This window comes from Streptomyces gamaensis, from assembly GCF_042656465.1.
GTDB lineage: Bacteria > Actinomycetota > Actinomycetes > Streptomycetales > Streptomycetaceae > Streptomyces > Streptomyces gamaensis.
Genome location: NZ_JBHSPB010000032.1, coordinates 1 through 55,621, shown reverse-complemented (window position 1 = coordinate 55,621; position 55,621 = coordinate 1). Strand labels below are relative to the sequence as shown.

General features: G+C 69.6%; 49 protein-coding genes and 4 pseudogenes. 26 read left to right on the top strand and 27 right to left on the bottom strand.

What is annotated here, in order from left to right; genetic code table 11:
* The 3 genes and pseudogenes from ACFP1Z_RS31575 to ACFP1Z_RS31565 all read right to left on the bottom strand — a co-directional run.
* Positions 1-166: helix-turn-helix domain-containing protein (locus ACFP1Z_RS31575; protein WP_390321176.1), on the bottom strand; the 166-nt coding region annotated here is incomplete at its 3' end.
* Between the two features lie 228 nt (positions 167-394).
* A complete protein-coding gene (locus tag ACFP1Z_RS31570) occupies positions 395-1,975 on the bottom strand; it encodes an ISL3 family transposase (RefSeq protein WP_390321171.1) in 1,581 nt (526 codons plus the stop codon).
* A gap of 172 nt (positions 1,976-2,147) precedes the next feature.
* Positions 2,148-2,490, bottom strand: a pseudogene (locus ACFP1Z_RS31565) (transposase); the annotation flags it as partial.
* A gap of 15 nt (positions 2,491-2,505) precedes the next feature.
* On the opposite strand from ACFP1Z_RS31565, the gene ACFP1Z_RS31560 reads away from it, so the two are divergent.
* On the top strand, positions 2,506-2,958 hold the full coding sequence (locus tag ACFP1Z_RS31560; RefSeq protein ID WP_390321175.1) for a transposase: 453 nt from the start codon (positions 2,506-2,508) through the stop codon (positions 2,956-2,958).
* Here ACFP1Z_RS31560 and ACFP1Z_RS31555 read toward each other — a convergent pair.
* Together ACFP1Z_RS31555 and ACFP1Z_RS31550 are read right to left on the bottom strand one after the other, a co-directional pair.
* Positions 2,865-3,428, bottom strand: coding sequence for a hypothetical protein (locus ACFP1Z_RS31555; RefSeq protein WP_390321170.1), 564 nt, complete (start codon positions 3,426-3,428; stop codon positions 2,865-2,867). The genes ACFP1Z_RS31560 and ACFP1Z_RS31555 overlap by 94 nt on opposite strands.
* Before the next feature lie 131 nt (positions 3,429-3,559).
* Positions 3,560-6,766, bottom strand: a complete 3,207-nt coding sequence (locus ACFP1Z_RS31550; RefSeq protein ID WP_390321169.1) for an ALF repeat-containing protein — start codon at positions 6,764-6,766, stop codon at positions 3,560-3,562.
* A gap of 1,171 nt (positions 6,767-7,937) precedes the next feature.
* Between ACFP1Z_RS31550 and ACFP1Z_RS31545 the strand changes: the two genes are divergently transcribed.
* Together ACFP1Z_RS31545 and ACFP1Z_RS31540 are read left to right on the top strand one after the other, a co-directional pair.
* Entirely contained in the window at positions 7,938-8,483 is a 546-nt protein-coding gene (locus tag ACFP1Z_RS31545; protein ID WP_390321167.1) for a hypothetical protein, read from the top strand.
* 114 nt (positions 8,484-8,597) lie between these two features.
* A complete protein-coding gene (locus ACFP1Z_RS31540; RefSeq protein WP_390321166.1) occupies positions 8,598-10,121 on the top strand; it encodes a S1 family peptidase in 1,524 nt (507 codons plus the stop codon).
* A 398-nt stretch (positions 10,122-10,519) separates the two neighbouring features.
* Here the strand turns inward: ACFP1Z_RS31540 and ACFP1Z_RS31535 are convergent, their stop codons facing one another.
* Both ACFP1Z_RS31535 and ACFP1Z_RS31530 read right to left on the bottom strand, forming a co-directional pair.
* Positions 10,520-11,083 (bottom strand): N-acetyltransferase, encoded by a 564-nt coding sequence (locus ACFP1Z_RS31535; protein ID WP_390321164.1) that lies wholly within the window; start codon positions 11,081-11,083, stop codon positions 10,520-10,522.
* Positions 11,076-11,963, bottom strand: coding sequence for a hypothetical protein (locus tag ACFP1Z_RS31530; protein ID WP_390321163.1), 888 nt, complete (start codon positions 11,961-11,963; stop codon positions 11,076-11,078). The genes ACFP1Z_RS31535 and ACFP1Z_RS31530 overlap by 8 nt, the downstream gene beginning before the upstream one ends.
* Before the next feature lie 559 nt (positions 11,964-12,522).
* Here ACFP1Z_RS31530 and ACFP1Z_RS31525 point away from each other — a divergent pair.
* Together ACFP1Z_RS31525 and ACFP1Z_RS31520 are read left to right on the top strand one after the other, a co-directional pair.
* Positions 12,523-12,978, top strand: coding sequence for a DUF6415 family natural product biosynthesis protein (locus ACFP1Z_RS31525; RefSeq protein ID WP_390321162.1), 456 nt, complete (start codon positions 12,523-12,525; stop codon positions 12,976-12,978).
* Between the two features lie 24 nt (positions 12,979-13,002).
* Positions 13,003-13,287 carry a hypothetical protein gene (locus ACFP1Z_RS31520; protein ID WP_390321161.1) on the top strand — a complete coding sequence of 95 codons (285 nt, stop codon included), beginning with the start codon at positions 13,003-13,005 and terminating at the stop codon, positions 13,285-13,287.
* Positions 13,288-13,502: 215 nt separating this feature from the next.
* On the opposite strand, the gene ACFP1Z_RS31515 is transcribed toward ACFP1Z_RS31520, so the two are convergent.
* Entirely contained in the window at positions 13,503-13,694 is a 192-nt protein-coding gene (locus tag ACFP1Z_RS31515; protein ID WP_390321160.1) for a hypothetical protein, read from the bottom strand.
* A gap of 274 nt (positions 13,695-13,968) precedes the next feature.
* Here ACFP1Z_RS31515 and ACFP1Z_RS31510 point away from each other — a divergent pair, with 274 nt between their 5' ends.
* Positions 13,969-14,223, top strand: a complete 255-nt coding sequence (locus tag ACFP1Z_RS31510; protein WP_390321159.1) for a hypothetical protein — start codon at positions 13,969-13,971, stop codon at positions 14,221-14,223.
* Entirely contained in the window at positions 14,220-14,474 is a 255-nt protein-coding gene (locus ACFP1Z_RS31505; RefSeq protein ID WP_390321158.1) for a hypothetical protein, read from the top strand. The genes ACFP1Z_RS31510 and ACFP1Z_RS31505 overlap by 4 nt, the downstream gene beginning before the upstream one ends.
* A gap of 455 nt (positions 14,475-14,929) precedes the next feature.
* On the opposite strand, the gene ACFP1Z_RS31500 is transcribed toward ACFP1Z_RS31505, so the two are convergent.
* A complete protein-coding gene (locus tag ACFP1Z_RS31500) occupies positions 14,930-15,490 on the bottom strand; it encodes a TetR/AcrR family transcriptional regulator (protein ID WP_390321156.1) in 561 nt (186 codons plus the stop codon).
* A gap of 96 nt (positions 15,491-15,586) precedes the next feature.
* Here ACFP1Z_RS31500 and ACFP1Z_RS31495 point away from each other — a divergent pair, with 96 nt between their 5' ends.
* Positions 15,587-16,282 carry a DUF2867 domain-containing protein gene (locus ACFP1Z_RS31495; protein ID WP_390321155.1) on the top strand — a complete coding sequence of 232 codons (696 nt, stop codon included), beginning with the start codon at positions 15,587-15,589 and terminating at the stop codon, positions 16,280-16,282.
* Here ACFP1Z_RS31495 and ACFP1Z_RS31490 read toward each other — a convergent pair.
* Entirely contained in the window at positions 16,227-16,766 is a 540-nt protein-coding gene (locus ACFP1Z_RS31490) for a phenolic acid decarboxylase (RefSeq protein ID WP_390321154.1), read from the bottom strand. The two genes, ACFP1Z_RS31495 and ACFP1Z_RS31490, sit on opposite strands and share 56 nt — an antisense overlap.
* Before the next feature lie 173 nt (positions 16,767-16,939).
* Here ACFP1Z_RS31490 and ACFP1Z_RS31485 point away from each other — a divergent pair, with 173 nt between their 5' ends.
* The 8 genes and pseudogenes from ACFP1Z_RS31485 (at position 16,940) to ACFP1Z_RS31450 (ending at position 25,929) form a co-directional block, all read left to right on the top strand.
* Positions 16,940-17,386, top strand: a complete 447-nt coding sequence (locus ACFP1Z_RS31485) for a MarR family winged helix-turn-helix transcriptional regulator (protein ID WP_390321152.1) — start codon at positions 16,940-16,942, stop codon at positions 17,384-17,386.
* 62 nt (positions 17,387-17,448) lie between these two features.
* Positions 17,449-18,111 (top strand): annotated as a pseudogene (locus tag ACFP1Z_RS31480) (IS5 family transposase).
* Positions 18,112-18,658: 547 nt separating this feature from the next.
* Positions 18,659-18,913, top strand: a complete 255-nt coding sequence (locus tag ACFP1Z_RS31475) for a hypothetical protein (protein WP_390321151.1) — start codon at positions 18,659-18,661, stop codon at positions 18,911-18,913.
* A gap of 3 nt (positions 18,914-18,916) precedes the next feature.
* Positions 18,917-19,294: a toxin Doc gene (locus ACFP1Z_RS31470; RefSeq protein WP_390321149.1), complete on the top strand. Its 378-nt coding sequence runs from the start codon at positions 18,917-18,919 to the stop codon at positions 19,292-19,294.
* A gap of 1,250 nt (positions 19,295-20,544) precedes the next feature.
* Positions 20,545-20,739 (top strand): hypothetical protein, encoded by a 195-nt coding sequence (locus tag ACFP1Z_RS31465; RefSeq protein WP_390321148.1) that lies wholly within the window; start codon positions 20,545-20,547, stop codon positions 20,737-20,739.
* A gap of 287 nt (positions 20,740-21,026) precedes the next feature.
* Positions 21,027-22,082, top strand: coding sequence for an alpha/beta hydrolase (locus ACFP1Z_RS31460; RefSeq protein WP_390321147.1), 1,056 nt, complete (start codon positions 21,027-21,029; stop codon positions 22,080-22,082).
* Between the two features lie 767 nt (positions 22,083-22,849).
* Positions 22,850-24,586 (top strand): ABC transporter permease, encoded by a 1,737-nt coding sequence (locus ACFP1Z_RS31455; protein ID WP_390321146.1) that lies wholly within the window; start codon positions 22,850-22,852, stop codon positions 24,584-24,586.
* Between the two features lie 38 nt (positions 24,587-24,624).
* On the top strand, positions 24,625-25,929 hold the full coding sequence (locus tag ACFP1Z_RS31450) for an ABC transporter ATP-binding protein (protein WP_390321145.1): 1,305 nt from the start codon (positions 24,625-24,627) through the stop codon (positions 25,927-25,929).
* Between the two features lie 2 nt (positions 25,930-25,931).
* Here ACFP1Z_RS31450 and ACFP1Z_RS31445 read toward each other — a convergent pair whose 3' ends face one another.
* Positions 25,932-27,764, bottom strand: coding sequence for a helix-turn-helix domain-containing protein (locus tag ACFP1Z_RS31445; protein WP_390321143.1), 1,833 nt, complete (start codon positions 27,762-27,764; stop codon positions 25,932-25,934).
* 97 nt (positions 27,765-27,861) lie between these two features.
* Here ACFP1Z_RS31445 and ACFP1Z_RS31440 point away from each other — a divergent pair, with 97 nt between their 5' ends.
* A complete protein-coding gene (locus ACFP1Z_RS31440) occupies positions 27,862-28,698 on the top strand; it encodes a class II aldolase/adducin family protein (protein WP_390321142.1) in 837 nt (278 codons plus the stop codon).
* 58 nt (positions 28,699-28,756) lie between these two features.
* Here ACFP1Z_RS31440 and ispG read toward each other — a convergent pair whose 3' ends face one another.
* The gene (ispG, locus tag ACFP1Z_RS31435; RefSeq protein WP_390321141.1) at positions 28,757-29,899 is read right to left on the bottom strand and encodes a flavodoxin-dependent (E)-4-hydroxy-3-methylbut-2-enyl-diphosphate synthase; all 1,143 of its coding nucleotides are present in this window, start codon (positions 29,897-29,899) and stop codon (positions 28,757-28,759) included.
* A gap of 348 nt (positions 29,900-30,247) precedes the next feature.
* On the opposite strand from ispG, the gene ACFP1Z_RS31430 reads away from it, so the two are divergent.
* Together ACFP1Z_RS31430 and ACFP1Z_RS31425 are read left to right on the top strand one after the other, a co-directional pair.
* Positions 30,248-30,505, top strand: a complete 258-nt coding sequence (locus tag ACFP1Z_RS31430; protein WP_390321139.1) for an FUSC family protein — start codon at positions 30,248-30,250, stop codon at positions 30,503-30,505.
* Between the two features lie 17 nt (positions 30,506-30,522).
* Positions 30,523-33,444, top strand: coding sequence for an FAD-binding and (Fe-S)-binding domain-containing protein (locus tag ACFP1Z_RS31425; RefSeq protein WP_390321138.1), 2,922 nt, complete (start codon positions 30,523-30,525; stop codon positions 33,442-33,444).
* 68 nt (positions 33,445-33,512) lie between these two features.
* Here the strand turns inward: ACFP1Z_RS31425 and ACFP1Z_RS31420 are convergent, their stop codons facing one another.
* Positions 33,513-34,175, bottom strand: coding sequence for a GntR family transcriptional regulator (locus ACFP1Z_RS31420; protein ID WP_390321137.1), 663 nt, complete (start codon positions 34,173-34,175; stop codon positions 33,513-33,515).
* Positions 34,176-34,328: 153 nt separating this feature from the next.
* Here ACFP1Z_RS31420 and ACFP1Z_RS31415 point away from each other — a divergent pair, with 153 nt between their 5' ends.
* From ACFP1Z_RS31415 to ACFP1Z_RS31395, 5 genes and pseudogenes are all read left to right on the top strand, one after another.
* The gene (locus tag ACFP1Z_RS31415) at positions 34,329-35,108 is read left to right on the top strand and encodes a (Fe-S)-binding protein (RefSeq protein WP_390321136.1); all 780 of its coding nucleotides are present in this window, start codon (positions 34,329-34,331) and stop codon (positions 35,106-35,108) included.
* A pseudogene (locus tag ACFP1Z_RS31410) lies at positions 35,105-36,144 on the top strand (4Fe-4S dicluster domain-containing protein). Before ACFP1Z_RS31415 ends, ACFP1Z_RS31410 begins: the two are co-directional and overlap by 4 nt.
* Positions 36,141-36,776, top strand: coding sequence for a LutC/YkgG family protein (locus ACFP1Z_RS31405; protein ID WP_390321135.1), 636 nt, complete (start codon positions 36,141-36,143; stop codon positions 36,774-36,776). The pseudogene ACFP1Z_RS31410 and the gene ACFP1Z_RS31405 overlap by 4 nt, the downstream one beginning before the upstream one ends.
* A gap of 94 nt (positions 36,777-36,870) precedes the next feature.
* Complete coding sequence (locus ACFP1Z_RS31400) at positions 36,871-37,491, top strand: hypothetical protein (protein ID WP_390321134.1); 621 nt, start codon at positions 36,871-36,873, stop codon at positions 37,489-37,491.
* Positions 37,492-37,497: 6 nt separating this feature from the next.
* Entirely contained in the window at positions 37,498-37,947 is a 450-nt protein-coding gene (locus ACFP1Z_RS31395) for a WhiB family transcriptional regulator (RefSeq protein WP_390321133.1), read from the top strand.
* Here the strand turns inward: ACFP1Z_RS31395 and ACFP1Z_RS31390 are convergent.
* The 11 genes from ACFP1Z_RS31390 to aroA form a co-directional block, all read right to left on the bottom strand.
* A complete protein-coding gene (locus ACFP1Z_RS31390) occupies positions 37,856-38,326 on the bottom strand; it encodes a universal stress protein (RefSeq protein ID WP_390321132.1) in 471 nt (156 codons plus the stop codon). The genes ACFP1Z_RS31395 and ACFP1Z_RS31390 overlap by 92 nt on opposite strands.
* A gap of 40 nt (positions 38,327-38,366) precedes the next feature.
* On the bottom strand, positions 38,367-38,861 hold the full coding sequence (locus ACFP1Z_RS31385; protein ID WP_390321131.1) for an LUD domain-containing protein: 495 nt from the start codon (positions 38,859-38,861) through the stop codon (positions 38,367-38,369).
* A gap of 103 nt (positions 38,862-38,964) precedes the next feature.
* A complete protein-coding gene (locus ACFP1Z_RS31380; protein WP_390321129.1) occupies positions 38,965-39,714 on the bottom strand; it encodes a COG1470 family protein in 750 nt (249 codons plus the stop codon).
* Complete coding sequence (locus ACFP1Z_RS31375) at positions 39,711-40,130, bottom strand: hypothetical protein (protein ID WP_390321128.1); 420 nt, start codon at positions 40,128-40,130, stop codon at positions 39,711-39,713. The genes ACFP1Z_RS31380 and ACFP1Z_RS31375 overlap by 4 nt, the downstream gene beginning before the upstream one ends.
* Positions 40,131-40,168: 38 nt before the next feature.
* Positions 40,169-41,329 carry an FUSC family protein gene (locus ACFP1Z_RS31370; RefSeq protein WP_390321127.1) on the bottom strand — a complete coding sequence of 387 codons (1,161 nt, stop codon included), beginning with the start codon at positions 41,327-41,329 and terminating at the stop codon, positions 40,169-40,171.
* Positions 41,330-41,383: 54 nt separating this feature from the next.
* On the bottom strand, positions 41,384-43,096 hold the full coding sequence (locus ACFP1Z_RS31365) for a pyruvate dehydrogenase (RefSeq protein WP_390321173.1): 1,713 nt from the start codon (positions 43,094-43,096) through the stop codon (positions 41,384-41,386).
* Positions 43,097-43,148: 52 nt separating this feature from the next.
* Positions 43,149-44,372 (bottom strand): beta-ketoacyl-ACP synthase II, encoded by a 1,224-nt coding sequence (gene fabF / locus ACFP1Z_RS31360; RefSeq protein ID WP_390321172.1) that lies wholly within the window; start codon positions 44,370-44,372, stop codon positions 43,149-43,151.
* A gap of 14 nt (positions 44,373-44,386) precedes the next feature.
* A complete protein-coding gene (locus ACFP1Z_RS31355; RefSeq protein ID WP_390321126.1) occupies positions 44,387-46,351 on the bottom strand; it encodes an oxidoreductase in 1,965 nt (654 codons plus the stop codon).
* A complete protein-coding gene (chcA, locus tag ACFP1Z_RS31350) occupies positions 46,348-47,187 on the bottom strand; it encodes a 1-cyclohexenylcarbonyl-CoA reductase (RefSeq protein ID WP_390321124.1) in 840 nt (279 codons plus the stop codon). The genes ACFP1Z_RS31355 and chcA overlap by 4 nt, the downstream gene beginning before the upstream one ends.
* Positions 47,187-48,338 carry an acyl-CoA dehydrogenase family protein gene (locus tag ACFP1Z_RS31345; RefSeq protein ID WP_390321123.1) on the bottom strand — a complete coding sequence of 384 codons (1,152 nt, stop codon included), beginning with the start codon at positions 48,336-48,338 and terminating at the stop codon, positions 47,187-47,189. The genes chcA and ACFP1Z_RS31345 overlap by 1 nt, the downstream gene beginning before the upstream one ends.
* An 8-nt stretch (positions 48,339-48,346) precedes the next feature.
* Positions 48,347-51,352, bottom strand: coding sequence for a 3-phosphoshikimate 1-carboxyvinyltransferase (gene aroA / locus ACFP1Z_RS31340; protein ID WP_390321122.1), 3,006 nt, complete (start codon positions 51,350-51,352; stop codon positions 48,347-48,349).
* 205 nt (positions 51,353-51,557) lie between these two features.
* Here aroA and ACFP1Z_RS31335 point away from each other — a divergent pair, with 205 nt between their 5' ends.
* Positions 51,558-53,318 (top strand): helix-turn-helix domain-containing protein, encoded by a 1,761-nt coding sequence (locus ACFP1Z_RS31335; RefSeq protein ID WP_390321121.1) that lies wholly within the window; start codon positions 51,558-51,560, stop codon positions 53,316-53,318.
* Between the two features lie 29 nt (positions 53,319-53,347).
* Here ACFP1Z_RS31335 and ACFP1Z_RS31330 read toward each other — a convergent pair whose 3' ends face one another.
* The 3 genes from ACFP1Z_RS31330 to ACFP1Z_RS31320 are packed head-to-tail and all read right to left on the bottom strand — an operon-like array spanning position 53,348 to position 54,408.
* Positions 53,348-53,950, bottom strand: coding sequence for a disulfide bond formation protein B (locus tag ACFP1Z_RS31330; RefSeq protein WP_390321120.1), 603 nt, complete (start codon positions 53,948-53,950; stop codon positions 53,348-53,350).
* Between the two features lie 11 nt (positions 53,951-53,961).
* Entirely contained in the window at positions 53,962-54,120 is a 159-nt protein-coding gene (locus ACFP1Z_RS31325; RefSeq protein ID WP_390321119.1) for a hypothetical protein, read from the bottom strand.
* A gap of 3 nt (positions 54,121-54,123) precedes the next feature.
* Complete coding sequence (locus ACFP1Z_RS31320; protein ID WP_390321118.1) at positions 54,124-54,408, bottom strand: hypothetical protein; 285 nt, start codon at positions 54,406-54,408, stop codon at positions 54,124-54,126.
* A gap of 356 nt (positions 54,409-54,764) precedes the next feature.
* On the opposite strand from ACFP1Z_RS31320, the pseudogene ACFP1Z_RS31315 reads away from it, so the two are divergent.
* Positions 54,765-55,104: pseudogene (locus ACFP1Z_RS31315) on the top strand (ISKra4 family transposase); the annotation flags it as partial.
* Between the last annotated feature and the right edge of the window lie 517 nt (positions 55,105-55,621).

Sequence of the window (55,621 nt, the reverse complement as noted above, 5' to 3'; positions counted from 1 at the left end):
CACGCCCTCGCCGGCGGGGCCTGTCCTCCAGGCCGGCCAGGCCCCGCTCGGCATACCGGACCTTGCAGCGGTCCACCGTCCGCGCCGAGATCCCGAGGAGTTCGGCTATGTCCTTCCGGCGCCGTCCCTCACTGGACCAGAGCACGATCCGCGCACGCAGGGCCACATCGGCCGAAACACTGCGAGAGGCCAACAACTCCCGCAAATCTTCCACTTGTTCAAGGGAGAGACGGAGGTTCACGTCAGGCTCAACGAGACAGGGAGCCTCAAGTGACACTGCAAGGATCACGAGACACTAGCAAACCCACCACACCCTCCCCTGAGGGCATGGCCGCGGACGGCAGTGTCGACGTACGACCTCTGCTGGCTCTGGCAAGATTTTCGTAGCCGGAGATCATCTTGGTGTGGTGGTCGGCCGGTCCGCGTAGCGGCGGCGGAAGTGGGCGATCAGAACGACCCGGTGGCGGAGGAGCGCGACGCCAGCGCGTCCGGCCATCAGGCGTTTTTGCAGCTTGACGTCGGTGATGCGGCCCTCGTTGACCCCGGAGTTGTATCGGGTCGTGATGCCCTGCGTGACGGCCTGCTGGTCCTCGCGCAGGGCTCCGGCGATACCAGCGAGAGGCGCCAGTCCGCTGCTGGTGAGGTCATCGAGCCAGGTGGGCAGGAGGGCGGCGTCGCGGTGGTCGAGCATGGCGGCGAACCGGCGGACCAGGTCGTGGGTGTGCCGGAGTTCCGGGCAGTGCCCGAGCAGTCGGTGCAGGCCTTCGGTGGCCTGGTGGCTGCGGCGGTCCGGGCGGGTGGTGATCCAGCGTGTGGCCTCGCGCGGGGAAGGCGGTCGTTCGCGCGGTGTATCCAGAGGCAGTCCGCGCCGCAGGGGCGCGACGGCCATCTTCACGCGCTGGTAGTGGCCGAGGTAGCCCTTGGCCTGGAGTTCTTCGTGGAGGATCTTCGCGCTGTGTTCGCCCTCGTCCCAGCGTTGCTGCCGGTAGTCGAGGTAGGGGTCCAGGGTGGAGGGTTTGCGGGGCGGGCGGCGCATCACTTCCTGCCAGGTGCGGGCCCGGGCGTACTTGCGCACTGTGCGGCGGTCCAGGCCGAGTTCCCGGGCCACGGCAGCGACGGGCCGGCCGGTGTCGGCCAGGGTGTGCACGGCCTCGAACAGTCTTCTGGCGTGCCGTCCGGCCCGGGTGTCCGCGGCAGTGCCTGCTGCTGCCACAGCGTCCGGCGGAGGTCCGGGCTCCTCGGCGGCCAGCAGTGCTGCGGGCAGGCAGCTGCGGTGGGCGGCGGCGACATCCTGAACACGCCGGGACAGTCCCTGCCACATGTGGAAGCGGTCGCTTGCCTGAAGGGCGTCGGGGGCTCCGTCGGTGATGCCCTGCCGGTAGGCCAGGGAACCGTCGCGGCAGACAATCTCGACGCCGGGATGCGCGCGGAGCCAGTGGCCGAGCTGCCCGGCGTCCCGTCCCTCCCAGAGCGTGAGCGGCAGCCGGGTGGTGGCGTCGACCAGCAGGGTGCCGTAGGTGCCGCCGTACAGCGCGAAGTCGTCCACCCCCAGCACCCGGGGTACTTCCAGGGGCGGCAGCGGCAGACGCATCAGCTGGGACAGCACGGTGCACCGCGAGAGCGTGACGTCCAGGACTCGCAGCATCCGGGCCCCGCCCCGGCCGGCCAGCACCACCCCGACCGTCTCCACCAGGCGCTGGAGCAGCGGTGTGCGTCGCTGGTAGCGCACGGTCAGTCCCGGCACCTGCTCGGCGAACGTCGCCTTCGGGCAGGCCGGGTTCTCGCAGTACAGACGGCGCACGCTCAAGTCGATCCGGACCGGCCGGCCGCCGATCGCGACATCGGCGAGGTGCCGTACGTAGCGGCTGTGGGCCCACTCGCTCAGCGTGCCGCAGCCCGTACACCCCGCCGGAGCACACGACCGCGTCAGGGCCCGGACCACCACAACAGGACCGGACGCATCGACCGATACCACCAGCACCTTCGCCAAGTGCGGTAAAAGGTACGACAGTTCAACAGCACACAACCAGAGGCTGCCCGTTACGCGGACCGGCCGACCACCACACCAAGATGATCTCCGGCTACGAAAATCTTGCCAGAGCCACGTTCAGGTGTACGCCGACAGGCAGCGACTTCGCCGCGATCCACCGCGCCCAGAACACTCTGCGTGTCCAGCACCACCAGGGTCGGGTCCTCTAATCGGCGTGCACGCTCCCGTACTTGGCAGCGCAGGAGTTCATGGATGACCTGGTCGGTTCCGTCGTCCCGCCAGGCGGCGAAGTAGTAGTACGCCGCGCTCTTCTGCGGCAGATCGTGCGGCAGATAGGCCCACTGGCACCCGGTCCGGCCCCTGTAGAGGATCGCGTTGACGATCTCCCGTATGTCGTAGGCGCCCTGATGGCCGCTGACCGAGCAGCGCCGGTCCTTCCACGCGGTGATCACCGGCTCGATCAGAGCCCACTGCTCGTCCGATAAGTCGCTTGGGGCTATGACGGTGGCAAGAAGATCAACGGCAGGCGCCGACACGTCATCACGGACTGTCTGGGCCTGCTGCTGATGGTGCTGGTGACGACCGCCGACGTCACCGACTGCCAGGCCGCCCACACCATGCTGCCCCGCCTGCACGAGCGGTTCACCGCGATCACGCTGGTGTGGGCCGACAGCGGCCACCACGGCCGGCTCGTCACCTGGGCGAAGGAGAAACTGCAACTCACGCTGCAGATCGTGAAACGCTCGGACAATGTGTCAGGGTTCGTGGTACTGCCGAGACGGTGGATGGTGGAGAGGAGTCTGAGGCGGCTGACGGGTTCGCCCCGCCTGGTACGGGACTTCGAGACACTGACCGCCTCCAGCGAGGCGGTCATCTACCTCTCCCAGGCCATGCTCCTCAGCCGCCGACTCGCCCAGCGCGCGTCCCGCACGCGGTCCGGGCAGGACCGGTGGGCTGCCGCCGCGTGAATCGGCCCGACGGCGACGCCGTCAGCCAGCAGCCTCGCCCTGGACCGCACGCCCTCGATCTTCGCGGGCACCAGCTCCAGCCGAAGCCCGGCGGCAAGCTGCTTCGCCGAGATCCCCTCGCCGTCACCCGCACCGGATTCCACCAGCTCGACGATCCGCCGGTAGCCCACCGCGAGCGCGCCCACCGTCGCCTCCTCGTGCCAGCGCGGCACGACGGACCCCACAACCGGAGCCGGTAACCTCTCAGCCATGACCGGTGCCTCCTGCGCACCGGCAGCGGGCGCCTGTGTTCGTTCGCCGCCGGCAGCCAGGGCCTCGGCGAGTTCCGTCCGGGCACCCACCCGCCGTTCCAACACCGCTTCCTTGTCAGCGAGTTCAGCCGTGATCCGCTCCATCTCCGCGCGGAGATTCTGTGCCCGAACCCGGGCAGCCGCCTCCCGCTCCTCCAGCAACCCCATCACCGACGGCATCGGTCAACTCCGCATCACCGAGAACAAACTGATCGCCCGAACTCTCCTGCGGTGACACCGAATCCATGCCTGAACAGCGGAAACTCAATCCTCAAATCCGGAAAGACAACGGCTTCTTAGACAAATTCTTGCTAATGCTCCGTAGCCGCTCCGTAGCCCCACGCGGCAAACCCTCCTATCCCTCCCGCCACTCCGCCGATAGCAGCACCGGGGATGCAGCCGGTCTCTAAACCGAAGAGGCATCCTGAGACCAGGCCTGTGATCGCACCCTTGATGGAATCCCTGGCCGCGTCCTTGAAGCCCTTCCACACGCGGCCAAGAAATGAGGCCGGGGATGCGCGAGCAGCAAGCACAGGCCGGATATTGGTGTCTTCGCTGGGTATCATGCTGGAGGCCTCGCCAAACCAGCCTTGCATGGTGTTGAACTGTTGATAGCGGTCGCTGGGTTGCTTTCCCCAGTTGACCGTCGGTGCACTATCGTTGCGCGGGTTGTCTGCGGGGTCGATGTGCTTTTCTGCGTTCTCCTTGGCCTTTTGCGCGGCGCGGGCAGCTGCTTCGACGAGTTCCCGCTGTCGTGCCTTGATCGCGATGGTGCGGGCCTGGCCGGCGGCCTGTTCTGCGGCGGCGGCGTCCTTGTGGGCGGCGGTTGCGTCCTGGCGGGCCTTGTCGGCGGCTGCGGCCGCGTTGTTGGCTGACTGGATTGCCTGTGCGGCCGAGGTTTCTGCCTGGTTGGCGGAGTAGTTGGCCTGTCGTGCCGCGCTGCGGGTGGTCTTCGCAGCGTCTTGGGCCTGCTGGGCCGAGTGGGCCGCGTTCTGGGCGAAATTCTGCGCGTCGTCGGCGTGCTGCTGGGCCTGCTTGGCGTAGCCGTCGGCATCCTTGGCGGACTTGCGGGCCTTGGCTGCCCACTGTTCGGCCTCATCGGCCGCCTGGTGGGCCTTGGCGGCGGCGACGGAGGCTTCCTGTGCTTGCTTCTGCGCGGTCGAGGCCACCTTGGCGGCTGCGGCGATGGCCGACTGGATCACGGCTTCGTGGGCGGCGGCGTCCGCATCCTCTTGGGCGGCGATGTACTGGACGCGGGTGACGAAGTCGTGCTGCATCCACGTGGGCCCTTCGAGGGCCTGCTGCGCAGCCGATTTTGCCTCAGGGCCACCGGAGTTGAGGAGTTTGGCGATGGTGGCCCTGTCGTCCTCGGCTTGGGTTGCGGCGTGTCCGGTGAGGAGGAAGTCGTACAAAGCCTTGGGGCTTCCGTCATCGAGGGCTTTGTTGGCGGCTTCGGTGACGGCCTTGCTCGCGCCGTGGAGAATGTGGGCGGTCTTGACGCGGAAGTCCTCGGCCTGGGTGTCGATGAACTCTGCGGTGAGGAACTGTTCGATCTTGGCGGGGTCACCGTTGTTGAGGGTGTCGGCCGCAGCAGCGGCCAGAGGGGCGCTTCCGATCGTGGACAGGTACTGGATCTCTTCGCGGTCGTCTTGTTGCAGGGCCTGGATGTAGCCATTGTGCAGCCAGGCGGTCATGGAAGCGTCCGTGCCCGACAGGGCACCAGCCGCGGCCTGCCGCGTCCATGTGCCGGGGGAGGCAAGAAGGTTGACGGCGGCCTTGCGTGCGGTCTGGGCGGCCTGGTGCGGATCGGCAAGGTGCTGGGCCTGGTTGATCAAATCCTTGGTAGCCGTGTCGGTCTGCTGCTGCGTGGTCCGCTCCTGCTGCAGCCACCACTGGTTGGCGTCCGAAGTCTTCTTCAGGTCAGCGGCTTGCTGCAGACCGAGTTTCATCTCACCGGCGATGCGGGCCTGGTCGGCTTCCCGGGCGAGTTCGGCGACCTTGGCAGCGCGGGCGACGGCATCCGTGGCCGTGTCCGCGGCCTCACGGGCGGCCTTGGCATGCGCGGTGGCCTGGTTGGCGTAGTCGCGGGATTGGCCCGCATACTTGGCGGCCTCATCGGCCTGTTTGGCCGCTGCTTCCGCGTGAGAGGCGGCGTTGGTGGCCACACGCTGGGCATCGCGCGCGGCTTCGGCGGCATTCGCGGCAAGGGCGGTGGCGCGGTCGGCGGCACTGGTTGCTGCGTCGGCGGCGCGCTGCGCGCGGTCGGCGGCCTTACGGGCCCGCGCGGCCTGGGCCTTGGCCGCTCCCGCGTCACGGGCCGCGTCCGCGGAGGCGGCTGCTGCTGCGGCCGCGTCGCGTCCGGCGGCCGCAGCGGAGCGGGCAGAGCGTCCGGCCTCATCGCTGGCGTCCGCAGCGTGGCCGGCAGCGGCCGCGGCGGTGCGGGCTCCGGCGGCGGCATTGCGTGCGGTCTCGGCCGCCTGACGCGCAGCATGCGCGTCGGCGGCGTTGGCGGAGGCGGAGGTGGCGGCCCGGTAGGTGCGGGAGGCGGCCTCGCCTGCTGCTGCGGCGGCGGTCGCAGCGGCGGAGGCAGCGCTGGCGGCAGTGCGGGCGGCGTCCAGGGCGGTGTTGGAGGCGGCGATCGCGGTGCGGGCGGCCTGGGCCGCGCCGGTGGCGGCATCAGCGGCACGCCCGGCGGCTTCACCGGCCTTCGCCGCGTCGCCCTTGGTCTTGGCGGTCTCCTCGGCGGCCTTCTGCGCCGCGGTCTTGGCCCACGCCGCAGCCTTCTTCGCCTTCTCCGAGGCATCCTTGGCCCCGTCCGTCTCCGTCTTGGCCCGCTTGCCCGCCTCTTCGGCAACGGCAGCGAGCTGCTGGACGGTCATCGTCTCCGTATCCCGGGCGCGGGCGATCTCCAGATTGTGGGTGAGGAACCGGGTAATCGCCTCCGGTCCGCCGTCCAAAGCTCGTTGGGCGGCCTTCTTCACCTCCGGGCCGCCATTGGCCAGCAAGGTGGCGGTCCTGGCCCGGTCGTCTTCCTGCTGCGCCACTTGCCGGCCGCTGGAGATGAAGCCCTGCAGCGCCTTCTCCGTACCGTCGTCCAGAGCCTTCTGGGCGGCTTCCTTCACCGCCCGTTCACCGTTGTTCAAAACGGTGGCCACGACGACACGTCTGTCTTCCTGCAAAGGCACCTTATAGCCTTCGGTGACGAATGCGTCGAGTTCCTTGTCCCCGCCATCCAGCGCCTTCTGCGCCGCGGCGAACGTAGACCGGCCCGCCAGGGGTAGCACGGACGCGATGGCGATACGCTCGTCCTCGCTCTGTGCCCGTCGTCTGCCCTCACTGAGGAACTTGGCGATGTCCCCGTCGTCGCCGACAAGGGCACGGGCGGCAGCTTCTTTCGTGGCCTGGCCACCGGTCTGCCACGCCTCGACCACCTGGCCCCTCAGGTTCAGTGAGGGCGGGGCATCGGCCTGGGCGGGCAGGGGCAGCGCCACGCTCGTGCCCAGGACGGCCGCTGCCACCCCCAGCACGGTTGCCACCCGTCTGGGCCGTCTCCGCGAGCTGGCAGAGGGCCGGTACCGGGAACCTATGGGTTCTGGAGGGCGAGCCGAGCGGCGAGTCATCACAGGGTTGCTCCATTCCAGACGGGAATACGCACCACGGCACGGGTGGCCTTGACGGCCCTGGCCCTGTCCGCGTCGGGCAGATTGAACGGGGCACCGGTCACAGAAGCAGCGGCCTCGCGCGCACTCCGCCTGCCGGTCCAGTAGGCCGAGACAGCCTTGCCGCGGTTGGTGTCCGGAAGCTGTCGGGACGAGTCAGGTTCGGGTCCGGCAGCGTAGGCCAGGCCGGGGGCAAGGGCGATAGGCGCGGCGGCGGCACCGATAGCGGCTAAGGAGACCAGGACACGCCGTCTGCTCATGAATGTCCCTGGCAAGGCAAGCAGCCCTTTCTCAGTTGAGCAGGGGTGTCCCAGCGATCGGCCGGACGCCCCTGGGAAAGAGAGGATCAGAGGGGGTCAGCGGCTGTAGTAGCGCCTGATGAAGCGAACACGGCCCAAGGCCCAGTCCCCGTCGGCGGATTACCGGCTGCGCGGTGGGGGCTTGAGCCTGCCATTCCTCCTGGCCGTCCAGTGGCCGCCCGGGTGACGGACCTGACCCGGCCGCTGTAGCCGTACAGATCGTGACGCCCGTACGACTCCGTAGAAGCCACCGGTGACAACCCGCGTGCGTCCGTGGGCGCAGTTGCCCCCCCGGTGCGCCACAACTCGTCGGGGCCGCTGACCGCGCCCAGAGTCGGAACCGACTACGTCGTACTGGCAGCAGACCATGAGACACACGCCCCCCAACAGTCTTCTGGCCTGGGTATTCAAACACCCATCGGCCCGGACCGGCGACAGGGATGGAGGCGGCCGAAGTCGTGATCCGGCCAGTCCATCGAGGCCGAGAGAGCCAGCCTGGCCGATGGTCCGCACCTGTCTGTCGAGTCGGAACGGGTGACTGGCGCGCCGGGGGCGGGCGGGATACTGCTGGTGCGCGCCGAGAGAGCTACAAGGGCACGAGTAGTGAGTCAAGGCCCTTATGAGATAGGTCAGTTGCGCAAGGCTGTCTTTGTCCTGCCGTACAGAGCACAAGCCCATGTTTGAATCTTGCGTACCCGTGCTCAACCAGCCCTCCATACAAGGGGACATTCATGAGTCTCGCACGATGGATCACTGTCATGGGTACGGCGGCCTTCGCCTGCGCGACCACGGTCGTCACCGCCACCGCCTCGCACGACCCTTCTGCCGCCTCCCACGCCCCCACGCCCCGTGCGCCGATGGTGAGCGCTTCGGACAGCCAACCCGGGTATGCGATCGAGGACTTCAGCTATCCGGGTGCCGCCAAGATCAAGGAAACGAAGGGCATCGCCCTCAAGCGCGGCGACGGCCACATCGTCCTGGCCGAGTGCGGCAGTTCCCCGGGCCTCATGGAGGTGTGGTCCCGGAGGACCGGTAAGACCTGCTTCCGCGTCACCGCCAGCTCGGGCTACCTCTCTCTGGAGATCCCGGCCGTCTACTTGGTCAAGGGCAGCGCCAGCCGCACCGCTGATGTCGTCCTCACGGCCGCGGACGGCAAGCGCCAGGAGGTCCGGGTTCCCGCGGACCGGTGGACTTCGGTCGGTGAATCCACCGATCCGAAAGCCCACGAGCACTCCCTGATCGAGATCGGTGTCGGGAGAAACGGATCAGCCGCGTAGGTTCCCGGCTCACCCTCCCGTCGCCACCGCATTGTGGAAAGGATCTGTTGTATGCCTCGATGCAGACGCCTCACCGCTCGGCTGGCAGGCTTGTCCGCAGCCGCGCTCCTGGCCATGGCCTTGCCGACATCCGCCTCCGCAGTCGTCGGGAACGCGGCCACGGACGGAACGTACACATTCACCGCCAAGATCGACATAGGCGGGCTGCGCTCCTGCTCCGGCGCACTGGTCGACAAGCAGTGGATCCTCACCGCCGGGAGCTGCTTCGTCGACGTCCCCACGGCGAACCCCCACCCTCCGGCCGGCGCGCCGAAGTTGAAGAGCACCGCGACCATCGGCCGCACCGACCTGAACGGCGGCACCGGCTCGGTCGTCGGCATCGTGGAGCTGGTCCCGCACCCCGACCGGGATCTGGTGATGGCCAGACTCGCCAAGCCCGTCTCCGGCATCACCCCGGTCGCCCTGGCCAAGGCCCCTCCCGCCACGGGCGAGTCCTTACAGGTGGCCGGCTACGGCCGGACCAAGGACACCTGGGTCCCCACGCGCCTGCACACCGGTTCCATGGCCGTGACCGCGGTCCATGACGGCACCGTCGAACTCGCCGGTCAGGGTCCGGAGAAGACGGCGATCTGCCGGGGCGACACCGGCGGCCCGGCCATCCGTGTGACCGACGGCCGCACCGAGCTGGTCGCCGTCCACAGCACCTCCTGGCAGAACGGATGCCTGGGCTCCGACGCGCCACAGGACGGAGCCACCGACACCCGGGCCGACGACCTCGGCCCGTGGGTCCAGAAGATCGCCTACGCCCCGGTCTTCGCCGCCCAGCCCTGGAAGCAGGCCCGGCTGTCCACCGCCGGCTACTTCACCGGGGGCTCCCCCGGCACGTCGCGTCATATGGACCTCATCGTCAAATGGTCAGACGGTGAAGTCACTCTCTACCAGGGCGCCGAGGGCAACGACCCCCGCTACCCCTTCGCCGCCGAACACCGCCTCGCCCCGGCCAAGGGGCTGTGGACACACGCCGTGTCCCTCAGCGCAGGACGCTTCACCGGCTCCGGCCCCGACGGGCTGATCGTGCGCTGGGACGACGCAGAACTCACCCAGTACACCCACGTGAGCCCCGACGGATTCACCGGCGAAAAACGCCTCGCCCCCGCCCGCAACGCCACCTGGCCCAAAGCCCATCAGCTGACGGTGGGGAACTTCACCGGCAGCACCCTGCGCGACGACCTCCTGGTCGTCTGGGACAACGGCAGGGTCACCCTGTTCCCGGACACCGACGCCAACGGACTGCGCGGCGAGGAACAGGTCATCAAAGCCAACACCACCTGGCCGTACGCCGATCGCATCGCCGCCGGCCACTTCACCGGGAAACCCACGGACGACCTCCTCGTGCGCTGGTACGACGGTGAAATGACCATCTACAGCGGCAGCACCTCCGCCGGAATCGGCACCGAACACAACGTCCGGCCCGCCAAATCCGTCTGGAGATACGCCGACATCCTCACGCCCGGCGCCTTCACCGCCAACCAGGTCCCCAACGACCTCTTCGTCAAATGGGAAGGCGGGGCCGTCAGCCTCTACGACGGAGTCGATACGGCAGGACTCCACGCCGAGACAAAACTTTTCGTCCCTTGACCCATCTTTCGTGACGGACCTCTCAATCGGCGCAGCAGCCGCCGTACTTCCAGCACACACCCAGGTGAGGGCCGTCTCGCCCATGGTTCTGACGTCCATTGCGGACGCTGTTCGTGATCTACGGGCGGTGAGGAGCGGCGATGCCTCGTGGGAGCAGGCAACCGCGCTGCACCGGTCAATGGTTACCGGTCCGTCAGACTCGCAGCTGCGAGTCTGACGGACCTGCTGAGGCCGGAGCCCATCCGTCACCCGTGCGATTGATGGCGTTCATGGATGGTCGGCAGGACGCTCTGCAAGAAGCCGTGAAGCCCACCAAGAGCCCGGACCCGAGCAGCACCGCCGGGCTCACGCCGTGACGGGCGCAGACACCCTCCCAATACACCCGAGCCGCACCGGCCCTACCGCTCGGCCAGGCGCAGCGGGCGTGTCATGCACGCGAAGACGGGCGAGTCGGGGAACGGCTGCTGGCTGGCCACTTGCTCATAGCCCCAGGACTGGTAGACGGCCCGGACCTTGCCGCCGCCGGCCTCCGGGTCCACCAGGAGCGTCACCCGCTCCTCGGTGCGCCCGGCAAGGAGCGAGTCATGAAGGCGCCGTGCGGCCCCCCGGCCGCGCCAGGGCTTGCGGACGCAGATCTCCTGGAACGCCAGCGTGCGGGAGCCTGTCTCGGTCGTGTACCCGTCGGGGACCGGGGTGGTCACTGAGGACCACCAGCGGGTGTCGGGAGCGAGCGGGGTCCCGAAGCAGAACCCCACCGGCTCACCCGCCGGAGTCCGGGCGATGACCGTCTGCCAGCCGGGGCGCCGGGCGTAGACGAGGAGCCGTTCGTCGAAGCGGGCGACCGTGTTGAAGGGGTGGTCCAGGAGCCCGAAGTCGCCGCGGACCTCGGCGTGCAGGTCGAGGATCGTCCGGCGTACTTCCTCCACAGTGCTGCTGCGGCGGAACTCCAGAGCATCAGGCATGCAGGGTCTCCTTCCGGTGGGCGGTCCACTCCCGGGCGGGGCGGCTCGCGGGTGCGGTGTCGAGCAGACAGGCCGTGAAGTCGCCGAGCACGTGCGCGGTACGCCCGTGGACCAGAGCCGGATCGAGCGTCCGCGCGGTGGCCACGGCGTGGCCAGCGTCGCCCTGGTGCAGCTGCGCGCGAGCCAGATAGGCTGCGGCCAGGGCGCGATTGCGGAGCATGCCCGGCTTGAGGTGGGCGAGAGTGGCGTGGGCGTGGGCCTCGGCCTGGTCCCAGCAGCGCAGGGTGCTGAGCGTGGCGCAGGAGAGCAGTTCGAGTTCGGCGCGGTCGAAGAACCGCATCCACGTTGGCCGACCGCCGGGGTCCGGGTCGGTACGGGACAGCGCCCGCTGCGCCGCGTCGAGACTGCGCCGCACGGTGACGGGTCCCTCGGTGTACGCCTGGTCCACCGCCAGGCGCGCGTACGTCAGCGACGCATACAGGTGGTCGCTGCGGGCGACCTGGGTACTGCGCGCGGCCTCGGAGGCGGCCAGGGCGTCGGCGGGACGGCCCAGGTGACGGTAGAGCGATCCGGCATGTCCCCACACGGGGACGACGGTCGCAGGATCGCCGGAGAGCGCGGCCAGCGCGATCGCCTGGTTCACATAGCCCTCGGCCGCCGCCAGGCGGCGGTCGTCGATCGCCGCCCACAGCGCGGAGTCCGTGAAGTGCGCGGCCGCCGCATACAGACGTGAGCGGACCCGCCCCGACGCCGAGCCAGAGTTCTGCAGAGTGATGGCCTCCTGGGCCAGAGCGGCCGCGCGCCGCTCGACATCGTCCGTGCCGCCCGCCTGGTCGTCCGCCGCGACCAACTGATCGTGCAGCGTCTCCAGGCGGTCCACGTCCGACAGACCGATTCGCGACGGGCCCGCCCGGCCCGCCCCCGGGACAAGGCCAGCAGCGGCCGCAGCAGCAGCCGGGGCCGCGCGCAGGAGAGCACGACGGTACACAGGATCCTCCTCCCGGAAGCCGGGCGGCGGGACGAAACCCAGATCAGCGGCCGGCCGCTCAAAGACCGTCTCCAGCGCGATCCGCGTCTTCGCCCTCGGCCAGCGCACCCCATGCAGAAGATCATGCACCGACCGCTCCGAGAACGACCCGTACCGCCCCGTCACCCGCTCAACCACCAGATTCATCCGGTGCGCCAGCTGCGGCCGCCCCAGCCCCAACCCGGCCATCGCACCCCGGAGAACCGCATTCTCACCCACCCCCCGAACGTATCGGGACGGGCACGCACGGCCATGTCACGGAGAAGTCAAAACTTCCTGATCCCCAGAGGAAACCCGTGCCCATTCCCTCCTGACCCCCCGGCCGTCTACGGCAGTTGACTCCCCGTAGGCGCGGCGGCCCGCCATCCCCGGCGCGTGCCGCCGTGCCCCTGCCCGGAATTCGAGGAGAACCGTGGACACCGCTGACAACAACACCCGATGGCACCTCACCACCATGATGGCCTCAGACGAAACTCCACTCGACCTCTACACCATCCGAACCACCATCGACCGTGCCCTCCAGCCACGCCCCGCACTCCCCCGCCACGAAGAAATCCACGACATCACACAGGCACTACGCGGACACCTCGGCGAACTCGCCGCCGAATCAGAGAACCGACGCGACGACTGCACCCGCCACACCGCCGACTGGCACCACTGGAACATGCTCTACGACCGCGCACACACCGACCTCGGCCACAGCCCCGGCAACGGACTCCACTCCGCCACCCATATACATGAAAGAACTCGCCCACGCCTGCCGCCACATCCTGGGCGAACTCACCGCATTCTGAACCTCCGGGAAGCGGACGGAGTGTTGATTGCCACTCAGCCGCCCTGCCGACAACCCGGCCCTCGGCGAGCATGAAAGCCGCCCCGTGGGGCGGCTTTCATGCTCGCCGAGGGCACAGCGGCACAAGCTGATCAGCGTCGCGATCAGCTGCAGGACATGGAGTACACAGGGGTGGTAACCTCCGCCCCTGTCGTGACGTCCACGGCAACCCATGTCGCCGGATCGTTCCGCGGCTGGGACGGCACGCACCTGACATCGGTGATGTGGTTTCTGAAGCTGCCATCCGGCACGGCGTTCAGAGTCGCCGTAGGTGTGGATGTACCCGCCGAGCTGGTGCGGCTCCTCATGGACGGTGATGCCGGCGTGAGCACCTGCCCAGCCTGAGCGGTAGCGGACGGCACGGTGAAGGCCACGAGGCACATGGCCCCTGCGGCGGCCCGCACAGAAGCACGAGTTCCTGGCACGGATGATTCCCCCCAATCGACCCTGATGCATCAGTCCCGTGCCTTCCCAAGACCTCACGACAAGAACACCCATATACGGTCGCATTTCTGTTCCTGCGCAAACCTCCCTGGTCCACACGACGAACCGACGCCGTCTCACAGACCACGCAACGCCTCGAAAAGGTCATCGCCGTAATGCGCCCAGCAGATGGCGCTGCCGTCATCGTTGAGACTGCCCATGTACCACTCCGTGTCATCAGCGGACTGCACCAGACACAACGTGCCGAAGCCCAGCACCACCGCGGGAGGTATCACCTTGTCAGCCTCGGGAGAGATAGCCCAGGTCACGGTCCGTTCGGTGTGGAGCGGGACGGCCTCCCGGTCCCCGGACACCTCGCGGATCTGTTGAAGGGACCACCCTGCCGGAAGTCGTGCATCAGTCACACGGAAATGATCTCAGTGCCGACAAGGGCTTTTCCGGTCTCGGGGCGCCGGCGGACCCCGACACAGGGCACGAGCACTCCTGCTGCAGTCCTGTGCGCCCGCCGTCGTTCCGGGTGATGCCCTCGACAGCACATCGCCGGCAGCTGAGGGCGGGCAGGCCCGTACCGGGTTGAAGGGCGTGGTCCGGAACGGGCCGCGCGGGTCCCGGCTCACCGCCGGGCCCACCGGCCGGCCCGGGGACCTTCAGCAGTTCGAGGAGGAGCTGGGCGCTGCCGACTTGGACAACCTGACGGCGGTGCGCCGGATCACCCAGCACTATCGCCACCGCGTCCTGCTGCGGCTCGATCCCGTGGGATCAGCCGCAGTGGGCAGGTCACCCGAGGACGTCATGGCCGAGCTGCGGAGCAAGCTCGCCGACGGGCCGGCCCGGTGACCCACGCGTTCTACTCCGACGCCGCCGAGACGGCCCGCATCGAGCTGACCCGGGACGAGCGGGCCGCCGTCGACCACGTCCGCGCGGCCCTGGAGGCCGACCCCCGGCAGGGCCACCCCATGCCCGACAGCGCCCTGCAGGTGGTCGACCTGTTGCCGGAGGAGACCGGTGGCCGCGGCATCTCGGTGGTGTACCGGTACGGTGACGAGCTCGACGCCGCGCTGATCCTGTGGCTGGTAACAGGGCCATAGCGGCTGGTTCCATAGCGCGGAAGACGAGGCGCTCGCCTCCCTATCACTCTCTGCACGCCCAGGGCCTGCTGCTCATCGCCCGCACTCCGCTCCCAACGGCCGGTGGGCTTTCATCGAGAAGAAGATCGAGGCGCCCCCGGAGCTCCGCCAAGCACAACTCCGCTTCTGAGCACTGCTGTTGATCCACCCGCCGCGTTCCGCATCGCGGTCTACGCACTCAGGCCACGCTCTGTTCCCGCACCGTCCGGTCGGCGCCCTGCCCCGCTCGCACAGCACGGGCCCGGCGCAGGGCGGCGGCCTCGGTTGCCGCAGCCTGGCGGCGGCGCTGCGCGGGGCTCGCATCGATCGGTCAAATGAGATGGCGCAATGGGCTGCTTTCAGAACCGCCCCGGCCGAGGGGGGACGCTTCCGACGTCGGCCACGGGCCGGCTGACGGCCGTGCCCGGGCGGCCCGGCTACGCCAGTAGCCGTTGTCTGATCAGCTCCATTACTTCCGCGTGGCTGCGCTTGCCGTTGTCGGCCGCATGGAAGTGGTTGCCGATGCGCACCGTAACGGTGAGCAGGCAGCGGACCTCGACCTCGTCCTCGTCGGGGCAGAAGGAGGAGAAGAGGGAACGCAGGTATTCCATACGGCGGTTGTCGACGCGCCGGAGGCGTTCGGCGACGGCCGGGTCGCGGCGGGCCCAGTCGCGGATCGCTATGTCGGCGGTGGGGCCCCGCACCGGCCCGTCGGCGGAGGCGGCGACGATGGCGAACAGCCGCTCCAGTTTGGTCCTGGCGTCTCCGCCACCGCTCTCGACCTGCTCGATCACGCTCTCGGTGACCTCGTACTCCCAGGTGTCGAGCATTTCGTCGAGCAGAACGCCCCGGTTCCTGAAGTACCCGTAGAAGCCGCCCTTGCTGACGCCGAGTGCCTGTGCCAGTACCTCGACCCGGACGGCTTCGGGTCCGCCTGCGGCCAGCGCTCGCAAGCCTTCCTCGATCCATTTGCCGCGCGGCGTTCGGGTCGCGCCCATGGTGTGTGCCTCCTCACGTCCGGGCCGAGTATACGGCGGCGCATAGACGGCTCTAGGGTCGATCTATACGCCACCGTATAGACAGGGGCCTTGCTCATGCGACTTCCCCGGACCGCCCACACCGACCGCCCTTGGCGCATTCACGAGTTCGCCGCCGATTTCACGGTCGAGGACGTGTGGGCACTTACCACGCCCGGCGGACCCGACGACCTTGTGTGGCTGGTGCGCCAGATCACCGAGGGGAACAGGAACGGGGTGAACGGAGAAGGCCTCGTCTCCCGCCTGCTTTTTGCCGTCCGCTGGAGGCTGGGAGCAGTGCTCGGCTGGGACGCGTCCGGTACCGGCGTCGGCGCGCGGTCTCCTTCCCTGCGTGACCGGTTGCCGGCGGACCTTCGTGAGGGGCCCCGGGGCCCCGATCTCGGCTCGTCCCCGTTCACCTCTCTCTATCAGAGGGATGACGAATGGGCCGCCGAGATGGGCAATAAGACCGTGCACGGGGTGATGCACATCGGCTGGGTTCCGGACGGGGCCGGCGGCTATCGCGGTCAGATGGCCGTCCTGGTCAAGCCGAACGGGCTGTTCGGCACCCTCTATATGGCGGCGATCAAGCCCTTCCGGTACGTCGTGGTGTACCCGGCGCTGATGCGCTCCATCGGCCGCGAATGGCAGGCGAACGCCGCCCGGCGGAACGCGCCGGCGGGAGATGCCGGAACTCCGCGCCGAACGGTCGCGTCGCTCAGTCGGTCCGGTCGGCCCAGTCGGCGGGGAGGTCGCCGGGGGCCACGGAGATGACGTCCTCGTTGTCCCGGCCGACATGCTCGAAGAGGGTGATCTTCGCGAACTCCGGGACGACGTAGATCGGATACGTCGGTCCCGCATCGCGGTACTCGCGCATCAGGTCCAGGTGGTCGTTCTGAAAGAGGACGGTGCGCTCGCCGTGCTCCCGGATCCACTGCGGGAAGAAGATGGTGCCGTGCAGGCGGCGCTTGCCGGGCAGGACGTTGACGACGACGGAGGTGCCGGTGGGCTCGGTCCAGGAGACCTTGTAGCAGTCGTCGTCCAGCTGGACCAGGTCCACTTCCTGGTCCTTGACCCAGCGGCCGCCGACATGGCCGGAGTGGATGCGGTAGTCGATGGTGCGGTCGTTCTTGACGTACATCTCGCACTGCCAGCCGTTGGCGTACGTGTAGATGAAGCGGTGGCCGACGATGCCGGAGCGGTCCTGCGGGGGGACGGGCTGGTCGACGGTGGTGGTGAACGCTCCGTTGGCTGTCATGGGGAGAGCCTCCTGTTGCTGATGGTGCTCGGGATGCCCGGGGTGTTCGGGCTGTCCCCGGTGCCTGGCGTACTCGTGTGGGGGTAGCTGTGTATGCCCTGTACGTCGACACTATTTGAGTTTGCCACAAAACTATTTTGTTTTCAAAAGCATGCTGCCCGCACAATGGAGTCATGGACACCGCAACCAGGCTCAGCCGGCTCATCGGCCCGCTGCGCCGTGCCGTACTGCGCACCCGGCGGGCCGACGACGGCCTCCCCGACCTTCCCGAGGCGCAGATCGAGCTGCTGCGCCTGCTTGCCGGGAGCAAGCGGCTGACGCCCCGGGAGGCGGCGGCGCGGCTACGCGTCGCCCCTTCGACCATCAGCAACCTCGTACGCACCATGAGCGGTGCGGGGCTCGTCGAACGGACGCCCTCCTCGACGGATCTTCGGACGGTGCACCTGTCCGCCTCGGCGGCCGCCCTCGACATGCTCGACCGCTATGACCGCGTCAGCACGGCCGCCCTGCGGCGGGCCGTGGAGGGGCTGAGTCCGCGGAGCCGGGAGGCGATCGAGCACGCGTTGCCGGCTCTCGACGAATTGCTCGTGGCGCTGGAGGCGGAAGAGGCGGGGGGGTAGAAACGCTCCGGCGACTTACTCCGCGGCTCAGACCGTGTCCTATGTGGTGGGACGTTCGCTAACTGAAGACGGGGCGGGGTACGTGGAGTTGGATTGTTCCGGACGGGCTGTGGGAGATCGCGGAGCCGCTGATCCCGCCGGAGAGGGTACGGCCGCAGGGCGGCGGGATGCCGAACACGCCTGATGAGCCGCTGTTCGCGGCGATCGTGTATGTGCTGGTCAGCGGTTGTGCCTGGCGTCATCTGCCGCCGTGTTTCGGGGTGTTCGAAGTCGACGGCCCACCGCAGGTTCCTGATCTGGTCGCGGGCCGGTGTGTGGGCCCGGCTGCATGAAGTGGTCCTGCACTGGCTCGACGGCGCCAGCCTGGTCGACCTCACCCGCGCCGCCCTTGACTCCCACCACGTCAGGGCCAAAAAAGGGGGGCGGGCTCACGGGCCCGTCGCCCGTGGACCGGGGCAAGCCGGGTTCCACGATGCACGTCCTGCCGGACGCGGCCGGGCTGCCCCTCGTCGTCGGACTCTCCGCCGTGAACACCCACGACAGCCAGGCCCTGAAGCCGATGGTGGAGGGTCTCCGAACGAGGCACGACCCCCACCGCGGGCGGCACTTCAAGCCCCAGCGCCTGCATGCGGACAAGGCAACGCGCCCCCCGCAACTACCTGGCCTTTCGCGGTCTCGCAGCCGCGATCTGCTGCTACAAGCGGCTCATCCGCCCCACCACATAGGACACCGTCAGGACAGCTCCTTGTCGATCGTCGTACCCGGCCACGTCCAGCCGGGTACGACGATCGTGCGCCGAGGCACTTCGAGAGTGTTAATGGCGCCGCGACGGCAACGGTCCCGGCTCAAGGCCCAAGCTGCCGGACGGCGATCCCGGCCGAACAGGTGCGTATCCGAGCTGTTTTGAGCCGTTTGTGGGCACGGTCGGCCGCCCGACAGGCTCCCGGGCCATGACGATGACTCAGCGGGCAGGGATGATCACGACCGCGACGGCGACCCGGCAGGGCACGCATATCCGTTGCTTGTGCGGCCGATGATCCGGCTACCCCGCACCGTGTGTCCGAGCAGGGCGGCCGAGGTACCAGACCGCAGTGCGTCAGCCGGCCGAGCGGGCCGGTAGCCAGGGACTCGCCGCCGGTCTCCCGAAGGCGATCGGCCAGCCGGTCGACAAGCGGCCGCACAGCGGATCCAGCGCATCATCCAGAACCGTCTCTGGGCCGTGTATTGCCGAACCGCTGCCTTCTGTATGGCACGTGCCGTACAGTGCGGTGCATGGGCGAGAAGACGGAAAAGATCACCATCCGGGTGAGCCCGGAGACGGCCGAGCGTCTCAAGCTGCGTGCCGAGGCGGAGCGGACGACGGTCACGGCGCTGCTCACGGAGGCTGCCGAGCGCGATCCGCGTCTGGAACTGGCGGCGGCCCGCTTCAGGGAGTTGATGAAGTCCGGCCTGGTCGAGGAGTTCGCGGCCGCGTTCCCCGACGAGGAACCCGACGCCGCCGGCCGCTCCGGGGCGAAGGCCGCCTGAGCGATGCCGTCCGAGCTCCACGTCGATGTGGCATGGCTTCTTGAGCAGCAGGCCGAGTTCCTTCCCAAGGCCCTCGAGGTGAGCGACTTCTCGGGTCTGGTCGCCGCAGTGGCCCGCCACAAGGTCAATACTCCCAGGCTCGGGTACCTGCCCGACGCCTCGTGGCGTGCGGCCGCGCTGTTCCATGAGATCGTCAGTGTCCGACCGCTGCCCGCGCGCAACCCCACGTTCGCCGCCCTCGTGGCGATCTCCTACATGCAGGCTTCCGGCGAGGGACTCGCCGAGCCCTACGGCGGCTTCATCAACCTCGCCCACGCTGTACGGGCCGGGCAAGCAGACGTGTTCACCTGCGCCGAACGGATCCGCCACTGGCGTATCTGATCACGCTCGGGCCCGGCATGCCCCGCCCATCACCGAGCGCGCCCCGCTGCGCGGCAACGGCATCCGTCTCATGTGTTGCGCCGTGCTCCGCGTTCCGCCCGCATCACGAGTGAAGGGCGGGTGCGGCCCTTCCAACTTGCCGGGGGGCTCCCCCCTCTCGCCGTTCTTGTACTTCGTCGACGGCTGTCAAGCGTCGAGCGACGTTGTGCGCTCTCATGTGAGCTGCGGGTTCACCGAGGCGTGACGATCCTGGTGGATCCCGGTCTTCTCTGCAGCATACGGACGCTCAAGTTCGCGGACGTTGGGTGCTGGAGATGGCATCCGCTGACGCACCCGGCCTGTCCTACCCAGCAGGCAGGATGCAGCATCGGCCTGGCCGTCCTCCAGGTCGCCGACGGCGACTTCTGACTCCGCGAACAGTAGATCGACGTGCTCGCTGCGGCCGTTCGCGATGCGTACGTCGGGCGTGCCGGCGCGCGAGGTCGCCTGCCGAGGTGAGCGCTCAGGTCTCGGTTGACTGTGGCCCGCTCGCCTGCCATGAGCGGCTTCCCGAGGGACTCCGCGATGGTCGCCCGGATCGTCTTCACGTCCAGCGGGACGAGCGCGACCGCGTGGTCGGCGCCGACGTGCAGCACGACGTCACACACCGGGACGGTCACTGCTTCGTGCCCTGGGCGGCGGACAGGCTGGGGAGCATCTCGAACGTGCGCTGTCCTCCGTGGACGGGTCGCCGTGCGTCCGAGGGGACGGGACGAGCGCCAGCCGGGCCCAGGTGAGGCCCTTGGCCTGGGCGGTCTTGGTGAAGTGGCCCTCGGCGCGCAGGAGGTCGTCACCGTGAGGCTGTGTGCAGGTCACCAACACGACGGCCCCGCACCCCCCTTCGCTGTCCGGCAAGTGAGAGCGACCGTACGAACCCGTGCGAGCACCCCCGGACCCTCCCGCCTGCAGAACAGGCCCCCCGAGGGCGCCGGCCTCGCAGCTGTGAAACCGGAATTCGCGGCACAGCGACCCGCATCACCCACCTGCGGCTATCTGCTCCCCGTCATCCCTCACCCCCATGGGGACCCTGGAGCCCCCTCATGTCCCTCTTCGCGCCAGGCCCCACGACACCTTCCCGGGACTCCCAGCGGTCAAGTGCCCGTGCGACGACACCCCGAGCGTCCGGGACGGCAAGCTCGGCAACCACTTCCCGCCCATGTGGTCGGGGCGCCCGGCGACCCTCAAGGACCCCTTCCTGCCGGGCAACTCCCTTGAGTGTCTTTCGAGGACGTGCAGGTCTCGGCGACCGTACCGGCTTCACGGATACCGAAGTCGACTACGAGCGCCGCTTCATCCGGCACGAGCGGGAAGGCGTCGTGACCCGCAAGGGCGCCACGTTCGTAGCCGTCGGCTGCGTCCCCGACGCCCTGGGTGACAAGGCCCGTCTGAAGAAGGCCTTCCGGTAGCGGCTGCTGAATTTCCCACGGGGTTGGCCCTGGCCTGGGCCGATGCAAGACCGTCTCACGAACGGGCTCGTCGCCAACGCACTTTCGCAGGGGGCCTCGATCGCTTCCCTGCGCGCGCCGCGCACTCCTGCGCGCCGGGCGCGCCCTCCTGCACAACCCCTCGCCTGCTCTGGCCCACCGCCGCACTACGGGCGCATGTTTCTGTCTTCGGCTCAGGTCGGCAGCCCGTGGCTGCCGTACTGCGGAATACGGAGGCGTATGTGGCCAGGTTTCGGAACGATGTGCGGGTGCGGTGTGTTCTCGGGCTGGCCGCGCTGCTGGCAGTGTGTGTGCCCAGCGGGGCAGCGCAGGCAGCGCCGGCCTCGTGCCAGGGGGCCGACGTCCCCGTCACCGGTGTCGTGGAGACGACGATGCACGGCACCTTGTGCGTGCCCGCGGGTGGTACGGCCGACACGGTGGCGGTGCTGGTGCCCGGCGCGACGTACAACCACACCTACTGGGACTTCCCGTACCAACCCCAGACGTACAACTTCCGCCAGGCCATGAACAGTTCCGGTTATGCCACCTTCGTCGTGGACCGGCTCGGAACCGGCGCGAGCTCACGCCCGCCCAGCGCCCTGGTCACCGCGTCCGTCCAGGCAGGGGCCGTGCACCAGGTGATCCAGGCCCTGCGCGGCGGCCGGATCGGCGGCACGAACTTCCGCAAGGCCATCCTCGGCGGCCATTCGCTCGGCTCGCTGATCAGCGTCATCGAAGCGGGCACCTACAACGACGCGGACGCCGTGGTGCTCACAGGCATCACCCACCGGATCATCGCCACGAGCGTCGTGGACATCTTCACCTCGTCCTTCTACCCCGCGGACCAGGACCCGGCATTCGCCGGAAAAGCCTATGACCCGGGGTACCTGACCACGAGGCCCGGCACCCGGGCCGCCGACTTCTACGCCCCCGCCACCACCGACCCGGCGGTGGTCACCACGGATGAGGCCACCAAGGACGTGTTCAGCACCGCCGAGGCGGCCGACGGTCTCGGCGTGGCCGACCTCCTGCCGTACTCCCGCCAGATCCAGCACCCGGTCCTGCTCACCGTCGGCGACCAGGACAGATTCTTCTGCGACTCCCAGAGCGGCAACTGCGCCAGCGCGGCGGCACTCAAGGCCCAGGAGGACCCGTACTTCGGATCTGCGGCCTGCCTGCACACCTACGTCCAGCCCGGGGCGGGCCACGACCTGAACCTGGCCACCAACACCGCCCCGTACCAGCAGGCGGTACGGGACTGGGCCGACGCGTTCGTCGGAGCGGGGCCCGAACCGATCACGCCGCCCGCGAAAGCCTGTGCCTGATGCCGCATCACAGGCGCGGGCCGGACCACCCGGCCACCCGAAACCCGGGCCCAGCGTGACTGCTTCCCCGCAGGGAAGCAATCGAGGCCCCCTGTGATCCGGTTTTCTTGAGGCCGGACTGCGCCGTCGGCAAGGGGCTGCTGGGTTTCGTCCGGTCCCCTCGTCAAGCTGCATGCGGACCTGAACAACGAATTCCACGGACGCGTCCGCACCGAAACACGGCACACGCTCTGGGCGCGGGAGACGCCCTCGGTCCGTCGGCCCGGGGAGATCACGCAATGCCGAAAGTTGACAAAACCCAGGACGGGGAAGGGTATTGCCGCGCCGCACGCGCGGCGGCGGGCCGGATCATCCGGACGCCGGGCCTCATTTCTGAAGCATTCCTGAATTTCCTTCACCTTGACCTTCCCCATACCAATTCCAGAGGAATTAACTCTGCCCGGAGAATTTGACGCGCCCTCGCGGTCTGTGCCACAGTCGCCGTGAACAGCCTGATCGTGAGCATGTTCAACGATCTCGTCGAATGTTCACATTCTTCTGGTGCCATGAGTGAGGGAGGTGGTCGTTGTGCGTCTCAGCGAACCTCCCAGTCCTCTTCTCCCGACCTGCCGCTGAAGCAGGCCACCAGTCTTCCCATCCCCTCCCCCAGGGACCTCTGTCCCAAGGGGTTCTCGGATGTTTCCCACTGCCCTCCAGGGCTGTCTGCAGCACCGGTTGCCCGTACTTTTCGCGCGCCCGGCGACTCTCCTACATACCTCAGGTTTTCCATGTCGAAACTCCGTGCATTTCCGTCACGCGGTGCGATACGCGTCGCCCGCACGCGCCCGATCGACGTACTTGTTCTCTGCGGCATCGTCGCGCTCTTCTACGGACTCGTCCGGGTCGGTGCCACCACCGACCAGCCCGTCCGATCGGGCAACCCGATAGCAGTCTCGACGGACCCGGGTGAACTCCCCTACTACGCCGCCCGCTCCGTGCTGCGTATGTTCGCGGGCCTGGTTCCGTCCATTGTCTTCACCTTCGTCTTCGGTACCTGGGCCGCCCGCTCCCGGCGCGCCGCAAAAGTGATCGTTCCCGCCATCGACATCCTGCAGTCGGTCCCGGTACTCACTTTCCTGAGCATCACCGTGACGGGCTTCATCGCCCTGTTCCCCCATTCCACCCTCGGACTGGAATGCGCGTCGGTCTTCGCTGTTTTCACCGCGCTCGTCTGGAACATGGCCCTCGCCTTCTATCAGTCCCTCATAACCCAGCCGAAAGAACTGGACGAGGCGGCCCGGCTGATGCGGCTCACCCGCTGGCAACGCTTCTGGACGGTGGATGTACCCAGCGGAATGATCGCCCAGGTCTGGAACGGGATGATCAGTTTCGGCGCGGCCTGGTTCGCGCTGTGCGCGTCGGAGACCATCAGTGTCAACGGCAAGGACAATGCCCTGCCGGGAGTGGGCTCGTATGTCGCCCAGGCGCTGGACAACGGCGAAGGCGAACGGGTCGCCCTGGCCGTCGTAGTCATGGTCGTCATGGTCGTGGCCGTCAATTTCCTCTTCTGGCGGCCGATCACCGCCTGGGCCGAGCGGTTCCGCACCGAGGACTGCGAAATCGCCGAGCAGCCCCGCAGCTGGTTCCTCCAACTGCTGCGCCGCTCCACTCTCCCCGGCCGGCTGGGCCGCGTGCTGCGCCCCGTCGGGGAACGGCTGGACCGCGTCATGCGCGTTCTGGGCACCAGCCCGGGCCGGCTGCACCACAACCCGGTGCGTCGCACATACGCGGACATCCTCTTCTACGCCGTCTACACGGTGGTCGTCGTGTGGGGCCTCTACCGGGCGTTCTCCTACGTCCTGGCCAATGTCCCCGTCCCCGAGATCGGGCACGCCGCGCTGATCGCCCTGCTCACCTACGGCCGGGTCCTGCTCCTTGTGGCCTTCTCCACGGTCGTCTGGGTGCCCATCGGCGTGTGGATCGGCATGAATCCGAAGGTCAACCGGCTCGCCCAGCCCGTCGTTCAGATATTGGCCTCGTTCCCGACCAACTTCGTCTTCCCGCTGGCCGTCGTCGTGCTCGGCGCCTCGGGCGTCTCCCTGAACTGGGGCTGTGTGGCCCTGATGGCTCTCGGGGCCCAGTGGTACGTCCTGTTCAACGTCATCGCCGGAGCGAGCGCCATCCCCGGTGACCTGCGCGAAGCTGCCGCGGACCTGGGCCTGCGCGGCTGGCTGCGCTGGAAGTCCCTGATCCTGCCGGCGGTGTTCCCGTCCTACGTGACGGGAGCGCTCACCGCCTCCGGCGGCGCCTGGAACGCCTCCATCCAGGCAGAGATCATCAACTACGGTTCGACGACCTTGACCGCCATCGGAATCGGCGCCTACATCCAACAGGCCACGTCCGACGGCGACTTCTCCCGCAACTTTCTCGGCGCCGTCATCATGAGCGTCTACGTCGTCGTCCTCAACCGGCTTCTGTGGCGCCCTCTCTACCGCTTCGCCGAGAAGCGCTGCGCTCTTCTGTAACCCACAAACCCACATCTGCACCTCAAGGAATCACCTCCATGAGCACGTCCGTCATTTCCACTCAGAACATCAACAAGTCCTTCCCCGGCCACAACGGGGGCGTCCTACCAGTCCTGCAGGACATCAACATCACCGTGCGCGAAGAGGAAGTCGTCGCTCTGCTCGGCAAGTCGGGCTCCGGAAAGTCCACTCTGCTGCGCCACATCGCCGGCCTGCTCGCTCCGAGCAGCGGACTGGTCCGTTACCGCGGAAAGCCCGTCGAAGGGCCCAATCCCGGCACCGCCATGCTGTTCCAGTCCTTCGCCCTCATGCCGTGGCTGACCGTCCAGCAGAACGTCGAGCTCGGGCTCCGCGCCCGGGGCATCCTCCCCCGTGAACGCGCGCTCCGCGCTCTGCAGGCCATCGACATGGTGGGCCTCGACGGCTTCGAGAACGCCTATCCCAAGGAACTCTCCGGCGGCATGCGCCAGCGCGTCGGCTTCGCCAGGGCCCTGGTCGTGGAACCGGACGTCCTGCTGATGGACGAGCCCTTCTCCGCCCTCGACGTCCTGACCGCACAGACCCTCCGCACCGAACTCACGGACCTGCTCACTCACCCCGACAGTCCGACCCGCACCGCTGTCCTGGTCACCCACAACATCGAGGAGGCCGTCCAGCTCGCCGACCGCATTCTGGTCCTGGACGCCAACCCCGGCCGTATCAAGGCGGAGATCTACGTCCAGCTGCCGCGTCCCCGCGACCGTGACACGGTCGATTTCACCGCCGTGGTGAACGAGACCTACGAGGCCCTCACGGGCGAACGCGGTACTCCCCCGACGCGCCCCATGAACGCCGGTGACCACTTGCTGAGCGCGGGAGCGCCCATACCGTCGGCCACCGTCGAATCCCTCGCCGGTCTCCTCGAATTCCTCGACACCCGAGGCGGTTCCCTCGAACTGGCGCCCCTCGCCAACGCGCTCTCCTACGAGATCGACGACCTGATGCCCGTGGTGGAGGCAGCGCAACTCCTCGGCTACGCGAAGATCGCCGCCAACTGCCTGAAGCTCACCGCATCCGGCCGGGCCTTCACCCGGACGGACATCCTCCCGCGTAAACAGCTCTTCGCCGGCGCCGCACTCGCCAACGTTCCTCTCATGGCCACCATCCGCACCCTTCTCCTCGCCTCCGGCAACAGGCGGATACCCGAGTCGTACGTCATCGACCGTCTCTGCGGAAACTTCACCGATCACACCGCACACCAGCAGCTCAACACGGCCATCGCCTGGGGCCGTTACGCCGAGTTGTACGAGTACGACGCCGACGACCGGGTTCTCCTTCTGCCGCCGGGCTCTGCCGGACGCTGATGTCACCCTCCGAGCTGCTCCGGGTGCACGCGGAGCAGCATGTGCAGGTCGAGTGAGCGCGGGGCGTCGCGCCAGGTGGGGCCGAGGAGCCGGTCGAGGACGGCGAGGCGCTGGTAAAGGGTGTTGACGTGGATGCCGAGTTCCTTGGCGGCGGGTGCGGCCCGGCCGCCGTGGTCCAGGTAGGCCTTGAGGGTGGGGAGAAGCGGCACGCTCCGCCGTTCCTGTTCCCTGAGCACGGCGCCGAGTGACTCCTCCAACTGGGCCCGAAGCTGGTCGCGTCCGGTGTGGCTGAGCAGGACGCGGTAGATGCCGAGCTCGTCGGCGGTGACGACGGTGCCGGTCCGGCCGAGGGTCAGGAGCGCGTCGAGAGTGGCGACGGCGTCGCGATAGCGGTGGTGGAAGTCCGCCGGTCCGGTGGTGGGCCCTGCGATGCCCGCCGTGACCGTGGCGAGCCGGCCCCCGGTGCGGCCCGTCCGTGCCAGGGCCTCCGGGTCGCCGGTGGGTACGACGGCGACGAGCCGGGGGCCGTCAGCGGCGATCACCGTCCCCGCGGGGAGCCCCAGCGCGTCGATCTCGCCTCGCGCCCGCTGCCGGTCCTCACCCGGCTCGACGGCGACCAGGCAGTACCGGGTGGACGGCTCAAGGCCCGCGTTGCGCATCCGCTGGCGCAGCGCCGCCGGGTCGGGCTCGGGACGCAGCAGCAAGTCGACCACGAGAGCGTCGCGGCTGAGCCGGGTCGCTTCCGCGACCGCGCGCTCGCCGACGACGGCGAGGGCGAGAACGGGAGCGGCCCGGTCGAGGAGCAGCCGGTCGTGGTCGGTGTCCTCGCCGCCTACGAGCACCATGACGCCGACTACCAGCCGACCCGCGACGACGGCCCTGGCCAGGCCGGCTCCGCCGTCGAGCGGAACGACGGCGAAGCCGTGTTCCGGCTGCTGGTCGAGCAGGGAGGCGAGCAGGGAAGGGAGCTCCGGCAGCCGGTCGGCGAGGTCGGGGGGCACGCCGTCGCGCGCGTCGACGAAGGCGATGTCTCCGGTGGCTGCCTGTGCGATCTCGTGCACGAGGCCGTCCACCCCACCGCCGCGCAGTACCACTCCGGTCAGCTGCCGGTCCCAGGCCAGGGTCCGGGCCAGTTCCTCGTTGGCTGCGGCGAGACGCTCGGCTGTGTTCTGGTACCGCTCCAACGCGGCCGCGTTGTCGATCGCGATCGCCGCGTGCGAGGCCATCGCCGACAGGAGGGTGATCTCCTCCTCGGTGAACTGACGCTCCCGTCGCTTGCAGACGAACAGCGCGCCGATCACCTCATCTCGCACGACCAGGGGCACCCCGAGCAGCGCCTGGAACCTCTCGGCGGCCGCCACCGCGTCGTACGAGTCGTGGACGAACGCGGACTCCGTCGAGTAGTCACTGGTCCAGATCGCCTCGCCCCGTGTGATGACAGCGCCGAGCATTCCGGCCGTACGGGGCGCGCGCAGTCCTCGCAGGTGCGGGGTGAGGGCGCCGCTCGCGACTTCGAGGACGACGCTGTCGCCCCGGACCAGACCGATGTACGCGAGGTCGACGCCCAGCAGCCGGCGGGACTGCGTGGTGATCTCCGGCAAGAGCTCCGATGGCTGCCGCACCCCGGCCAGCAGCGCGGCGATGTCGTTCAGCGCGGCCAGTTCCGAGGCCCGACGGCGCCGCTCGTCGAGCCGTGACTTCAGCCGCAGTACGGCACTCGCCTCCCGGTCCACGCGCGTGGCGTCGGCGCCTCCGCGCAGCAGCCCGTCGCGGTGCCGGTCGATGGTCTCGGCCGACGCTCCCGCCAGGAGCAGATCGAGCCAGGAGTCGTCCATGAGCCGCCCTTCATGTGTGCAGACCTCACATGGAAAAATACCCGACCGGGAAGATTTGCATATATCTTCCCCTGGCTCACGGATCTAGCGTGAGGGCATGAACGAAACGAAGAATGCAGCCACTGTTCCGGATTCGCAGCACGGAAAGTTCGGCGAAGTGAATGTCTTCCAGGCCGGCCTCGGCGGTCTCCCCTACCCTCCGGAGAACCTTTCCACGGCGGAGGAGCGTCTGCTGCGCAAGCGTGAACTCGCTGCCGCCTTCCGGCTGTTCGGGAAGTTCGGATTCTCCGAGGGTGTCGCCGGTCATGTCACGGCCCGCGACCCGGAATTCCCCGACCGCCTCTGGCTCAACCCGTTCGGCAAGAGCTTCAGTCAGATAAAGGTCTCCGACCTGATCTGTGTCAACGATGCCGGCGAGGTTGTCGAGGGCGACGGCATTGTCAACCGGGCTGCCTTCTGCATCCATTCGGAGGTCCACAAGGCCCGTCCGGACGTCGTCGCCGCCGCCCACACCCACTCGCTGTACGGCAAGGCCCTCGCCTCACTGGGCAAGCGCCTGGAGCCGATCACCCAGGACGCCACGGCGTTCTACCGGGACCACGGCCTGCACACCGAGTACGGCGGCCCGGCCGGCTACAAGGAGGAGGGGCAGCGGATCGCGGAGGCCGTCGGCTCCACCAAGGCCGCGGTCCTGCAGAACCACGGCCTGATCACGGTGGGGCACAGCGTGGGCGAGGCGGCCTGGTGGTTCATCACCATGGAGCGCTCCTGCCAGGCGCAGCTCGTCGCCATGGCCGCAGGTCACCCGATCCACATCGACCACGAGACCGCCGAGTTCTCCCGCAAGGAGGTCGGTTCCCACTACGCGGGCTGGCTCAGCTTCCGCCCGCTGTGGGACCAGATCACCGCCGAGCAGCCCGACCTGTTCGACTGATCCCCCGCTACCGGATGGCCCCGCCCGGCGGGCGCCGGGCGGGGGCCGTACCGGCCGCTCAGCCGGCGACAACGGTGGGAGTTCCCGTACCTCGCATCCCGTCGGCGAGTTTGAGCGCTTCCTCGATGAGTGTCTCGACGATCTTCGACTCGGGGACGGTCTTGATGACCTCGCCCTTGACGAAGATCTGGCCTTTGCCGTTCCCCGAGGCGACACCGAGGTCGGCCTCGCGGGCCTCTCCCGGGCCATTGACGACACAGCCCATCACGGCCACTCGCAGGGGGACGTCGAGACCCTCAAGGCCGGCGGTCACTTTGTCGGCGAGGGTGTAGACGTCGACCTGGGCCCGGCCGCAGGAGGGACAGGAGACGATCTCCAGGCCGCGCTCGCGCAGGCCGAGGGATTCGAGGATCTGAATGCCGACCTTGACTTCTTCGACCGGCGGGGCGGAGAGGGAGACCCGCAGGGTGTCGCCTATGCCCTGGGCGAGCAGGGCTCCGAAGGCGACGGCGGACTTGATGGTGCCCTGGAACGCGGGCCCGGCCTCGGTGACACCGAGGTGGAGCGGGTAGTCACAGCGTTCGGCGAGCAGCCGGTAGGCGTGAATCATGACCACGGGGTCGTGGTGCTTGACCGCGATCTTGAAGTCACGGAAGTCGTGTTCCTCGAAGAGCGAGGCTTCCCAGAGGGCGGACTCCACCAGTGCCTCGGGAGTGGCTTTTCCGTATTTCGCCAGCAGCCGCTTGTCCAGGGAACCCGCGTTGACACCGATGCGGATCGACGTCCCGGCATCGGCGGCCGCCCGGGCGATGTCCTTGACCCGGTCGTCGAACTGCTTGATGTTTCCCGGGTTGACGCGCACCGCCGCGCACCCGGCGTCGATGGCCGCGAAGACGTACTTCGGCTGGAAGTGGATGTCTGCGATGACCGGGATCTGGGACTTCTTCGCGATCGCGGCGAGCGCGTCGGCGTCGTCCTGGGTGGGACAGGCGACGCGCACGATCTGGCAGCCGGCGGCGGTCAGTTCGGCGATCTGCTGCAGGGTGGCGCCGATGTCGGAGGTGCGGGTGGTGGTCATCGACTGCACCGATACGGGTGCGCCGCCGCCGACGGGCACGGTGCCGACCCGGATCTGCCGGCTGGTGCGGCGCTCGGCCAAGGTGAGCGGAACGGACGGTATGCCCAGGGAAACGGAGGACACAGTGGCTCCTTGCCGTGGGAGCAATGGGAGTTCTTCGCTGAGCCGCGTCGCCCGCTGCACCGGAGCAGCTGATTCACCGATTCGAAGGGGCGAAAAGGCCGTGCGGCGAAGCTAACTGACGTCGCATGGCGCGACAAGCTTTCCGATGGACTGAGGACATTGGTCCCGGAACTCCGGCCCGACCATGAGTCTTCGGTCCCTGAAGAGAAAGGCCCAAGGTCCTTCGCATGCCTGGACCGGGAAAAGAAACGCCATTCGGCGTCGGCCGCCGAGCGAGCGTGCGTCCCATGCTCGGTTCCGGCCTGGGCGACACCACCTCCGCACGGTCGCTGCGCGGAGGTGTTTCGCATGGGGTTGGCGGCCGCGGCGATGACCCTGCTGCGTCCGGATCGCCCATGGTGGCTACTGATCACCGTGGTGATGGTGTTCCAGCCGAACGATGCGCTGGTCCACCCACGGGTGTTGCGGCGTGTCGTCGGCACCGTCACCGGTGTGGCCGCCGCGATGGGGCTGTCGTACCTGATGAGCGTGTCCGTGCTGGTGCTGGCCGTACCGACCACCGGCATCGGAATGACCAACTGTGTCCGGCCCTTCCGGGCCGCCTGACCATTTATGGAGGAAGTATGCCCTTGCTGCAGCCCAGCCCTGAAAGGCTTCGTCCGGCGCCGGTCGGCCCGGCGGGTGACCGATTGCCCGATGAGCTCGCGGGTGGTACCCCGGAGCGGCTGCGGGACGATCTGATCCGGCTGATGGGAGAGGGCAAGGTTCTGCACCATGTGTCGGACCTGGTCAAGTACGCCTCCGACGCCAGCCCTTATCGGTTCGTCCCGCAGGTCGTGGTGATCGCGGAGACCGTCGACGACATATCAAAGCTGTTCGCCTACGCGCACGAGCACGGCCGCAAGGTGGTGTTCCGGGCAGGTGGCACGTCGTTGAACGGTCAGTCGCAGGCCGAGGACATCCTGGTGGACGTACGGCGGCACTGGACGGGGGTGGAGGTGCTCGACGGCGGTGCTCGCGCCCGTATCGCCCCTGGCACCACCATCGTCAAGGCGAACATCGCGCTGTCGCGGCACGGCCGCATCCTGGGTCCGGACCCGGCCAGCGCGCGTGCCGCCGCGATCGGCGGCACGGTCGCCAACAACGCCTGCGGCATGACCGCGGGCACCACGCGCAACTCGTACAAGACCCTGGACGCGGCCACCCTGGTGCTGCCGTCGGGCACCGTCGTCGACACGGGCGCTCCGGACGCCGACGAGAAGCTGTGGGCGGCCGAGCCGCGGCTGTGCGAGCAGTTGACAGCGCTCAAGGCCGAGGTCGAGGCCGACCCGGAGCTGGTCGCCCGCATCCGCAAGAAGTACTCCATCAAGAACACCAACGGCTACCGGCTCGACGCGCTGCTCGACGGCGCGACCCCGGCGCAGATGCTGCGCGGGCTGGCCGTCGGCTCCGAGGGGACGCTGGGCTTCATCGCCGACACCGTCTTCAGAACCCTCCCGCTGGAACGGTTCACCTGCACCGGGCTGCTGTTCTTCCCGACGCTGGAGGCAGCCGCGGCGGCGGTGCCCTTGTTCAACGAGGCCGGCGCGCGTGCCGTGGAGGTGATGGACGGCAGCACCCTGCACGCCTGCTCGGAGATGGACGGCGTCCCGGACGACTGGGCCCGCGTGCCGCGCGAAGTCACCGCGCTGCTGGTGGAGTTCCGCGCCTCCGGCGAGGAAGGCCGGAGCCGGCATGCCGAGGCGGCGTCCCAGGTCATGGCAGGGCTCGACCTGGTGTCCCCGGTGCCGTCGATCACGAACGAGTTCGTCACCGACGCCAAGACGATCACCATGTACTGGCACGCCCGAGAGGCGGTGGCGGCCGTGGTCGGCGCTGCCCGTCCCTCGGGCACCACCATGATCGGCGAGGACTTCGCGGTGCCGCCGGAGCACCTGGCCGATGCCGTGGTACTGCTGCAGGACCTGCTGACCCGCTACGGCTTCGATGCGGCCGTGGCCGGCCATGCCGCGCACGGCAACCTGCACTTCCTGCTGGTCTTCGACCCCTCCGAACCAACGGAGGTCGAGCGCTACGCGGCCTTCATGGACGCGTTCTGCCACATGGTGGTCGAGCGCTTCGACGGCTCGCTCAAGGCCGAGCACGCCACCGGCCGCAACATCGCCCCCTTCCTGGAACTGGAATGGGGTCCGCGCGCCACCGAGGTCATGTGGCGGATCAAGGAGATCATCGACCCGCACCGGGTACTCGGTCCGGGAGTGATACTCACCCGCGACCCGCGCGCGCATCTGAAGGGTCTCAAGACCATCCCGACGGTGGAGGAGATCGCCGACAGGTGCATCGAGTGCGGATTCTGCGAGCCGGTCTGCCCGAGCCACGATCTGACCAGTTCCCCTCGCCAACGCATCGTGCTGCGCCGCGAGATGATGCGCCAGGGCGAGCCGTCCCCCGTGCAGGACAAGCTGGTCGAGACCTACGGGTACGACGCCGTGGACACCTGCGCCGGTGACTCGACCTGCAAGATCGCCTGCCCGGTGGGCATCGACACCGGCGCGTACATGAAGGCGTTCCGACATCAGCGGCACAGCGAGCGGGAGGAACGCACCGCCGAGCGCGTGGCCGAGCACTTCGGCACGGTGGAAACCGTCGCCCGCATCGGGCTGGGCGCGGCCGCCGCGACCCCGGATGCGGTGCTGAGCGCCTCGACCAGGCTCGCCCGCAGGGCGATACGGCCGGACCTGGTGCCGGAGTGGCTGTCGGAGATCCCGACCGCCGCGCCGAAGCGGCTGCCGGTCACCGACGAACAGCTCGCGGTCGCGGTGTACTACGTGGCCTGCGTCAACCGGATGTTCGACTCCCCGGACGGCGTCGGCTCACTGCCGGAAGCGATCGTCCAGTTGTCGGCCCGGGCCGGCAAGCCCGTGTGGATCCCGACGGACATGAAGGGCTCCTGCTGCGCCACCATCTGGCACTCGAAGGGCTACGAGGACGGCAACGCCCTGATGGCGAACCGCATGGTGGAACTGGCGTGGGAATGGACCGGACACGGCAGGTTGCCGCTGATCGTGGACGCGTCCTCGTGCACGCTCGGCATCGCGGCCGAGGTGGTGCCCTACCTGACCGAGGAGAATCTGGCCAGGCACCGGCAGCTGACGGTGGTCGACTCCATCGTGTGGGCGGCGCGAGAGCTGCTGCCGCACCTTGAGATCACGCACAGGATCGACGCGGCCGTGCTGCACCCGACGTGCTCGATGCGGCATCTGAAGGACGTGGACGCCCTGGAGGAGATCGCCCGGGCGTGCGCGCGCGAGGTGGACACACCGGTGTACGCGGAGTGCTGTGGCTTCGCCGGCGACCGGGGCATGCTGCACCGGGAACTGACGGAGACCGCGACCCGGCTCGCATCACAGGAGGTCGCCTCCCGCGATTACGACGCGCACTTGTGCGCCAACCGGACCTGCGAGATCGGTATGGAACACGCTACCGGCAAGCCGTACCACTCGGCGCTGATCGAGCTGGAACGCGCCACCCGACCGCGCCCCTGACGTTCCGGGTGTCCGACCCGTGTGGCCGCTCGCGGGGTGGGGCCGAAGACCTCACCCCGCGGGTGGGGTCAGCTCGGGGGTGCGGGGAGGCGGAGGTCGGTGCTGCTGAGGCCGAGGCGGCGGAGGATGCCGCTGATGTGCTCCTGAAGGAGGGCGCGGGCGGTGTGGGCATCGCCCTCCTGGAGGGCGCGGGCGATCCGGTGGTGTTCCTCGATGTCCTCGGCGGCGTGTTCGGGGCCCGTGAGGGAGGCTTCCGCCAGGCGTCTCTGCTGGTCCCACAGGGAAGCGTAGATCCCGCCGACGACCGAGTTGCCCGCCGCCGACAGAAGACGGGAATGGAAGTCCCGGGCGGCCTCGACCGTGCCGCCACCGGCAGAGGGCGGGCCGGCGTCCGCCGCCGCCAGCTCCCCGCCCAGCTCCTTCAGCGCCTCTTCCCCGCGGGCGGTGACCGTGTCCAGCGCGTACGTCTCCAGCAGCAGCCGGGTCTCCATGATCTCCCGGCCCGCGCTCAGACTCACCGGCACCACCAGCGCACCGCGCTTGGGGTACAGCCGCAGGAATCCCTCGGACTGCAGACGCAGGAACGCCTCCCGCACCGGGGTGCGCGACACACCCAGCTCCGCCGCCACAGCCCCCTCCGACAGCAGGGCACCCCCCGCATAAGTGCCGTCCAGAAGCTGCGTCTTGACGTGCTCGTAGGCCCGGTCGGCCGCTGGTGTTCCCCTGCTCATCCCCTCATTATGCCGTCTCCGCCTTACACGCCCGCAACAACAGATACAAACTTGCATCCATAACGCCACCCCACCGGACCGGCCGCATCCGGACGCCTCTCCCGTCCTCGCATGTATGCTTGCATGCAAGGATCCACGCCAGAGAAGGACGCCATGCGCACCGCACTCTTCGTGACATGTCTCAATGACGCGCTCTATCCCCGGAGCGGGCAGGCCACCGTCGCCCTGCTCCGCCGGCTCGGCGTAGAGGTGGACTTTCCCCGGGAGCAGAGCTGCTGCGGGCAGATGCACTACAACACCGGATACCGGGCCGAGACCGCCAGGCTCGCCCGCCACTTCGTGAAGGCCTTCGAGGGCTACGACGAGATCGTCGTGCCGTCCGCCTCGTGCGGCGGCATGCCCTCCGAGTCGTACACGGTCGCCGCGGAGTCCGTGGGCGACGCGGGTCTGCTCAGGGACGTGCGTGAGCTCGCGCCCCGGGTGTACGAGCTGACCACCTATCTCACCGACAAGCTCGGCAAGGAGGACGTGAGTGCCTTCTTCCCGCACCGCGTCACCTATCACCCGACCTGTCACAGTCTGCGGGCGGGTGCTCTGGGGGATCGCCCGTACCGACTGTTGCGGGCCGTCAAGGGGATCGACTTCGTCGAGCTGCCGGCCCAGGAGGAGTGCTGCGGCTTCGGCGGCACCTTCTCGGTGAAGAACGGGGCGGTGTCCGGGGCCATGAACGGGGACAAGGCCCGGCACGTGCTGGAGACCGGCGCTCATGTGCTGGCCGCCGTCGACAACTCGTGCCTGATGAACATCGGCGGCCGCCTCGCCAAGGACGGCCACCCGGTCCGGACCATGCACCTGGTCGAGATCCTGGCCAGGACGGAAGCGGACGGTCCCATGGACGGCATCCCGGTGGTACAGGCAGGAGCGGCCCGATGAGCAAGACCTTCGTCAACTGGCCCACGTTTCCCGAGGCAGCCGTGGGGGCGACCGCGGACGGGCAGTTGCGTGCCAATGTGCGCCGTGCGACGCACACCATCCGCGGCAAGCGGGCCCAGCTGGTCGCCGAGCGGCCGGACTGGCAGGACCTCAGGGACACGGCGGCCGCGCTCAAGGACGAGGTGCTGGGCCACCTCGACACCTACCTGGAGCAGCTGGAGGACAAGGTGACCGCGGCAGGCGGCACGGTCCACTGGGCAGCCGACGCCGCCGAGGCCAACCGGATCATCACCCGCCTGGTCCACGAGACCGGCGAGACGGAGATCGTCAAGGTCAAGTCGATGCTCACCGAGGAGATCGGCCTCGACCAGGCGCTGGAGGAAGCCGGGATCAGCGCCCGCGAGACCGATCTCGCCGCGACCATCGTGCAGTTGGGCGACGATCTGCCCTCGCACACGGGGACGGGCCGCGCGCCTTCCACCTGGTCCTCGTCGACAACGGCCGTACCCGCGCGCTCGCCGACCCCGTCGGCCGGCAGGCCCTGCGCTGCATCCGCTGCGGCGCCTGCATGAACATCTGCCCCGTCTACGAGCGCACCGGCGGCCACGCGTACGGCTCGGTCTACCCCGGCCCGATCGGCGCCATCCTCAACCCCCTGCTCAAGGGCCCCGACGACCCCCAGACCGCCTCCCTGCCCTACGCGTCCTCGCTGTGCGGAGCGTGCAACGAGGTCTGCCCGGTCAGGATCCGCTTCACCGACGTACTCCTCAAGTTGCGCTCCGACGTCGCCGAGGGCGACGCGAAGGTCCAACACCCGGCGGAGCGCGTGGCGTTGAAGGCGGTCGAGACCGTCATGGAGCACAACCCCATGTGGAACGCGGCCATCAAGGCAGCCGGCAAAGTCGGGGCGGCGGTGCCCAGGAAGATGAGGATGCCCGGCCCCCTGCACGGCTGGACCGGCAGCCGCCTCATTCCCGACATCCCCAAGGAGTCCTTCCGCAGTTGGTGGAAGCGCACGGACGGAGGCACGAAATGAGCTCCCGCGACACCGTTCTGGCGCGCATCCGCGCGGCCATCGCCGATCTGCCGCCGGACCCGGTGCCCATTCCGCGCACATATCTGCGGCACGCCCCCGGAGTTGCCGACGGCGACCGCGCGGCCGTCGTGGCGCTGATGGCCGAGCGACTGGACGAGTACGGCGCGCGGGTGCGCCGGGTCGACGCGCGGGAACTCCCGGCGGCGGTCGCGGACGCACTCGACGCCCAGGGAGCGCGATCCGCCGTCGTACCCGAGGGCTTCCCGCGGGAGTGGCTGGCGCGGTGGTCCGGACAGCTGCGACCGGACAGCCCGCCTCTCCCTGATGCCGAACTCGACGCCATTGACGCCGTGGTGACGACCAGTGCGGCCGGCATCGCCGAGTCCGGCACGATCGTGCTCGACGGCGGACCCGGCCAAGGGCGGCGTGCCCCCACGCTGCTGCCCGACATCCACGTCTGTGTTCTCCGCGAGGACCGGATCGCCTCGGGCCTGCCGGAGGTCATCGGCGAGCTCGACCCGCGCCGGCCGCTGACCTGGTTCGCCGGGCCCTCGGCCACCGCGGACATCGAGATGATCCGCGTCCAGGGCGTCCACGGCCCGCGCCGGCTCACCGTGCTCATCACCCGCTGACGGCACCCGACGGGCACGGGCCCCGGTCGAGGAACCCCCGAAGACCCGCCCGTGCCCGCGGCCTTGCCGTGCTACCGAAGGAGCCCCCAAGCCCATGCACCCGCACCACGGCCTGCTCGACCGCATCCACGCAGTCCTGTCCGGCTACTGCCCGGACACGCGCGCCGAGGACAGCAGTGTGCGTCGCGGCCCCGCGTCCGTGGCACCGACAGGCGCCGACCGGCTCATCGCCTGTATGCGGGAATCCAGCACCACGGTCCACCGCGTCTCCCGGAAGGGTCTGCCTGCCGCCATCGCCGGCACGCTCAACCGGTACAAGGCCGAACGCGTGGCCGTTCCCGAGGACATGCCGGCGCAATGGCTGAGCGCTCTGCCGGACAGTGTGGCCGTGCTCCGCGACGAAGCGCCTCTGTCTCCTCATCAGCGCGACGTCGTCCATGCGCACATCACCACCTGCCGGCTGTCCGCGGCTCCCGCCGGAGGCGTCGCCGTGGACTGCGGCTCCGACCGCCACGGCGATGTCCTGGACCACCCTGCCGGCCACCACGTGTGCGTCCTGTGCGCCCCGGACGACCTCGCCGCCGAACTCGGCGAACTCGCCCCCGCATGGCCGATGGTATGGATCACGCGCCCCTTCACCACGGCGAGCGTCGAGCCCACCCGCGACCGGAGAACTCCCGCCTCACGGACCCTCGACGTCATTCTCGTCAGCTGAACCGCTATGGAGTGCCGGGACATGGCCCATCTCACCCCCGCACCGGAGCCCGGCCGTCGTCCGCGCCTTCCCGAGAATCCGGCGTGGGCCGCGCAGTGGCAGGACAACGCCGCCTGCGCCGGCACCGACGGCGAGGTGTTCTTCGCCAAACAACGCGGCCAGGAAAAGGACATCGCGACCGCGAAGGCGATATGTGCCGACTGCCCGGTCCGCAGGCAATGCCTCGACCATGCCCGGTCCCTTCCCGAAACGTTCGGCATATGGGGCGGCATGACCGCCTACGAACGCGGGTGGGACGGATTCGGCAAACGCCGCCGGCCCGAGCTCCGGCCCCAGCCGGAGCCGGACGGGCACCACCGCCCATTCACTGACAGCCCGTCAGGCCGCCATGGTGCGGCACCACGAGGACGGGACAGCGAGCGTGCCTCAGGCACACGCGAGCCACCCGCCGGCTGAACGCACCGCGCACCGGGCCCGCCGGCCGGATCCCCACGACGAGCAGGTCTCCCTGGTCATCGGCGTGCTGGAGCAGGACGTGAGCCGGGTGTCCGCGCACCGCCACCAGGACCGCGGAGAGATCGTCCCGAACGGAGCCCAGGGCCTTGGCGCACGCCTCGCGCAGGACGGCTGTGGCGGCGGCGCGCTGCGCCACGAGCAGATCCAGGGTGCCGATGGAATGGGGACCGGAACGGCAGGTCTCTCCCGCGCCATACGCGGCGACCACATGCAGTTCGGCCCGATGGCGGCGGGCTTCCCCCGCGGCACGGCGCAGGGCGGCCAATTGCTCCGGGCGCCCGCCCGCACCGACGATCACCCGCTTGACAACGGATTCCATGGACCTCTCCCGTACCGGGCCGGGGTGGCGGCGGCCGTGTTCACACCCGGTCGTCCACGACGATGACGTCAAGGGACCGCCGGCCGTACAGGACACCGTCCGAGGGCGCCGTGATCCACATGACCGACCGCTTCGAGGTGAAGGCGAAGAAGGCTCCGGAGAGCGTGTCCACGATCTGCGAGGCACGCACCACGCACACATGGCGCTCCGGTATCAGGCTCAGCACCCTTCTGCCCTGGCCGGGCCCGCCGTCCAGGGCGACGGCGCCGCTGGTGGCCACCGCCAGCGCGCAGGCCGTCAGAGAGATGTGGGCCGCTTCCAACTGGTGCAGGGTGAGCGGCGGGTCGTCGCGCAGGACGACGGTGTCCGCCGGAAGGTCGTCGAGCCACGTCTCCGGCAGGACGGCGGGGACGGCGACACTTTTCGCCCGGTAGGAGTTCATGACGTGGGCGATAGTGGCGGACAGGTGCTGTGGTCCGGTGCGGTGGCCCTTCCCTCCGTGCAGGTTGCCGAGGAAGCGGTCGACATCGGTCACGTGGTCGAACGGCTCGCATCGTGCGGGAGCCTTGCTCTTGTGGCGGATTCTCACTGGGATCCGGCCCTCCGTTCTGTTACGGCAATCCCGTTGATGCCCGGGGTCATGGGTTTCCTCCGAGGGGTGACAGCCACACGGCGACTCCGGCCAGGGCGGCCAGCAGCAGGGCCAGAGCTGTCTTGCAGGCCGCTGCCGTCATCAGGGCCGGGCGCCGGGTGAAGAGGAACGCGGCCGTCCCGGCCGTGCCCTCCGCCGCCTGTGCCGCGATATCGATGTTCCAGCTCCCGCAGGCGGCTGCCGTGGTCCGCCCGACCACGCGCAGCAGTACCCTGACGCGCGCCTTCTGCCCGGGGCGGAGGACGAGTTCGGAACAGCCCAGCCGTGCCGTGAGGGGCGCCTTCCCGTCTTCCGGAGCAGCACACAGCCTCAGGTCGACGTCGGTGTTCCCGGTGTTCCGGAAGGTGATGAGGTTGCTTGCAAAGAACCTTCCGCTCACCCGGGGCCGGTCCGTCTCGATATGGAGGTCCCGGAATGCCTCCACCTCGATCTGTGCCTCGGGGATCGCCACATGCCCGCTGGCCGCCGAGACGACCTTGACCGCGAACACCAGCCTCCCCGGCTTGAGTTCGCTGCCGCGCGGCACCGGTACCGGGATCCGGATCCGTTCGCCGTTCCCCGGAGGGACCGCCAGCTGTCCGAGCTCCTTCTGGGTCCACTGCTCCGGGAGCCCCAGCATCGTCAAGGTGTAGACATCCACGTCCCGGCCCTCGTTGCGCACCGTCAGGGCGGCGGTGAAGGTCTCACCGGGCCGTACGGAGCCGGGCGGTGCGGACAGTTCGGCGCGGAAGGTCATCGCCACCACCATCCGATCGACAAGGCGGTGGCGCTCGCCACCGGGAGCGCGGTCCACAGCACGTACCACAGCACGCCGCGCTGCCGTATCACCGGTCGCTCGGGCCGTCGTGCGCGCAGTCGCCTGCACCACGTCAGCGGGTTCCACAGCCCGGCGGACCGCAGCGGAGCACCGCAGGTCCAGCAGAAGGTACGGGTATCGGGGTTGTCCCAACGGCACGTCGGACAGCCGATGATGCCCGGTATGTCCTCGTGCGGCGGCTCCTTGCCCGCCCGGGTGCGTCCTTCCGGCCCCTCGGCGAGAAAGGCATCGGGCACGCGCGCGAAGGCGGGTGTCGTCCCGGCGTCCGGCCGGGTCACGCGGTCCCGTCCCGCGCAGGCGTCGCAGAGGCCGCAGCCCACCTCCTCGTCGCACACGGGGAATCCGTGCTCACAGGCCCTGTGGCCCTGGTCCCTCACCGGGACCGCCCCTCCGAGGGCTCGCACGTGCCATCGGCAGCCGCCGCACTCCCCCGGTCCTCCACGCGATCGACAGCCACCGCGCATTCCCGGTCCTCCAGCGGCCGTTCCCCGCCGGCTGCCGGAGCCGCCGGCCGTGTGCCGCTCGGCAGACCGTGGCTCGCGACATCGGGCCGGGGCCCGTGCGGCCACAGCACGTACCCGAAGATCACCGCCAGGAGGCAGGCCAGAGCGGTGTCCAGCAGACGGGCGGAGAACAGTGGTCCGCCTCCCTCCGACACCGGCCGCACCAGCCCCAGGATCACCACCGTGATCAGAGCGGTGTGCAGTGCGTACGACAGCTCCGTCAGCTTGGGGGTGAGCGCTCCGACCAGGGCCGCCACCAGGACGAGTGCCCAGCCGTCCGGCACCGTGGCCACCAACGCCAGGGAGATCCCCAGGCCCAGTACGGTGCCGAAGAACCGGCTCCCCGCCCGCCGCAGCAAGCAGGGATCGTCGACCCGGAAGACCATCGCGGTGGTCAGCGGCAGCCAGAACGAGTGTTCCGGATGCAGGGCCAGCGCGACTCCCCCCGCGACACCCATGCACCCCGCCTGCCGGATGCTGCGCACCCACCGCCACCGGCACACGCCCGTGACCCGGGCGTTCCCGTCCGGCTCGGGGACACGCACCGCGCACGCGGCGGCCACGGCCATCACCGCCATGGGCAGACAGCCGAGCAAGTAGTCGGCGGCGCACGACCAGGCGGGCAGTGCGCCCTCGACCCCGCAGCCGATGGCGGCCATGACCGTCAGAGCCAGCCCGGCCACCTGTCCGGTCGCCCCGAAACCGGTGAGCAGGCCTGCCACCAGGCCCGATACGGCCAGCGTCACGATCTGGCCCCACGCACTGTCGTGGAACTGACAGCCCAGGAGGACACCTGCGGCACCCGCCGCCATGACGGCGGCCAGCCGCGCGAAACGTTCTCGGTGGGGGCCGCTGTGGTCGGCGTTGATGCCCCATATGGCCCCCGCGACGCAGACGAGGCCCGCGACGGGGTCCAGCCGGGGAGCGATACCAAGGGCGCACGCGAGCGTGACGGCACCGCGGACGGTGCGGCCCAGGGGTATATGACGGTCTGTGGCGCGCAGGGCGCGGGACAGCGATGATGCGAACACGGGGGATGGTGATCCTTTGTCTTTCCAGGGTGAGCGAGTGGGGCGAGAACGCCCCTACAGACCGGGTATGTTGCGCAGGTTGCTCCGTGCCAGCTCGATCATCTTGCCGACGCCTCCCCCCAGCGCGACCTTGCCGGCGGCCAGCGCGAATCCCCGGACCATGTCGCCGGTGACCCTGGGCGGAATGGACAGGGCGTTGGGGTCGGTGATCACCTCGACCAGCTCCGGGCCGGGCCGGGACAGTGCCTCGGCCAGCGCGCGGCCCACCTCGCTGGGCTGCTCCACCCTGGTGGCGCGGATGCCGCAGGCGGTGGCGATCGCGCTGAAGTCCACCCGGGCGTGATCGGTGGCGTGATCGGGCAGGCCGTCCACGAGCATCTCCAGCTTGACCATGCCCAGGGAGGCGTTGTTGTACAGCACCACCTTCACCGGGATGTCCTGGGCGGACACGGTGAGCAGGTCCCCCATCAGCATGGCCAGACCGCCGTCGCCGGAGAGGGACACCACCTGACGTCCGGGCTCGGCCAGCTGCGCGCCGATGGCCTGCGGCAGCGCGTTGGCCATGCTGCCGTGCCGGAACGAACCGATCACCCGGCGGCGGCCGTTGGGCGTCAGATACCGGGCGGCCCACACATTGCACATCCCGGTGTCGACGGTGAACACGGCGTCGTCGGCCGCGAGTTCGTCCAGTACGGCGGTGACGTACTCGGGATGGATGGGTGTCTGGTGCTCGATCTTGGTGGTGTAGGCGCCGACGACCTTCTCCAGCCGGTGGGCGTGCTCGCGCAGCATCCCGTCCAGGAACTGTCGGTTGCGGCCCGGCCGGAGCAGCGGCAGCACGGCCTTGACGGTCTCCTTGACGTCCCCGTGCACGGCGAGGTCCAACGCGGTGCGGCGGCCCAGCCGGGCCGGGTCGATGTCCACCTGCACCGTGCGTGCCTGCGGCAGGAAACCGTCGTACGGGAAGTCGGTGCCCAGCAGCACGATCCGGTCGGCACGGTGCATCGCGTCATGGCAGGCGCCATAGCCCAGCAGTCCGCTCATTCCGACGTCGAAGGGGTTCTCGTACTGGATCCACTCCTTGCCGCCCAGTGAATGCCCGACCGGCGCGGCCAGCCGCTCGGCCAGCTCCATGACCTCGGCGTGCGCGCCCCGGCAGCCGGCACCGCAGAACAGCATGACCTTCTCGCCGGAGTTCAGCAGCTGGGCGAGCTCCTCGATCCGGTCGGAGGTCGGCACCACCGGCGACGGAGGCACCAAAGCGATCGGCCCGGAGCCGGGCGCGACGGCCTTCCTGTGCGAGACATCGCCGGGAAGGGCCAGTACGGACACGCCGCCGCGTCCGACCGCGGTCTGCATGGCGATGCGCAACAGCCGTGGCATCTGCTCGGGTTGGGAGACCAGCTCGCTGAAGTGGCTGCACTCGCGGAAGAGTTCCTCCGGGTGGGTCTCCTGGAAGAATCCGGTGCCGATCTGGGGGGACGGGATGTGCGAGGCGATCGCCAGTACCGGGGCGCCGCTGCGGTGCGCGTCGTAGAGGCCGTTGATCAGGTGGAGGTTGCCCGGCCCGCTGCTCCCCGCGCACACCGCGAGCCGCCCGGTCACCTGTGCCTCGGCGGCGGCGGCGAACGCCGCCGTCTCCTCGTGCCGGACGTGCACCCAGTCGATGTCCTCGGTGCGCCGGACCGCGTCCACCACCGGGTTGAGGCTGTCCCCCACGATGCCGTAGATCCGTCGCACACCGGAATCCCGGAGTATGCGCACCATCTGCTCGGCGACGTTGTCCACTTGGTTCTCCTCTGTTCGTTGTGGGTGCGGGTCACAGCGCCTTGAGCACGGCCACGCAGTTCTGTCCGCCGAAGCCGAAGGCGTTGACGACCGCCGCTCGCACCCGGATTCCGCGCGCGGTGTGGGGCACGTAGTCGAGGTCGCATTCCTCGCCCGGCCTGTCGAGATTGATCGTGGGCGGCACGAGGCCGTCCCGCATCGCGAGCGCGCCGACCATGGCGGAGAGGGTTCCGGCGGCGCCGATGAGGTGGCCGGTCATCGACTTGGGCGAGCTGACCGCGAGGTGGTAGGCGTGTCCGCCGTACACCTGGCGGATGGCCCGGGTCTCCAGCAGGTCGTTGACACGTGTGCCGGTGCCGTGGGCGCAGATGCAGTCGACGTCGTCCGCCGCCACGCCGGCGGCGTCCAGGGCCTGTTCCATCGCTGTGGCGGCCCCGGCTCCGCTGGGGTCCGGTGCGCTGACATGGAACGCGTCCGAGGTGAGGGCTCCTCCGGCGACCTCCGCGTAGGCCCGTGCTCCGCGCGCCCTCGCGTGCTCCGCCGACTCCATGACGCAGACGACGGATCCCTCGCCGAAGACGAATCCCTCACGGTCGGCGTCGAAGGGGCGACTGGCGCGCGAGGGTTCGTCGTTGCGCCGGGAGAGGACACCCATGGCACACAGGCCGGCGAACATCACCGGAGTGATCGCCGCGTCCGTGCCGCCGGCCACGACCACGTCGGCCTCCCCGGAAAGGATCAACCGCCGCGCCTCCAGCAGGGCGTGGACGCCGCTGGCACAGGCCAGTGCGCCGGCGGTCACCGGACCGCGGGCGCCGATGTCGATAGCGACCTCGCAGGCGGCCATGTTGGGGATGACGGAGGAGACGAAATAGGCGCTGACTCCGCGCGGCACGGTGCGCATGGCCACGGCGCTCGCCTCGACGCGGTCCATCCCGGCCACGGCGCTGTTGAGGACGACGCCCACCCGCCGGGCGTCGATGCCGTCGTCCCCGAGGGCCAGCCCCGCGTCGTCGCACGCCTCCCGGGCGGCCGCCACCGCCAGTTGGGAGAAGCGGGCCGAACGCCGCTCCCGCTTGCGGTCGAGCAGGGCGGCGGGGTCGAAGTCCTCGACCTCGGCGGCGATACGCGTCGGCAGGCCGGAGGCGTCGAAACGGGTGATCGGGCCGACCCCGGTCCTGCCCGCGAGCAGGGCCCGCCAGGTGCTCTCCCGGTCGTTGCCCACGGGGGTGACAGCCCCGAAACCGGTCACCACGATCTGCCTGCTGCTCAGCACGGTGCTCCTCCTGCGATCCGGTATGCGGCGCGCAGCCCTTCGGCCGTGGCGCGCGCCGCGTTCAGTCCCTCGGTTCCGGCGGCTCCGCCCGCGGCCACGAACCGGATCCCGGCGCGGCGCAGTGCGGCCGAGACGTCGAGTTCGCGTTCCTGCCCCGCTGCCAGCACCACGGTGTCCGCGGCGATGTGCCGCTCGGTGCCCTCGGCGTCCGTGATCCGCACCCCGTCGCGGGTGATCTCCCGGTAGCGGACCCCAGTGAGCATCCGGACCCGGCGGGCGCGCAGTTCGCAGAGGGCCACCCAGCGGGTGCTGGGGCCGATTCCGGCGCCGATCCGTTCACCGCGCCGCAACAGCGTCACCTCGCGACCGGTGGTGCCGTCGGCGGTGAGCAGCCGGGCGAGGTCCACCGCGATCGCCCCGCCGCCGATGACCGCGACGCGCCGGCCGAGGGTCTCCGGGGCGGTGAACGCGTGGGGGTAGCCGATGACATGGCGCAGTGGCGTTCCCGGCAGTTCCGGACGTACGTCCAGAACGCCGGTGGCCAGGACCACGCCGTCCGACGCCGCGAGTGACGGGAGGTCGCTCGTTGCGACGCGGTGGCCGAGCCGCAGTTCCACTCCCAGGTCGGCGAGTTGGCGCACACGTCGGCGTACGGTCTCGGCGAACTCCTCCTTGCCGGGGACCCGGGCGGCGAGGTTCAGCTGTCCGCCGGGCCGGTCGGCGGCCTCGTACAACTGGACGTGATGCCCGAACCCGGCCAGCGTGCGCGCCGCTTCCAGGCCGGCGGGGCCGGCGCCGATGACCGTGTAGCGGCCCGTGCGGCCGACGGTCCTGAGCGGAAACTCCGTTTCGTGGCCCGCGCGGGGGTTGACCAGGCATGAGACGCGCTCCTGGCCGAAGGAGCGGTCGATGCACGCCTGGTTGCAGGCGAGGCACTGTTCCACTGTCGCGGCTCTGCCCGCACGGGACTTGGCGACGATGGCGGGGTCGGCGAGGAAGGGGCGGGCCATGGCGACGAAGTCCGCGGCGCCGCTCGCGAGGGCCTCGTCGGCCTCGGCGAGCCGGGTGAACCGGTGGGAGGCGATGACCGGTGTGCTCCCGTGGCCGCCGTCGCGCAGGGCCTGCCCGATGTTCCGTGCGTACGTCAGCCACGCTCCCGCGGGTACCTCGGACTGGACCGTGGGCACGGGGGACTCGTGCCAGCCGACGCAGACGGAGAGGGCGTCGGCCCCCGCGTCCGCCAGGGCCACGGCGAGCGCGGCGGCCTCGTCCGCGGGTGTGCCTCCGTCGACGAGGTCGGCGGCCGACATGCGGAACAGCACGGGGAAGCCGTCGCCGACCGCGGCCCGCACGGCCCGCACGGCCGCGACGGGAGCCCGGCGGCGGCGTACGGCGTCCCCTCCCCACGCGTCGTCCCGCACATTGGTGACGGGCGCGGTGAACTGGTTGAGGAGGTATCCCTGGGCCCCCATCAACTCGACCGCGTCGAAGCCGAGTTCTTGTGCCAGACGGGCGCCGGCCGCGAAATCGGCGAGGGTTTCCGCTATCTGCCCGGAGGTCATCTCCCGCGGCGTGCCACGGGTGAACCGGCTGTACACGGCGGACGGCGCGAGGGCGTTCGCGGCGGGCGCGTACCGGCCCGCGTGGAACAGTTGCAGGGCGATGCGGCCGCCCGCCGCGTGCACGGCACGGGCGGCCCTGCCCAGCGCCGCCCGGTGCGCCGGGTCGGTGAGCAGCGCGTAGCCGGGGCCGCCCGCCCCGGCCCGGTTGACCGCGGCGCCGCCGGTGACGATCAACGCAGCGCCGCCGCGCGCCCGTTCCGCGTAGAAGGCGGCCAGGGCGGCCCCGCCGTCGTCCAGTGTCTCCAGGTTGAGGTGCATGGCACCCATCAGGAGCCGGTGCGGCAGCCGCAGGGTGCCGAGGGAACCGGGCCTGAAGACGTGGCCGTACCTGGTCACCGGGGTGCCCGGTCGTCGTCCCGGGTGGGCCGCGGCGGCAGGGCGAGGGCGGATCCCGCGTCGGCGTGGAAGGGCGGTGCGGTGATGCTGAGCCCGCCGTCGACCACCAGCGTCTGACCGGTGATGTAGTCCGCGCCGGGGCCCAGCAGGAAGGCGATGGCATCGGCCATCTCCTGGACGGTGCCGGCCCGGCCCAGCGGAATGCGGTCGAAGACGGTCCGCATCGGCGGCATGCCCTCAATGCCGTAGAAGAACCTCAGCGAATCGGAGTCGATGAGGCCGCCGTTGACCGCGTTGACGCTGATGCCGTACGGGGCGAACTCCACGGCCATGGAGCGCACCCAGGATTCGACGGCGGCTTTCATGGCGCCGAGTGCGGCATATCCGGGGAAGGCCCGCAGGGAGCCGTAGGAGGACAGGCCGACGATCCGCCCGCCCCTGTCCATGAGTTTCACCGCCTCTTGGGCCCCGAGGACGAAAGGGCGCACATTCATGGCGAACGAGCGGTCGAGATGGTGGGCCCGCAGATCGACGATGTTCTTGAAGGCGCTGGCAGCGGCGTTGGAGACGAAGTGGTCCAGGCGGCCGCAGCGCTCGGCGACCGCGTCGAAGAGCGCGGTGACGCCCTCGGTGGTCTCGATGTCGGCGGCGACGGCGAAGCCCCGGCCGCCGGCCTCATGGATGCGCTCCACCGTCTCGTGGGCAAGGCCCGTGTTCTTGCGGCAGTTGACGACGACGGTGCCGCCCTGCCTGGCCAGTGTCAGGGCCAGGGCCCGGCCGATGCCACGCGAGGAGCCGGTGATCAGGGTGACCTTGGCCGAGGAACCGTGCGTCATCAACGGAGCCCCCTTTCCTGGTACTCGGCCCGGTTCAGCAGCTCACGGAAGACCACGGCCTTCTGCGCCTCGTTGGTGCCTTCCTCGAAGCGCTGGGCCCTGGCGTCCCGGTAGACGCGCTCCATGGCCCCGGGCTTCCAGTAGCCGAGGCCGCCGTGGATCTGGAGCGCCTTGTCGGTGACCTTGGTGAGCATGGTCACGGCGTGCATCTTCGCCATGGACGAGAGCATCGGGGCGTCGTCACCGCCGCGCTGGAAGCGGCACGCGGCGTGCAGGACGAGCTGTCGGGCGGCCTCGATGTCGGCGGCGTTGTCGGCCAGCATGAACTGGACCACCTGCCGTTCGAGGAGCGGTTTGCCGAAGGTGACGCGCTGCCGTGCGTGGTCGAGGGCCAACTGCTGGGCCCGCTGGGCGAGTCCCACACAACTCATGGCGACCGAGATGCGGGAGGGGGTGAGGAACCCGCCGAGGCACACCTCCAGGCCGTCTCCTTCCTCCCCCAGCCGGTTCGCCACCGGTACGGGGGTGCGGTCGAAGGTGAGCGAGGCGTGGTCGGTGCCGGTGACCCCCATGGTGCGCGAGGTGTCCTCGACGGTCAGTCCACGGGCATGGCGCGGCACCATCAGGGCGAGGGTGCCCTCGTGGCCCGTGGTGCCTTCGAGGCGGGCCGCCACCAGGTAGTAGTCGCAGCGCACGCCGAAGGTGATCAGGTGCTTGCGGCCGGTGAGGACGTAGGTGTCACCGTCCCGGACCACGGAGGCGGTGATGTCGGCGCCGGAGCCGTTGCCGGGCTCGGTGAGGGCGAACGCGACCTTGATGTCACCGGTGACCGACGGGATGACGAAACGCTCGCGCTGCTCCTGGTCGGCGTGACCGTCCAGGCAGCGCCAGATGCCGTTGACCACGTGGACGATCATCCGTATCGAGCCGTGCGAGCGGGAGAAGATCTCCATCAGCTCCATCCAGCGTGCGAAGCCCACTCCGTGGCCGCCGTACTCGACCGGGGCGGACACCCGCAGGAATCCGAGGCCGTTCAGCTCCTGCCACAGCTCGTCGGGGACTTCTCCCGTCTCCTCGATGCGCTCGGCCCAGCGCTCGCCGGGGCCTGTCACCCAGCGCTCGGCCCGCGTACGGAGTTCGTCGAATCGCATGAGGCGGATCACCGTGTTCCCTTCTGCTGCATGGACTGCCGGCTCCTCCGGACGGGGTGCGGGCGAAGCCCGCGGGCGCGCTCGCGCAGCGCGAACTTCTCGACCTTGCCGATCGGGTTGCGCGGCAGCGCGTCGACGGGCTCCAGCCGTTCCGGCCAGTACTGCTTGGCGAGACGGCGCTCCTCCAGGTACCGCTGCATCCCGGCGAACGAGAGCTGCGTGCCGAGGACGACGAAGGCGCAGGCACGCTCGCCCAGGCGCCGGTCCGGCATGGCGACGACCGCGACGTCCTCGACGGCCGGGTGCTCGAAGAGCAGTTGTTCCACCTCGGCCACCGGGATCTTCTCGCCGCCCCGGTTGATGATGTCCTTGACCCGTCCGGTGACGCACAGGAAGCCGGCCGCGTCCATCGTCGCCAGGTCGCCGGTGCGGTACCAGCCGTCCTCGGTGAAGGCGTCCGCGGTCAGCTCCGGGCGGTCGAGATATCCGGTGAACAGGGTCGGCGAACGGACTTCGAGACAGCCTTGGAGGCCGGGGGGCAGGAGGCGCCCGCCGTCGGTGATCCGCAACTCCACTCCGTCCAGGGCGCGGCCATCGGTGCCGCTGCGCCGGGCGGGCTCGTCGCCGGGTGCGGACAGCGCGGCCAGACAGGTCTCCGTGGTGCCGAACGCGCCGCACACGGCGGCTTGCAGCACCCGGCCGGCCCGTGCGGCGAGGCCGCGTGGCACGGTGGCCCCGGTGGCCACGAAGATCCGCAGCCGGCGCGGGGTCCGGCCGCTGTCCTTGACGGCTTTGACGAGGTCGGCCAGGAAGGGGGTGGCGGCCTGCACGAAGGTCGCGCCGTGCTCGTCGAGGGCGCGCAGCGCCCGCTCGGTCTCCCATTCGCCCTGCAGGATCTGCGGTACGCCGAGCACCAGGGCGAGCACCATCCCGTAGAGGAAGCCGGTCTGGTGGGCCAGTGGCGAGGGCACCCAGACGGTGTCCTGCGCGCCGAGTCCCAGGTGCCGGATCTCCATGGCGGCCGCCCGGACGAGGTGTCCGGACGAGTGGACGACGCCCTTGGGCTCCCCGGTGGTGCCCGAGGTGAACAGCAGCTGGGCGGTGGACTCGGGGGTGGGCTCGCACGCGGCGAGCGCATCCTGGTCGATCGCGGTGTCGGCGAGCGCCTGCTCCCAGTCGTGCCAGGTCAGGTCCGCTGTCGGCACGGGGATCCCGGCGGGGCCGACGTCCTCGGGCAGGACGTACACCTGGCTCAGCCGACCGCGCTCCCGAGCGGGCATCTGCGCCAGCTCCTCGGCCGGGCGGCGAGTGCCGTGGCGGTCCGTGACGAAGAGCACGCGCGCGCCGGACTGCCGTAGCACCTGGGCGAGTTCACGTTCCCGGAGAAAGGGCATCACGGGGCAGCACACGGCGCCGATGCGCAGCACGGCCAGCGAAATGACCACGAATTCGGCCCGGTTGGGCAGCTGATAGGCGACGTTGTCGCCTGCGGTGACCCCGGACCGCAGCAGCATTGTCGCTGTACGGTCGACTCGTTCGGCCAGTTCGCGCCAGGTCAGGCGGTCGTCGCGCCCGGCACGCAGCTCGACCAGGGCGAGGCCGTCGGGGCGGTCGGCGGCCCTGCGTCGTAGCCACTGGGGGAGGGTGCTCCTCGCGGCGTGGTCCGGGTTGTGGATGGGGCGGCGGTCATGGGACCGCGTGCGCCGTGCGATCGATTCGTTCTCCGTCGAGACCGACAGGCCGAGCGAGTTCATAGCGGTGACGAACGCCGGGTACGACGTGCGGTGGGCACGCGGATAGGTGAGCGTGGAGCAGCCGCTCGCCGCGGTGGCCGCCACCGCGAGGGCCATCTGGATGCGGTGGTCGTTGAACGAGGAGAGCCGGGCTCCGCGCAGCCGGCCCGTACCCCGGACCCGCAGCGTGCTGCCGCTCAGATCGAGGTCGCCGCCCATCGCGTTGAGCTGGAGCATCGCGGCGGCCCGGTCGGACTCCTTGAGACGTGTGTGGGCGACGTTGCGGAAGACGGACTCGCCGGTGGCGAAGGTGGCCATCGTGGCCAGGACCGGCAGCATGTCGGGCATGTCGCGGCAGTCGACGTCCACGGCCTTCAGCGGGGATCCGTCGTGGCGGACGCGCAGCCCGCCCTCCTCCGGGGTCATGGGTACGCCCATGCGGCGGGCGACGTCCAGGAAGTGGAACTCGGGGTGGTCACCGGAGCCGCCCTCGGCCCGGTCCATGCCGCGCAGCAGCACATCGGAGCGGTGGAGCGCGGCGGCGGCGATACCGAACGCCGCAGACCCTATGTCCGGGGGCAGCGTCAGGTCGGTGGCGACGGCCTGTTGACCCGGCTCGACATCGAAGCGGCGCCAGTCGTCGGCCACCCGCACCCGCAGTCCGAACCGCCGCATCATCGCGACGGTCAGTTCGAGGTAGGGCCGCTCGTTCAGCTGGCCCGTGACCTCGATGGTGGTGGGCCCGGTGGCGAAGGGAGCGAGCAGCAGTAGTCCGGAGATCCACTGCGAGAGGGTCCCGGGGACCCGCACCCGTCCGCCGCACGGCCGGTGGGCCTCCACCCGGATAGGCGTGCGGTTCTCCTCGGCGTCCAGGCGCACCCCCATCCGCCGCAGGGCTTCCAGCTGCGGGCCCATCGGGCGGCGGCGGAAGTACTTCTGCCCGTTGATGGTCACCGGCCTGTCGGCGAGCGAGGCCAGTCCGGTCATGAAGTAGAGAGTGGTGCCGGAGTTCCCGGCGGACAGCGCGGTGCGTCTGGCGGGGTAGTGGCCGCCCGTACCGTGCACGACGTAGCAGTCGTCCTTGATACGGATGCCGACCCCAAGGCCGCGCAGCAGGGTCACGGTGTAGCGGATCTGCCGGTTCTCCGAGACCCCTCGTATTCGACTGGTGCCGTCCGCCAGTGAGGCGAGCACGAGGGCGCGGTGGGCGTGGTACTTGGACGGGGGAACGGGGATCTCGCCGGCCAGTGGCTGCCGGGTCCCGTTGACGAGCAGGTGCATGTCGCGACGTCCTGATCGGGAGAGTCGGGGGTGCCGGGCTCACAACGGCGGGAGGCCCGGTGCGATGCGCGGCACGCCTGGGCAGAACAGGGCCGCACACCCTCACATGGAATCTTGCATGCAACAATACACACAAGACAAGTAATGTCGACAAGCATAGATGCATGTGTCCTGGGTCATGCATCCACGCAGAAAAGGGGTGCTCATGTCGCCGTCATGGCTCGACCTGCTCGTCGAAGGCGCTCCGTTGACCGCCTTCGACCGGCATCGTGACGCGCTGCTCCGAGCGGGAGCGCCTCCCGAGGACGTCGGACGACAGGCGGAGACCGCGCTGCGTCTCAGGGATCTCCTCGGGCAACAGCGCCGCAGCGCGGTCGAGTCGCGCCAACTCAGCGAAGCGGCCGCCCACTTGGCCGGCATACGCCGTACGGACACCCTTCTCCCCGAGGTGAGCCGCTGGGCACGGCTGCTGCTGGGCGCCGACCTCGCCTACATCGGACTGCTGCGGGACGGGGAGTTCGTACTGGCCGCCGAACACGGGGCGGCCAGTACGCGTCTGCACGGCCTGCACATGCCCGCGACAGCGGGTCTGGGCGGCCTCGTCGTCGGCCAGGGCGCTCCGGTCTCGATCAGCAGCTACGGCATGGAGAACGGGTTCGCCCACTTCCCCGCCGCCGACGCGACCATGGCGGAAGAAGGCATCCGCGCGGTGCTGGGCGTCCCGCTGATCTCGCACCGCCGCTCTCTCGGAGCCCTCTTCGTCTGCAGGCGGACGGAACACCCCTTCACCGGGCCGGAGACGAGTCTGCTCTCGGCCTTCGCCTCACATGCCGCCACCGCGATCGACACCGCGCACAGCGTCGAGCGGTACCGGCACGACGCCGAACACCTTCGTACCGCCAACACGGAGCTGACGCGGACACTGCTGTGGAACCGGCAACTGGCCGACATGGTGCTGAGCGGCTGCGACACGCACGACCTCATACGCGAAATCGCCGCACAGACGACCGGAGACGTGCACTTCACCGATGCGGACCCGGACCTCGGCACGGGGCCCGGCGAGGGGACGGCGGACGGGGCCCGGCCCACGCAGGCCGTTGTCTCGGGAGGTCTCCTGCGCGGTGCGCTGATCGTCACCGGCAGCGAGGACACGGAACGGGACCGGGCCCTGCTCGAACAGGCGGCGCCCTTCTTCGCGCTCGCCCTGGCCGGTGAGGAGGCCGTCGCCCCGGGGGCCGGGCCCGCCAGGGACATCCTGCTGATCGATCTCCTGACCCGGCCGGACCGCGGTTCCGCCGACGCGAACCGACGGATGCGCAGCACCGGCCTGGACCCGGACGCCCCGTACTGCGTCGTCGTCGCCATGCCGGAAGCGGGGCATCGACGGGCACCGGGACACCCCCACGCGCTGGGCCTGCCGCCGGGCACAGTGGCGGCCCGGCACGGCGACCGGCTCATCGCCGTGGCCCCGGCCACCAGCCCCGAGTCGTTGCTCGGCGCATGGGGCGAGCGCGACAGGCCCGAGGCGACGCTCGGCATCGCCGGGCCCGGTACCGGCCCCCGGGAACTGGCCGGCTGCTACCACGACGCCGAACAAACCGCGCGGGCCCTGATGTCCCTGGGGCGGACCGGCGAAGCCGCGACCTCCGGCCAGCTCGGGCTCTACCGGGTGCTGCTCAGCCACGCGGGACGGCGGGAACTCCAGGCCCAGTTCGCACAGATGCTGGGGACCGTCGTCGAGGAGCAGCGACGACGGCACATCCCTCTGCTGGAGACCCTCCGGAGCTATCTCGAACACGGCTGCAGAGCCGCGCCGACCGCCCGCGCGCTCGTCATCCATGTCAACACCCTCTACCAGAGGCTCGAAGTCCTGGACCGGCTCCTGGGGCCCGACTGGCGGGAACCTCCGCGCTCGGTGGACCTGCTGCTGCTCCTGCACATCCACCACCCGGCCCACCCGGCCTGACACCGGTCGCCGTACGCCCCCCTGGCGCACTACCCCAAGAGCTCGCGCCACAGCTGGTAGCTGTCGGGGTTGCCCGGGAGCAACGGGTGGACTCCCTGCTCCATCACGACACTGACCAGATTCGCCGCCAGGAACGCACCGAAGATCCACACGGTGGCCCGCGACGCGGTCCCGTACGTGACCGCCCCGGGGGTGAACTCCCGGGAGAACAACAGCATCACGGAGGCTGCCAGGGTGGCCACCATGAAGGTGATCCACGCCCAGGTGTAGGTGTGCAGCCCCAGCACCGCGCTGCCGTAACCCGGGTCGTTCACGTGCAACAGAATGTGCCGGGCCGAGATGAACGAGGCGAGCAGGCTCACCAGTACGGAGAATCCGTAACCGGTGACGATGTCGGCCCCGGTGACCCTGCCGGTGCGCGCCCTGAGAATGACCCACATCGGCCCCATCGCGGACAGCATCATGCCGTAGCGCTGCAGCATGCACAGCGGACACGGGAACTCGTTCAGTCCGAACTGCATGACGAAGCCGCCGAACAATACTCCGCAGATGCCGAGTACATACACGTGGGGAAAGAAGAATCCGAACTTGCTCAGCCCGTCACCCCGTTGTTCCGACGCGTAAGCAGCCATGTCTGTTCTCCTCAGAAGCCGAGCTGGAAACCGGTGTGGGAATGGACCAGGAATGCGACCATCATCGACAGGGCCGCGGCACAGCCGAGCCCGACGAGCACCTGGCGTTCGGGCCGCCCGACCAGAGCGGCGAACAGCGCCGAGATCAGCGCCATGGTGACGATCTCCATGGGTCAGCCCTCCTCGCCGACGGCACGACTCCGCACAGCGCCCAGGGCCCGCATGCCGAGGGTGGCCCCGCGCAGCGTGCCGAAGTAGAGCACCGCGACCACCACCGCGACCACCAGCGACGGCACGAGCTCCACCGGCCAGGGCACCAGGCCGCTCCGGTGCGCCGCCTCGGCACGCTCGGCCGCGTCCGCGGCACGGGCCAGGACGGACGAGGAGACAACGCACCACAGTTCGGCGAGCAGCAGCACATCGATCAGCACGGCGGCCACCCGCCGACGGCGGCTCACGCTCGGGACGTCATTCGGGAAAGTTCTTGCTCCGTTCATGTCTGCGAGGCTATGGAGCACTTCCGGAAGTCACCATGTGCGGACCGTCTACTGATTGCCCAGGCTGGTGGACGATCACTACGTGAAAACGATCTTCACATGCTGTCACCCCTCGCCCGGAGCCCGACCATCCGATCCCCGGGGAACCGGGCGAGCCCCTCCGGCATCAGGCCGATGCACAGGAAGGGCAAGCCAGCGATGACCCGTAACCGTTCCTACCCGCATACCGCCACCCTGGCGCGCAGGTGGTCGACGAACAGGTCGAGGCCGTCCAGAGACGAATGCCGAGGTGCTGGCCGAGCTGATGCCGCAGGACGGAAGGCGGGGTGCGGCCCTCGCGCGAGACGGGTCATGTCCGGTGGCCGGCCTGCGTGTTGGGGCTCGTCCGTGTGCGCCGGGTCGCTTACCGGGGGCCCGGCGTGCCCAACATCCATCCCTCTGACCAACTGCTCTCCCTGCCCTCCGGGCCGACACTCCATGGGCCTGCGGCCCCCAGCGGTCGCCGGAGCCGTTCGCGGCCCTTACGACCAGGCCATGGCAGCGGTCGAGCACCGCTGCGGAAGGGTGCTCGGCGATCGGCGGCTCGAAGAGCTCGTCCGCTCGGCGGCCGTGGACATCGGCGCCTTCTGCCGGGCGAGGATTCCCGTTCCGTGCAGCGCAGTGACCAGCACCCGGTCCGCCCCGGGCCGACGGCCCGGAACAAGTAGCCCCGAGGCCGAAACCTGGGCCGCCGACCGCCTGACCGCAGTCTGCCTCCAGTCAGCAACAGGTACGACACAAGGCGCGGCCGAGCGTCGGCGGCTGTGACGGCCTTGTCGCCGGCTGCGGCAGCCGTGGCGGCGTGCGGGCGCGGTCGCGAGGTCAGAGACATCCCGGTTCGCCCGTGGCAATGGACCGGGCCAAGGATCGTTCCAGCAGTTCCAGAAAATTGCGCAGGTCGTCTGCCACCCCGTCGAGTTCGGGCTCGTCCAGCGATGCTGTCCGGGTCCGGTGCCCTCGCTCATGGCGTCGAGAGGCCGAACCGGCAGTACGGTGGAAACGCATCGGCCCCCCGTTATGTTCTTCGCGGTCCTGCAAGAGGGCCGCTGGCCTCCGGGCCCGGCATGGCTGTTCCCCCCTGTCGAACCGATGACCTGGGGGGTGGTGCCACCGGGCCCGAGAGGCGCCGTTGGAG

Coding starts and splice junctions, on each gene's coding strand:
- ACFP1Z_RS31555 (WP_390321170.1), bottom strand. CDS start 3,428: ATGCCGTCGGTGATGGGGTTGCTGGAGGAGCGGGAGGCGGCTGCCCGG.
- ACFP1Z_RS31545 (WP_390321167.1), top strand. CDS start 7,938: ATGAGTCTCGCACGATGGATCACTGTCATGGGTACGGCGGCCTTCGCC.
- ACFP1Z_RS31540 (WP_390321166.1), top strand. CDS start 8,598: ATGGCCTTGCCGACATCCGCCTCCGCAGTCGTCGGGAACGCGGCCACG.
- ACFP1Z_RS31535 (WP_390321164.1), bottom strand. CDS start 11,083: ATGCCTGATGCTCTGGAGTTCCGCCGCAGCAGCACTGTGGAGGAAGTA.
- ACFP1Z_RS31520 (WP_390321161.1), top strand. CDS start 13,003: ATGCTCGCCGAGGGCACAGCGGCACAAGCTGATCAGCGTCGCGATCAG.
- ACFP1Z_RS31500 (WP_390321156.1), bottom strand. CDS start 15,490: ATGGGCGCGACCCGAACGCCGCGCGGCAAATGGATCGAGGAAGGCTTG.
- ACFP1Z_RS31495 (WP_390321155.1), top strand. CDS start 15,587: ATGCGACTTCCCCGGACCGCCCACACCGACCGCCCTTGGCGCATTCAC.
- ACFP1Z_RS31490 (WP_390321154.1), bottom strand. CDS start 16,766: ATGACAGCCAACGGAGCGTTCACCACCACCGTCGACCAGCCCGTCCCC.
- ACFP1Z_RS31485 (WP_390321152.1), top strand. CDS start 16,940: ATGGACACCGCAACCAGGCTCAGCCGGCTCATCGGCCCGCTGCGCCGT.
- ACFP1Z_RS31475 (WP_390321151.1), top strand. CDS start 18,659: ATGGGCGAGAAGACGGAAAAGATCACCATCCGGGTGAGCCCGGAGACG.
- ACFP1Z_RS31470 (WP_390321149.1), top strand. CDS start 18,917: ATGCCGTCCGAGCTCCACGTCGATGTGGCATGGCTTCTTGAGCAGCAG.
- ACFP1Z_RS31455 (WP_390321146.1), top strand. CDS start 22,850: ATGTCGAAACTCCGTGCATTTCCGTCACGCGGTGCGATACGCGTCGCC.
- ACFP1Z_RS31450 (WP_390321145.1), top strand. CDS start 24,625: ATGAGCACGTCCGTCATTTCCACTCAGAACATCAACAAGTCCTTCCCC.
- ACFP1Z_RS31445 (WP_390321143.1), bottom strand. CDS start 27,764: ATGGACGACTCCTGGCTCGATCTGCTCCTGGCGGGAGCGTCGGCCGAG.
- ACFP1Z_RS31440 (WP_390321142.1), top strand. CDS start 27,862: ATGAACGAAACGAAGAATGCAGCCACTGTTCCGGATTCGCAGCACGGA.
- ACFP1Z_RS31430 (WP_390321139.1), top strand. CDS start 30,248: ATGGGGTTGGCGGCCGCGGCGATGACCCTGCTGCGTCCGGATCGCCCA.
- ACFP1Z_RS31425 (WP_390321138.1), top strand. CDS start 30,523: ATGCCCTTGCTGCAGCCCAGCCCTGAAAGGCTTCGTCCGGCGCCGGTC.
- ACFP1Z_RS31420 (WP_390321137.1), bottom strand. CDS start 34,175: ATGAGCAGGGGAACACCAGCGGCCGACCGGGCCTACGAGCACGTCAAG.
- ACFP1Z_RS31415 (WP_390321136.1), top strand. CDS start 34,329: ATGCGCACCGCACTCTTCGTGACATGTCTCAATGACGCGCTCTATCCC.
- ACFP1Z_RS31405 (WP_390321135.1), top strand. CDS start 36,141: ATGAGCTCCCGCGACACCGTTCTGGCGCGCATCCGCGCGGCCATCGCC.
- ACFP1Z_RS31400 (WP_390321134.1), top strand. CDS start 36,871: ATGCACCCGCACCACGGCCTGCTCGACCGCATCCACGCAGTCCTGTCC.
- ACFP1Z_RS31395 (WP_390321133.1), top strand. CDS start 37,498: ATGGAGTGCCGGGACATGGCCCATCTCACCCCCGCACCGGAGCCCGGC.
- ACFP1Z_RS31390 (WP_390321132.1), bottom strand. CDS start 38,326: ATGGAATCCGTTGTCAAGCGGGTGATCGTCGGTGCGGGCGGGCGCCCG.
- ACFP1Z_RS31380 (WP_390321129.1), bottom strand. CDS start 39,714: ATGACCTTCCGCGCCGAACTGTCCGCACCGCCCGGCTCCGTACGGCCC.
- ACFP1Z_RS31365 (WP_390321173.1), bottom strand. CDS start 43,096: ATGGTGCGCATACTCCGGGATTCCGGTGTGCGACGGATCTACGGCATC.
- chcA (WP_390321124.1), bottom strand. CDS start 47,187: ATGACGCACGGTTCCTCGGCCAAGGTCACCCTGATCACCGGCTCCTCG.
- ACFP1Z_RS31345 (WP_390321123.1), bottom strand. CDS start 48,338: ATGCGATTCGACGAACTCCGTACGCGGGCCGAGCGCTGGGTGACAGGC.
- aroA (WP_390321122.1), bottom strand. CDS start 51,352: ATGCACCTGCTCGTCAACGGGACCCGGCAGCCACTGGCCGGCGAGATC.
- ACFP1Z_RS31335 (WP_390321121.1), top strand. CDS start 51,558: ATGTCGCCGTCATGGCTCGACCTGCTCGTCGAAGGCGCTCCGTTGACC.
- ACFP1Z_RS31330 (WP_390321120.1), bottom strand. CDS start 53,950: ATGGCTGCTTACGCGTCGGAACAACGGGGTGACGGGCTGAGCAAGTTC.
- ACFP1Z_RS31325 (WP_390321119.1), bottom strand. CDS start 54,120: ATGGAGATCGTCACCATGGCGCTGATCTCGGCGCTGTTCGCCGCTCTG.